Below are 54,700 nucleotides of genomic sequence, written 5' to 3'. Positions count from 1 at the left end.
CTCGCCCGAGAGCAACCGGTCGAGACGCAGCGACGCGCGGGCCATCAACCGCACCCGGATCGCATCGAGCGCCGACAGCGTGGCGATCGCGACACCGACGACGACGGTGATGAAAACCAGCGTCAATACGCCATTGGTTGGCACAACCCGGTCATAGACCTGCATCATGTAGATGGTCGGTGCGAGATAGAGGATGTTGATCAGCGCACTGAATGTTGCTGCGAGGATGAAGTGAGTCCGACAGGCGCGGACGGCTTCTGACAATGCCGGTGGAACGGGCATCCAGAACAGGCGCATGCAATCCTCCCTTATTATCGGAAAAAAATGACGCCGGGAGGGGGGGAGGTCCCGGCGCCAAGCTGGTTATGAGAAGAGATAATCCGTGTCGAAATAGTGCCGGACATCGCGGAGGCCGGAGCGCCCGTTCACCTCCATCCAGTCGTCCATCAGTGCCCGGATCATCTGGAAGGGGTTGTCCTGCTGATGGACAGAACCGCCGCCGTGGCCATTTCCGGAACTGCCGGAATTGACGACGTCCTGGGGTCGGGCGTCACCGATAAACTGGTCCGCACCGCCGCCGGTGTTGAATACCAGCCGATGCGCGGAGGTCAGTCCGGATATATCGACCGTGTCGGCACCCCGGCCACCGTTGACGGTGATCGTATTAAAGTTGAGGCTGGTCGGGTTGAAATCGCCGATGACGAGGATCGTATCGCCACCGTTCCCTCCCGTGCCGCCCGGTGGGACGCCTCCGGGCGACGTCACATTGAGCGCGTTGACGTTGATCTCCTCGATATTGTCGAGTTCGGCCACAATCTGTGCGTTCCCGGTGCCGTTGCGCGTAACGACGATTTCGGTGTTGGCGTTCAGTCCGGTCATGCCCGCGGCTTCGGCTGCGGCCCGGGCATAAATACGGAAGGTTTCCGCTCCTGCCACGCCGTTGAGCACGAATGTATCCGTACCCAATCCGCCATCGACAATATCGCGGCCGCCGGTGCCGCCGGTCTGCGTCACGGTATCGTTTCCGGCGCCGCCATGGATATAGTCGTTGCCGGCTCCGCCGTTGATCGTGTCGGTGCCGCCAAGCCCGAACACCGCCTGTGAACCCGCGGCACCACCGGCGCCGTTGAGGTTGGTGTTGTTGCCGCCGGTTCCAGTCTCGACGGTATAGTTGGCGCCGTTGAACTGGAGCACCTCGGTATTGAGCAAAGAATCGACACCTTCGGCACCCGTATTGTCGGTCACGGTGATCGTCGTGCCGTTGGAGTCGAGGGTGAAATTCCCGATCCCGCCGACGAATATAGCCGTATCGTTGCCACCATTGCCGTCGATGCCGTCGTTGCCCGCCCCGCCGGTCAGCGTGTCATTAGCTGCCCCGCCGGTCATCGTGTCGTTGCCAAGACCACCGGTCACGGTGTCGTTGCCGCCACCGCCGTTCAGCACATCGTTGCCCTGACCGCCGGAGATGGTGTCGTTGCCGGCATCGCCATTCAGCTGGTCGTTACCGTCGTTGCCCGACATCGTATCATTGCCGCCGCCGCCATCGCCGATATCGTCACCGGCGGTGCCGACCAGGTTGTTGTTGGCGCCATTGCCGTCCCAGTTGACCCCGGTCGGTCCGGTCGCGGCGGATATGACCTGTTCGGCCGTACCACCGCCATCGGTGAAGCTCACCGCGACGCGCAGCCGAAGCCCGGCCTGGTCGCCGAACACGAGGCCGGCATTGTCGTCGGGCGTGAAGGTCGCAGCGGTGGCCCCGGCGATATTGGCCCAGGTCACACCGTCGGCCGATTGTTGCCACTGGTAGCTGAACGCCCCGAGTCCGTTCGGATCGGCGATGGCCGCGGTGTTCACCGTCAGCAACTGGCCTTCGGTCGGCGTCAGGTCGCTGATAACGGGCTGCCCCGTCGCCGGCTGATTCACCGCGATCTCGACGTCCGAGAAGCGCATGCGTTCGATGTTGCGCAAATTGTCGGTGCCGTCGAGCTGCGTGCCGCGCGCATGCGCCACGCTGATCGTGCCATTGGCATTATAGGTGATGTCGTAATTGGCCCGAAGGTCGGAGAACACGGCGATGTCCGTATCGCCCGCCGTGGTGTCGGTCAGGATTTCGCGGACGATAACCAGCTGACCCGGATTGAATGTCCGGTTGAACATCCGCGTCACCAGCTCGCTCATGCTGTTGGCCGTGGCGATTTCCGTACCTGTGCCGCCATCGGGGCCGACATTCTGGCGAACGCTAATCCGCACGTTCAGCCATTTGTCGCCATCGATGATGTCGTCACCGGCGTTGCCGCGGATAAGGTCGCTGCCGTCGCCGCCGAGGATGATGTCGCCGGCGTTATAGGAGGTGACACCGGCGCCGACGACGGCCTGGAGCCCGGCGATCCGGGCGATGCCCGCGGCGTCGAGGTTGCTTCCCCGATAGCCTTCCGATCCGCTGATCGTCGGGTCAGGATCGAACGGCGCGCGTTCTGCCGCGGTCACATTGGAGCCCGACAGAATATCGTTGAACCGCGACCCCGACAGACCTTCGACGCTTTCATAGGCGTCTTGCGTCGCATTGGCCGGCGGCGTCGGATTCTCGTCGAACACGATCCCGCGCGTCAGATCGGCGTCGGTGCCGGCGTTGTTATTCTTATAGATCGCCCAGTCCCAACCCGACATGCCTGCCATCTTGGCACGGCCGGGGCTGCCGACCATGATGTCGTCGCCGCCTTCGGCGATGAACTCGTCGAAGCCGCCGAGCCCGAAGAAGACGTCATGGCCGACGACACCGTCCTGCGCGAAAATTTCGTCGAAATTGTCGCCGGGGGCGCCGTCGAAGGTGCCATGTTCGATCCAGTCATCGCCTTCGTTGCCGAGGATGCGTTCGGCGGTGATGTTTCCAAGGATGAAGTCATTGCCTTCACCGGCGAACACCTCCGTTCCGGCGTCGGTGCCAAGCACGATGAAGTCCTGGCCTCTTCCGCCCATCACCAGATCGAGTCCGGGACCGGTGTTGACCACATCATGCCCGTCTTCGAGCTTGATGTTGTCGTCGCCGCCGATGTCGCGGACCACGTCGTCGCCCGCGCCGGCGTTGAAGATGTCGTTGCCGGCGCCGCCTTCCATCGTATCGTTACCGCCGTCGCCAAACAGCGTGTCGTCACCCTCGCTTGCAATGAGGATGTCTGCGCCTTCGGTGCCGCCGAGAACGACGTGCTCATCGCCGGTATAGCGAAGATAGTTGTTGTCGGGACCCACGGTGCTGGGATTGTTGCGCACCACCAGGGGCGTCAGGATGCCACCACCCGCCGGATCTGTGCTTTCGAGCACACCGTCGCCGTTCAGATCGTTGAACTGTTTGGTGATATCGACCTCGAGGATCAGACCTGGGGTGGAGAAGACGTCCGAAGGCAGATGCGTGGCGTTGGTATGCCGCATGATCATGCTGGCGAACGAATTGCCTTCCAACTCGCCAAACAGGTGCATGCCATCGAGGCGTTGCAGATAATAGAAGCGGTCGGCATTCTGCAGCTGTTCCATCTGCACTTCAAAGACGAAGTTGAAGGTCGAGCCGAGCATACCGCCAAAGGGCAGGATCTTTTCGGCAAGGCCGCCGATCCACAGGTCGACATTATCGAGCCCGGTGGTCGTGACCCCGTTTGGCAGGCTGGTCCACGCCCCTTCGCCATTGAGGAAGTCGAGCGCATCGGGCGCATCGGCCGCCAGGATGACGCGATCGTCCAACGGATCGTCGGGATCGCCCAGCACCACCTGATCAGTGCCGAAGATGATCGCCATCGCCGCGGCGCGCTTGCCCTCTACCGTTGTTTCGCCGGTGATCAGCGAATGCGTGCCATAAGCCGCGACGAAGTTGATGATCGACGCCTCATTCTTGAGATTGCCGGCGAAATCGACCCAGCTCTCGTAGGGTTTCAGCCGCGCGTCGTTGTTCGTCACCTCATAGAATTCGCGGCGCGCGGCGTTCAGCGAGGGAACGCCGGTGTCGCGGCCACGGGCAAGGTTGATCGTCGCGAGATCGAGCGGCAGGCCGAGCAGATTGTTGCGCAGCGCGCTGGTAACGAATTCGTCGATCTCGTTGCCGACCTGACGCGTCATGCCGCGGATGATGTCGCCCGCCGCCAGGCCGTCCGCGATGGCGCCGTTAACCCCGTTGAACGCTATGGGGTTGAGGAAGCCGTCGATCAGGCTGATGTCGTCGGGCGTGAAGGTCGGGCCGAACCGCGAGATATCTTCGGTCAGCATCGAGTGGCCGAAGCGATACACGACATGCGCGAATTCGGCGACGATGTCCGGATTGATCGTGGTGTCGAACCCGTCGGGCACGATGAAGAAGTCGACCTGTGGCTGGACCTTGCGCGCGAATTCCTCGAACACGAGGTGCTGATACTGCATCTCGGTGCCGAATTTCGCGGCCTGGAACAAGCGTTCGCCGTCCCATACCAGCGCGTCGATCTGTGCCGGCGTGGTCGGCAGCGCCGCGACGTCATCGGCCAGCCATTCGTTGAGGAATGCGAGATCCCCAGTGGCCAGGACGACCTCCTTGGTGTGCTCGACCAGGCGGTTATGCTCGGCATGGAAGACATGGTGGACCGCGGTCAGGCCGATATTCTCGTTCACCCGGCCATCGCCCGCCATGAAATGCGCGTCGAGCAATTCATCGTCATACACCAGTGGGTTGTTGCCCGGGTTCTGCAGGCCGATCGTGATGTCGCCGTCTTCGATGCCGTTCGGCACCGCGGTGTGGGCGATGTCGGCGAGGAAGGCGCTGTTGGTGCGAATCGCGGTGGCAAGACCCACCGGCGCCAGCGGCGTACCCGAAATCACGACGTCGTCGGCCGTGTTCGGAATTCCGTCGCCGCCGATACCCGTGATGACCTGCGCGTAGCCCGCAGCGTTAGGGATGAAATTGCCGTAAGCGTCGGTCCGCAACAAGGGCACCTTGCCCACGTCCTGATCGGTGAGCAGGATGCCGAGCATCAGCGCCTGTTCCTTGACCTCGGCCCAGGTCGCCATGCCGCCGGGGGAGCCGCCGGCGCCCTCGATCAGCTTGCCGGTCGCGACCGGATGGCCCGCCCCATTCACCTCATATTGGCGCAGGAACACCTGATGCGACGCATGCGAAGCATAGGTCTGGTTCTGATCGACGTAAGACGTCGTCGTGTTGACCGGCCGCACATCATCGGCGGTTCCCATGATCCCGTCGGTGCCCGCCGAAACCGTGGCGCGGGTCAGCACCATGAAGTTGGTGTGGCTGCCCGGGACATAGAGCGGATCATCGGGCTGGAGCGGAATGAAGACGGTACCACTGCCACCCTTATTGACCAGATCGAGACCATGATCGAAGAATTGGCCGAACAGGGTGAACCACGAGTTGAACGAGGCCGACAGGCCCACGTCGGGCGAAACATTGGGAAGATGGACATTGTCGCCGTCCATGGTGAGGCCAAAGGGCACAAGCGCAGCGTCGCGAACGACGCGCGCGGCCTCCAGATCGGCGACGGTCACGTCATGCGCGGCGGTCGCGGCGGCCAGCGCATCCAGCGCGGCCTGTTCCTCGGCACTCGGCGGCGTAAGGGGGTCGCCATCGTCCAGCTCATTGGCTGCGACCCGTGCGTTCTCTTTGACCACGCGTGCCTGATATTCCGCGTCGGAGGACGGTTTGAAGGTCTGATAGATCGCCGTAATCGCCGCCAGATCAGCCAGCGGATCAGCACTACCCGCGCGGTCCAGCCCCTCTAGGATCGCGGCAGGATTACCCAGCGTCTGATCGACCAGCAGGTTGGAGATCGTTCGCAGGCTGCGGTCGAAGACCAGCGAGTCAGGGTCGTTCGACGGATTATAATTTGCCTGCGTCGGTATCGCCGGGGCCGGTCCAGGTCCGTCGGGGTCGAACGGTGTACCGTCAGCTGGCCGGTAAACCGGATCGAGCAACGACGGGAACTGGACGTCCGCCGCACCCCATTTTTCCTGGCCGGGAAGCAGGTGGTTGTTGCTGCCGTCGACCGTACGCAATCCGAAGGAAAGATTATACGCGGGGATAAGTCCGCCCGGGCCGTAAAGCGGCTGACCGGCGGCATGGGCTTCGGCAATCTTGATCTGGGCCAAAATGAAGTCGAGATCGCTGCGGATATACGTAACCATGCTTACCTCCCTGCAGTAAACCCGCGCGCGCCGCACACCAGTCGGCTCTACCTTCGACTCACGGTACGCGGTCGATCTGCGGATTTTGTGATTGCAGGCTAAGTCTTAACGAGCGCCGTCGTCGAGTTGGACTGGTGACCTATTACATTCCCGCCGTTCTATATTCACGCACTCTATTACGATGTCACAATCTATATAGTACTTTTTATATAGGTGACGATCAGACAAGGCGCAGTCCAAGGCCCCCTTGGCAGGCGGGCAAGGCAAAGACGGAAGCGAAGCTGGTTTGGGGCGACCGCGAAAATGGTCGGCGAATGGCGAAGAAATTCCGCTCAGCGCCTGTACGAGATTTGGGAAACCCCGCTGAAATTGCGCTGCAACATCGGCCTTCCGCGCTTCTCTTCGAGAAGGCCGGGCAGATATGTCTCGTCCGCGCTGTCGTTGAACGCCCGCGCCTGCATCACGGCGACCGCGCTGACCCGGTTGTGGACACCCAGCATGCGAAACGCCGCAGCGATATGAACCTTCACGGTTCCCTCGGCGATGCTCAGCAGCCGCGCAATTTCCTTGTTCGAGCGTCCGGCGGCGAGGAGGTTAAGAACCTCGAATTGACGCCCGGTCAGCGCCGTCTCGTACGCACCGCCATCTTCGTCGACGATGCTCGCCTTCCGGGCATTCAGATCGGAAAGGAACGGCGGCACATATATCTGTCCCGCCAGCACCTTTCTTAATGCGTCTGCCATCTCGTGGACCGGAAAATCCTTTGGAATATAGCCGTGGACGCCCGCGCCCAGCGCGTCGAGCACCATCTCGCGGTCCCGCGACGCGGCCACGACGACCACACGCACCTCAGGATATTTGACGCGCAGGTCGCGCAAGCCTTCGCGCTTGTGCATTCCCGGCAAGCCGAGATCGATCGTCACAAGATCGATCGATCGCCGCGACGCCATTCGGGCGATGACGGAGGGAAAGTCCCAAGCTTCGGTCAGATTGGATAGGCCGAGATTTCGCGCGAAAAGTGTAGTCAGTCCTTCGCGGCAAAGCGGATGGCTATCCGCGACCAAAATCTCACCTGCTTCATTCGCCACGGATTTGTCCCCCACGGGTACTTGCCTAGGCACGCGCCGACAAACATACGCCCGCTCGACCCCTTCCCGCCGCCGCGACCCGTGCGAGAAGGCACTCTTTTTGTTATGAAACGAATCGGTCCCGTTAAGACTATGCGCCTAAGCTGACGCCAACCTGACGGTTAACTTAGCTGACGATCGGATTGGTCAGCAATTTGGTAGGCGCCTTGAAATAACAAGCCAATTTCTTTTCGGTCAGGATTTGTAATCAGCCTGGCATGGTGGATTTCGGCAATTCGCGCCACGATCGCGAGGCCCAGGCCCGCCCCGCCGGCGTTTGCATGATCGGCGCGAGCGAACCGCTGGCTGAGCGCCGCAAGGTCCGCAACCGACAAGCCAGCCCCCTCGTCCCTGACACAAATGCGGGCATCCGGCCCGACCGCGATCACGACCGTTCCGCCCTCGGGCGTCACCCGCAGCGCATTTTCCACGAGGTTCGACACCGCCGCGGCGAGCGTTTCCCTGATTCCCGAAACCATGGGTTCGCCCTCGACCGCCAGCGCGACATGCCTGCCCTGCTCGGCCGCCAGCGGCGCAAAGCGGTTGGTCACATCCATTGCGACGTCCGGCAGGGAAACGATGTCGTGAGAGACAGGGCGCGCCACATGGGCCTCCACCTGCGCCATCATCATGATCTGACCGACGAGCCGCTTCATCGCGGCAACGTCCTTCTTGAGCCGGAGAGCGTCGGGCGAACCCAGTCGGTCCAGTTCGATCATCAGGATCGCCAGCGGCGTCCGCAGTTCATGGGCGACATTGGCGGCAAAGGCCTCGCGCTGCTCCGCGACGTCGTCGAGGCGCGCCAGCAGATCGTTCAGTGCGCGCGCGAAGGGCTGTGTTTCGAGGGGAAATTCCTCAAGATTGACACGGAAGCCGCGGTCGGTGCCCACCACCGAATCCATGTGGGCAGCCGCCGTGCTCAGCGGGGCGAGCGATGTCCGAATAACCCATCGGACCGCGAAAAACATCGGCACCATAAGCAGGAGGAGCGGCAGGACGACATGTTCCGCGATTTCGAGCCATTCGCCCCGCCAGCCATCTGCCGACGACTTTTGCTCGAGCATCACCTCGACATCGAAACTGACGAAAATGATCAACGCAAGGCCGCCGAACACGCCCGTCCATGCAAGGCCGCGCGTCAGGCGACGGGATACGGAATGCGGCGCTTTAATCCCCATAGTCCCGGAGGAGATAGCCCATTCCGCGGACGGTCACGAGCCGGTCGGGATGATCGGCATCGCTCAGCTTATGGCGAAGCCGGGACACAATGGCCTCGACCGCATTGGGCGTCACGGGTTCGTCGAACCGGTACAGCGCTTCCTCGATGGTCGACCGGCGCACGACGGCTCCAGCCCGGCGGATCAGCAGTTCCAGCAAATCGGCTTCGCGGCGGGTCAGTTCGATGGCGTTGTCGCCGCTCCGCGCCGTCCGCGCCGCCACGTCGAACGCCAGCTTCCCGGCCCTGATGATCGGCAGGCTGCGCGTTCCCGGCCGGCGCAGGAGCGCGCGAAGGCGGGCGGCGAGCTCCTCGATTTCGACAGGTTTGACGAGATAGTCGTCCGCCCCGCCATCAAGCCCGGCGATCCGATCCCCCATCCCGTCACGCGCGGTCAGGATCAGGACGGGCGGCAGGGGATGACCCGGCCGGTCGCGGCGCAGCCATTCGAGCCCGTCACCATCGGGTAGCCCCAGGTCCAGAATCACCGCATCATATGTCACGCTGGCGAGAGCGACCTCGGCTTCGTCGATATTCCCGACGCCGTCCCCGCTGAATCCATGCTGAGCCAGGCCATGCGAAACGAGCCCCGCCAGTCGATCGTTGTCCTCTATGATCAGGACGCGCATGTCGCACCAATTGGCAGCGGAGCCCCCCACGGTCATCGCCAGGCACGAACCCTTAAAACCACCCCGCGCGTTAAGGGAAACTGTCTGCCGGGCGGGCTGAGTATGAACTCATTATTCACGAAATCAAGAAGGCCGGGATTCGCATCCTCGGTGCAGTTGGCAGGAACCCTGCCGATCAAACTGCAATTGCCCCGACCTTCCTCGAACCGGAATTGTCCGATTACCGGAACTAACCGTGACAAAGTTGGCACGGAGGCCCTCATCCGGTCGGATTGAACTAGGGAAATAGTGGCGGAGACGGAGGGATTCGAACCCTCGGTACCGGATTTACCAGTACGACGGTTTAGCAAACCGTTGGTTTCAGCCACTCACCCACGTCTCCGCATGGCCTGTCGCGCTAACGACAGTCTGGCCTAGGCGGGTCGCTATAGCCATGCACTTCGCACCCCGCAACGGCAAAGATTGTGCAATTTTGGTGTCGAAGCAGGCATTTCGTCGCCCGGATGATTCGGCCTGGCGTAAATTCGACTCAAGTCATCGCCGGTTCATTGCTCGAACGCGAAAGCGAGTCATGATTAACGCAGAATATGGCGCGTGTGCGCCGCTCGATCTTTGGGGGTCCAATATGCGCAAAACGTTTACCAGCCTTGCCTTGGCAGCAATGGCATCGCTCGGCCTCGCGCTGACGCCGCTTCCGGCAGCCGCGCAGATGCGCGAAGTCGATCCCAACAGCACGGCGATCGATTCCGATCTCAACAATCCTGCACCGCCGCCGGTATCGAGCGATTCGACGGCCGGCACGTCGTACGACAGCGATCTTGCCACGGGCGACCAGCAGACCAGCGAGACACCGCCCGTGGACGGCACCGCGGCCAGCGCCGACGTCTCGGCGACCACGATCGCAGCGGCGCCCGGGTCAACCTATAAGAAGGACGATCTGATCGGCGCTGCCGAAGGGGTGTTCGGCAAAGGCGCGCAAGGGCTTGCTGGGCTGATCGAGGACATATTGAAGAAGCAGGGCGAACCCAACGCCTATATCGTCGGGCGCGAAGCCGGCGGCGCGCTGGTGCTCGGCGTGCGCTACGGTTCGGGGACGCTGCATCACAAGATCGAGGGCGAACTGCCCGCTTACTGGACCGGCCCGTCGATCGGGTTCGACGCGGGCGCCAATGCCGGCAATACCTTTGTCCTCGTCTATAATTTGTTCGACAGCGAGGACCTCTACAAGCGCTTCCCCGCGGGCGAAGGCGCCGCCTATCTGGTCGGCGGCTTCAACGCGAGTTATATGCGCCGCGGCGACGTCGTCCTGATCCCGATCCGTGTCGGAGTCGGCGCGCGGCTTGGCGTGAACGCCGGCTATATGAAGTTCCGCAAGAAACAGAACTGGGTGCCCTTCTAAACCTCGGCATTGCCACGGGGGCGATAGGCCCGCGCTCTCGGGCGCGGGCTTTTTCTTTGCCTCGAATCCAGGCGGCCGTTACCGAACCTTAACCTTATGAGCGCACGATTCACCTTATGAGACGATCGGATTCCCCCGCACCGATCGAGCCCCCTTCGCGCTTGCACATTTTCCCAAGCCCGGCGGCTCTTCCACTCCCCGTGTATCGCGATTTCGTCGCCATGCTGTTCAGCATGTGGGTTCCGATATTCGGTCTCGGAATCGTTTTTGTCGGAATATGCCTCCTGGTCGGCCGGGAACTCGACAACCCCTTGCTCCTCGCCCTTGCCGGGCTGGGCGCGATCACCACCTTTGTTCGCCTGGCCACCATCCGTGCATGGTTCCGCGCGGGGCCCGTCGGCGATTTCGTTACCCTAAAGCGCTGGGAACGCCGCTATGCTATCGGCAATTATGCGTCGGCGATCCTTCTCGCGCTGCTCAACGTCATCGCGATATCGTCGCATTATCCGCTGCTGCACCTCATCACGGTCAGCCTGGTCTTCAGCTTTGGCGCGGGCATCGTTTCGCGGACCTCGGTTCGACCGAAAATCTGCGTCACCAGCCTTTTGATCGCGACGCTTCCCACGATCGTGGCCCTCGCGCTTCACGCTTTCGACGCGCATCCCATTCCGCTGCACGGCGAGCTGTTCCTGATCGAGGCATTCATCGTCGCGATGATCACCGGGCTCAGTCTCCAGACCGTGGTCCATCTCTATCGATCGGCGGTCGAGCATCACACCGCGCGGCACGACATGGCGAAGCTGGCCCGAACCGACGCCCTCACCGGCCTTTCGAACCGCCTGTTGCTGCGCGAGCAGTTCCAGTTTCACACCGCGACGGCGCTGCGCGCGAAAAACCAGGTCGCGCTCCATTTCCTCGACCTCGACGGTTTCAAGGCGATCAACGATCGCTACGGCCATCCCGCCGGTGATGTGCTGCTCGAACAGGTCGCGCGCCGCCTGGAAGGGATGGTGCGCAGCGAAGACGTCGTGTCGCGCCTCGGCGGCGATGAATTCATCGTGCTGCAGGTCGGCCTGAGCGACGACAGCGAAGCCGAACTGCTCGCACGCCGGATCATCCGCGAGATCAGCAAGCCCTATCTGGTCGACGATGTTTCGATGTCGATATCGGTCAGCGTGGGGATTGCCACGGCGCCCAAACTGGGGGTCGAGCTGGAGCGGCTTCTGGCATGCGCCGATGCGGCGCTCTACCGCGCCAAGGCGGGCGGGAAAGCCCGTGCGCTCTTCTGTGTCGAAGCCGATGCGGCGATGGCCGACATGGCGGCCTGACCCCTCAAGGTCGGAACCCTAATCGCCGTCGAACGCAATCAATGTCTCGCAGGTGAGCCCAGCAGCCTCGAGCCGCTGTGAGCCGCTGTGAGCCGCCGAGATCGGGAAGGTCGATCACGAACAGCGCGGCCGCTACCTCGGCGCCGACGCTCCGCATCAGCGCCGCGGTCGCGAGGATGGTCCCGCCGGTCGCGAGCAGATCGTCGACCAGCACCACCCGGTGGCCCGGCAGCACCGCACCTTCGTGAAGTTCGAGGCGATCGACGCCATATTCGAGTTCATAGTCGACGCCGATCGTCACGCCGGGAAGCTTGCCCGCCTTGCGCACGGGAACGATGCCGAGGCCCATCGCGGTCGCCATCGCGGCGCCGAACAGAAAGCCGCGCGCCTCGACCGCGACGATGAAGTCGGGACGGTGAACGGCGGCGAGCGCGCTCAAGCGGCGCACGCTTTCGGCAAAACCGGCGGCGTCGCCGATCAGCGTGGTGATATCGCGGAACTGGATGCCCGGCTTTGGAAAGTCCGGGATGGTGCGGACGAGCGACGCGAGGTCGAGGTCCGGCTGAGGCGGGAGGGCGATCATGACGGTCGCCCTCCCCGGCTCATCAATGCTTCTTGTCGGCCCAGATGTTCCGGTACGACAGATAAGTCAGCACGGTGAAGATCAGCAGGAAGAAGAAGACTGCATAACCCACCTGGATGCGCTTGATCAGCTTCGGCTCGGCGGTCCAGACGAGGAATGCCGTGACGTCCGCAGCCATGTTCTTCACATCGTTCGGCGAACCGTCGGCAAAGGTCACCTGTCCCTTGGCCAGCGGCGGCGCCATCGCGAGGTTAAGGTTCGCGAAATAGGGGTTGTAGTGCAGCCCCGTGCCCGGCTTCAGCTCGGCAGGCAGGTTCGCCGGCGGGTTCTGATAACCGGTCAGCAGCGAATAGACATAGTCCTTGCCGCCTTCGCGCGCCTTGGTGATCAGCGAAAGGTCGGGCGGCAGCGCGTTGTTGTTTGCAGCGCGGGCAGCCGTTTCGTTAGCGTAGGGCGACGGGAAATAATCGGACGGCAGGCCATCGCGGGTTGCCGGTTCACCCGTATCGGGGTTGATCGACGGAACCTGGAAGCCCTTGGCGAAGGTCTTGATCTGCCCCTCGGTGTAGCCGAGATCCGCGATGTTGCGGAAGGCGACGAGGTTCAGGCTGTGACAAGCCGAGCAGACTTCCTTGTACACCTGCATGCCGCGCTGCAGCTGCGCCTTGTCCCAATGCGGCAGGACGATGCCATCGCTGGCCAGCTTCAGATGCCGGGGGTGTTTGTGAAACTCGTGCGCGACATTGGCTTCATTGCTGAGCGGTGTCGTGAAGATCGCGAGCACCAGCGCGGTAATGAAACCGAGACCGACGAGAAAACCGAGCGGACGAACCATAGCTGTATCAGCTCCTATTAAAGTCCGGCGCTCAGGCCGTTGCCGAAGCCGACGAGGTGTCGGTGGCGTGTTTGGCGAGGACCGCTTCGGTGATCGAATTCGGCATCGGAAGCGGGCGTTCGATCCGCGACACGATCGGCAGGATCACCAGGAAGTGGGCGAAGTAATAGATCGCGCCCAGCTGGCTGAGGATCACATAGGGCTGCTCGGCGGGCTGCATGCCGCAGAAACCGAGGAGCAGCACGTCAGCGACGAGGATCCAGAAGAAGATGCGGTACAGCGGGCGATAGTTCGACGACTTGATCGGCGAGCTGTCGAGCCAGGGCAGGAAGAACAGCAGCGCGATCGAAGCGAACATCGCGATGACGCCCCACAGCTTCGCGTCGATCCACAGGAAGTTGAAGGTGAAGGCCTTCAGGATCGCGTAGAAGGGCAGGAAGTACCATTCGGGAACGATATGCGCCGGGGTCGAAAGCGAGTTCGCCGGGATATAGTTGTCGGCGTGGCCGAGCGTGTTCGGGCTGAAGAAGGTCAGCGCGACGAAGATCAGCAGGAAGACGCCGACCCCGAAGCCGTCCTTCGCGGTGTAATAGGGGTGGAACGGGACGGTGTCCTGTTCGTCCTTCACCTCGATACCCGTCGGGTTCGACGAGCCCGGGATGTGCAGCGCCCAGATGTGCAGGATGATGACACCCAGGATCACGAACGGCAGCAGATAGTGCAGCGAGAAGAAGCGGTTGAGCGTGGCATTGTCGGGGACGAAGCCGCCGAGCAGCCATTCGCGCACCGGTTCGCCGACGATCGGGATCGCCGAGAAGAAGCCGGTGATCACCTGCGCGCCCCAGAAGCTCATCTGGCCCCACGGCAGCACATAGCCCATGAAGGCGGTCGCCATCATCAGGAGGAAGATCACGACGCCCAGCAGCCACACCATTTCGCGCGGCGCCTTGTACGAACCGTAATAAAGGCCGCGGAAGATGTGCAGATAGACGACGATGAAGAACATGCTCGCGCCGTTCATATGCGCATAGCGGATGAACCAGCCGGCATTCACGTCGCGCATGATATGCTCGACCGAGTTAAACGCGACGCTCGCGTTCGCAGCATAGTGCATCGCCAGAACGATACCGGTGATGATCTGAATCATCAGCGCTGCGCCGGCGAGGACGCCGAAGTTCCAGAAATAGTTGAGGTTGCGCGGGACCGGATAGCCGGGGCCCGTGGCATTATAGACGAGGCGCGGAATCGGCAGCTTCTCGTCCATCCACTTCATCAGCGGATGCGTCGGCTCATAGGGTTTGGCCCAGGGAAAGCTCATCTTATTTCTCTCCTCAGCCGATCGTCACGACGGTGTCGCTGGTGAATTCATAGGGCGGCACGACCAGGTTGGTGGGCGCGGGTCCTTTACGGATGCGTGCCGCGGTGTCGTAGTGCGAACCGTGGCACGGGCAGAAATAGCCGCCGAAATCGCCGCGGTTCTCACCCTCGGCAGCGCCGAGCGGAACGCAGCCCAAATGGGTGCAAACGCCCAGCGTGATCAGCCAGTTTTCCTTGCCGGGCTTGGTGCGCTCGTCAATCGTCTGCGGATCGCGGAGATCGCCGAGCGGAACGGCCTTGGCTTCGGCGATTTCCTTGGCAACGAGGTTGCGCACGAACACCGGCTGCTTGCGCCAGCTGGTCTTGATCGCCTGACCGGGCTGGATCGCCGAAATGTCGATTTCGGTCGACGACAGCGCGAGCACGTCGGCCGACGGGTTCATCTGGTTGAGCAGCGGCAGCACCACGGCGACCGAACCGACACCAGCGAAACTCACCGCCGCAATATTGATGAAATCCCGGCGGCGTACGCCATCCTCGATACCGGCGTTGAGTTCAGATTCACTGGCCATTCGACTGCCCTTGCATGGGTGAACTAACAAAAGTTCTCGAAGTTATGGCCGCCCTGTTGCACGCGCACGAAAGCGCACAACCCGGCGGCCCCTCCGGGAATTGCGGGCCTGATAGCCGCACTGTCCGGGCTTGCCAACAGGCAATTTCCGCTTCTTTTCTTGTACCAAGACGACGAGCAGAGAGCGCTCGATTCCGAACGGCGCGCCCGCTATGAGCGGCGCATGCAAATCGCCCTGTTTCAGCCGGATATTGCGGGCAATGTCGGCACCACGCTACGCACCGCCGCCTGCTTCGGCGTGCCTGCGCATATCATCGAACCGTGCGGCTTTCCCTTCTCCGACGGCGCGCTTAAGCGCGCCGGGATGGATTATGCCACACGCGCAAATGTGCGGCGCCACGCCGACTGGAGCGGCTTTCAGCAATGGAGTTCTGAGGCCGGAGCGCGGCTCGTGCTGCTGACGACGGCGGGTGCCACCCCCCTGCCCGCCTTCGGTTTCGAACCCGGCGATGTCCTGTTGCTCGGCGCCGAATCCTCGGGCGTGCCGCCTTATGTTCATGATGCGGCCACGGCACGGGTCGCAATTCCGATGCGCGAGGGCTTTCGATCCTTGAATGTCGCGGTCGCGGCTGGCATCGCGCTCGCCGAAGCGCTCAGGCAAACGAAAGGCTTTCCGGCATGATCTCGCTCGACCCGCAACAACAGACGGCACGTAACTGGTTCGAATCGCTCCGCGACCGAATCTGCGCCGAATTCGAGAAGATCGAGGCCGAGGCGGGCGGCGACGCGCGCTTTGCCTATACGCCGTGGGATCGCGAGGCCGAGGGTCTGGCGCCGGGCGACGGCGGCGGCGGCGTGCGCGGGGTGATGACGGGCAAGGTCTTCGAAAAGGTCGGGGTCAATGTCTCGACCGTCGCGGGCGAATTCGCCCCCGACTTTGCCGGATCGATCCATGGCGCGAGCGAAGACCCGAGCTTTTTCGCGACGGGAATCAGCCTGGTCGCACATATGGCGAACCCGCATGTTCCCGCGGTGCATATGAACACGCGATTCCTCGCGACGACGAAGCGCTGGTTCGGCGGCGGCGCGGACCTCAATCCGCCGATTCCCTATCAAGAGGACACCGACGCCTTCCACGCGCGGCTGCGTGCGGCCTGCACACCCTTCGGCCCCGACGTTTACGAACGCTACGCCAAATGGGCCGAGGATTATTTCTATATCCCGCATCGCGGCGTCCACCGCGGCGTCGGCGGGATTTTCTACGACCATCTCGAATGCGGCGACGATGCCGAGTTCGACCGCAATTTCCAGCTGACGCAGGCGGTCGGCGAAGCGTTCCTCGACATCTTCCCGCAGATCGTGCGCCGCCGGATGGGCCTGCCCTTCACCGAGGCCGAGCGCGAGGAACAGCTGATCTGGCGCGGGCGCTACGCCGAATTCAACCTCGTCTATGACCGCGGGACGCTGTTCGGGCTCAAGACCGGCGGCAATATCGACGCGATCCTGATGAGCCTGCCGCCGCTCGCCAAATGGAACTGACATAGAAAAGGGCGCCCCGTTGCCGGAGGCGCCCTTTCTATTTTCCGTTGGCGTCGATCAGGCGAAAACATCCCCCGATGCGCGCGGTGCGAGGGCGCGATAAACGCCGACCGGCATCGAGAAGGTAATCATGATGACCGGCAGGTAGACGACCGCGGCCATGACGATCATCGTCAAAATCGCGCCCACCGCCGAACCGCCCATGATTGCGCCCAGGACGCCGCCGAAGATCATACCCGCAATCATTGCATAGATGAATATGCCGATCGTGAAGAGCAGATAGAAGCCGACAATCGTCCACTGCGACGGCCCCGTGAGCCGCCACGATTCACCGAGGCCCGTGACCGGATTGCGCGTCAACTGATTGGCCATGACAGGGCCGGCAACCAGGAAACGGCCCTGGACCCACAGCAGGAAAACAATCATTGCGACGTAGAGGATGATTATTAAGAAGATCGCGCCGCCGCCAATCGCTCCCGCTCCACCCGATTCCAGCATCCCCGGGGAAAAAGCCCCCATGCCGCCGAGTGCCGCGCCGAAAATCAGCGTCAGGACGAACATGATGATGAAGATGACGATATAGGCGGCGATCATCACCACCAACATGCCAAAGGCCAGCGCCGGCCCGGCCTGGAACGCCCAGGCGAAATTCGGCGCTTCTCCGGGGTGCATGCCGCCGCGCCAGATGAGCATCGAAACGCCGTAAAAAATCACCGCCGCGATCAGCGCGAAAAGAGCAATCTTGCCAAAAGCACCCATCACGAGCGACGGGTCGTTGGGCGCCAGCGCCATTGCCGAGAAAGTCGATCCAAGGAGCAGATAACCGAGCAGACCGACGACGAGCAGCGCCCCGCCCATCCAGATCAGCATCTGCGTCCAATTCGCCTTGAGAAACGCGAAGGTTTCCGAAAAGGCCGCTCCGATACTCATTTTCGTCATGTCACTTCCCCCTGTTTTTAAACCAGACTCTCACTCCATCCAAGGCGGACAAAAGCCTGACCGGCTTCGCCCATTTGCGACACATCATTATTATTGGCGGTGGCCCGCATCACTGAAACACGTCGGACGAGGTCCGCAGCGCGAGCTGGCGATAGGCAGCCGCCGAAACGGCAATCGACGCCAGACTGCCGACGGCGCTGAATACTGCCTCGACGAAGCCGCCCAGCATCCGCCCGAATCCCGGTTCGCTGCCCGCGATGACCGAGACGACGCCCCCGATGATCAACGCCGCGATCACGATCACCAGCGCGACGAGAAACAGGAAAAAGAAGATCGCCCAGCCGTTGCCCCGGGTGAGGTCCCAGCTCGTCCGGATCGCCTCGAAGGGGTTGTAGAGGCTGCGGTCGGCCACCGCCGGCGCGACCAGCGCGAGACGACCGACCAGATAGAGGCCGGGGACGAGCAACAGGAGAAAACCGAAACCGATCGCGATCCCGCACAATATCTGGATCGCGATCATCGTCGGGAAGAGCATGAGCGCAAAGGTCAGCGCCTCGCCGACGCTGGTCCCGGTCCGCGACAGCCACAGCCGCAGGATTCCCGCCGTACCGATGAGCGCTGAGAGCGCGATCGCCAGTTGCCCCGGGATCATCTGGCGAAAGCTTTCGCGAAACGTTTCCATGACCTGATTGAAATCAGCGCCCGCCGCGGGCTCGATCGGCACCGGGCCGAACCATGCGACCGCGAGCGCGGGCAGGAACAGAAAAACGCCGGCGATCGTGCCGACCAGCGCCGTGTGTGATTTCAAAAGTTGCAGCGTGTCGTCCCACGCGGCGCCCATGTCGAATTTTACCATTGATACCCCGTCATTTTTTCGATTTCCCTGTTGCGGCGAAGGTGACGATCTTCGGCGCTCCTGTCCAGCCCCGTCGGCAACGGGTGCAGAGGGTCTTGCGCGAGACGTCGCGGCGGGCCAGATAGCCCGCGCGATGCGCCCTCTTTCCCCGCCCGAATGGACCATCAGTCCCGGCCTGACCGATTATGATGCGGCGCTCGCCGATATGGAGGTGCGCGCCGCCGCGATCCACGCCGGCGAGGCGGGCGAGCGCATCTGGCTGATCGAGCATCCGCCGCTTTATACCGCGGGGACGAGCGCCGATCCCGCCGAGCTGCTCAATCCGCAATTTCCGGTTTATGATGCGGGACGCGGCGGGCGCTATACCTATCATGGGCCGGGCCAGCGCGTCGGCTATGTCCAGCTCGACCTGACGAAACGCGGGCGCGACGTGCGCACCTATGTCTCCGCGCTCGAAGGCTGGGTGATCGACGCGCTCGCGTTGCTCGGCGTCGAAGCGCGCCGCGCCGAGGGCCGCATCGGCATCTGGACCGACGACGCCAACGGCCGCGAGGCCAAGATCGGGGCGATCGGGGTGCGCGTGAAGCGCTGGGTGACGATGCACGGCTTTTCGCTCAACGTCGCGCCTGATCTGGCGCATTTCGGCGGCATCGTGCCGTGCGGCATCGCCGAATTTCCGGTGACGAGCCTCGCGGCGCTGGGGCGGACCGCATCTTTTGCCGACGTCGACGCGGCGCTTGTTCAGACGCTTCCCGCCTTTCTCGACAAGCTTTCACCGAAAGACTAGGAACGCCGCATGACCCGCATCCTTCTCGCATCGCTCTCCCTGCTCGCGCTCGCTGCCTGTGGTGGCGGCGATACCGCCGGCAAGTCGACGACCAAGCTCGACGCGGTCGAGGTCCAGCCGGGATCGGTGAGCGATTCGATGATCATCCTCGACGATGCGGTGAGCGACGGCACGGCAGTCGACAACAGCACCCCTGACGACGGCACGAAGAAGGATGCGGCCAAGAGCGATGCGGCGGACACAGCGGATGAGCCGGCCGAAGAAAGCGCCGAGGCCGATAATCCCGATGCGGTCGACATGCCCGTCGCGAAAAAGGCGATCATCGCTGATCCCGCCGCGAAAAAGAGCGAATAGCTCCTAGCGCAATCCCAGATTCTTGTGCGTCTGCAGCGACAGGCGCCAGCGCGGATCGTCCATCACCAAGTCGATGCACGCCTGCACATTGGCGGCGGCGTGCGGATCGTCGAGCGGCTGGACGAGCAGATGCTTGAAATCGAGCGTCGCAAGCCGCGCGACATCGCTGCCCGGTTGCGGCCATACGAGTTTCAACTCGTCGCCGCTCGTCTGCACCAGTTCGCTGCCCGCCTTCGGGCTGACGCAGATCCAGTCGATGCTGCGCGGGATCGGGAAAGTGCCGTTGCTTTCGATCGCGATCGTGAAGCCGCGATCGTGCAGCGCGTCGATCAGCGCCGCGTCGACCTGCAGCATCGGCTCGCCGCCGGTGAGCACGACATAGCGGTCGCCGCTGCCCTGCCCCCAGCTTTCGGCGATGACATCGGCGAGTGCAGCCGCCGTTTTATATTTGCCGCCCAAGGTCCCGTCGGTGCCGACGAAATCGGTGTCGCAGAATTGGCAGATCGCCTTGGCACGATCCTTCTCGCGCCCCGTCCACAAATTGCAGCCGGCAAAGCGGCAGAAGACGGCACGGCGCCCTGCCTGTGCGCCCTCCCCCTGCAGCGTGAGGAAAATCTCTTTGACGGCGTAGGTCATCGGCTCAGGCGTATCGCGTCGGGTCGGCGAGCCCCGCGTCGGCGAAGCCCTTGCTGCGCAAACGGCAACTGTCGCACGACCCGCAGTGCAGCCCTTCGGGCGTCGGGTCGTAGCACGACCAGCTCATCCCCGCGTCCATGCCCAGCCGCGCCGCTTCGGCGGCGATATCGGCCTTGGTCATATGCTGGAGCGGCGCGTGGATATGGAAATCGACGCCCTTGTCGCCGTCGCGCGTCGCGAGCGCGGCGAGCTTTTCGAACCCCTGGATGAATTCGGGGCGGCAGTCAGGATAGCCCGAATAGTCGAGCGCATTGACGCCGATGACGATGTCCTGGGCCTGCCGCGCTTCGGCGAGGCCGAGCGTCAGCGACAGGAAGATGAGGTTGCGCGCGGGGACATAGGTGATCGGGACATCGTCGCTAACACCATCCTTCGGCACGTCGATATCGGCGGTGAGCGCCGAGCCACCGAACCGGCGAAGGTCGAGCGGCAGAACGATATGTTCGGCCGCGCCAACATAGTTCGCGATGCGCGTCGCCGATTCCAGTTCGACGCGGTGGCGCTGGTTATAATCGATCGTGAGCGCGACGATCCGCGCGCCCGCTTCGCGTGCGAGGCCCGCGCAGACCATCGAGTCGAGGCCGCCCGACAGGAGGGCGATCACCGTTTTTCCGGAAACTTGCTGCATCGGCGCCAGATAGGCCCGCGCCGCGGGGCGCGCAAGTGCTGCGCCGCATCAAAGAAAATGGGCCGCGAGGCAATTGCCGCACGGCCCAGTTCGGCATGACAGCCGTTAGGGAGAAGGGCATATGAAGAAGCCCTGCACCTCGTTTAACGCCGCATGGTTAATATTTCGTTCGATCAGCACCCGCCGGTGCGGCGCGCCTCAATCGCCTGCGAAAACGGCCTACCCTCGGCGATGCCCTGGGTGTCGATCTGGACGAGCCGGTTCGTTTCGCTGCGGATGCTCGTGCGACCATGCCCCGCACCGGGGCAGGTATAATGGACGGTCACCGAATTCGGCGTGTCTTCGATGACATAGCGCGAACAGGTCGAGCGTGGATGCTGGATCTGGATCATCCGTCGCGCGTCGCCGACGCAAATCGTCTGCAACACGTCTTCCTTGCCGCGTTCGCGAAGCTGCCAGCTGCCTTTTTCGAGGCGGTCGAGCATCGCCAGCGAGGGTGCCTGCGCCGGTACTGCGCTCGCCGCGGCGCAGCCGAGCGCGATGAGAAACATTCGCAATGTGGGAGAGAAGATCGCCATTCCACCTATCCATTGGCCGCCCGCGAGCGAGCGAATATGCGACCCTGTTGCCGTTCAGTTAGCAAGCCGGGGATGCGTTTTCAACCACTTGGCGCTGGATAACCTCGCCTCGTCGCCGAGATTTGTGGAAATTCCGTCGCTATTCCGCGCGATTGTGCGCCGAGATTTCATCGAGCGGGATCGGAAAGAAGCGCGAGCAAAAGGCGCAGTCGACGACGATCCGGCCATTTTCATCGGCCATGTCGGAACGCTCGACCTCCGGAAACTGCGCGAGCACCCCGGCGAAATAGCCGGTGCTGCACCGGCAGCCGCGCGACACCCCGATGCCCGGCTCGACGCGCACCTCGTCCTCGTGGAACAGCCGCCAGGCGAGCGTCTCGAGCGACGTCGCCGGATCGGTGAGTTCCTCGTCCTTCAGCGTCGCCGCGATGGTCTTGGCATGCTCCCATTCGGCATTGTCGTGACGCACGTGCAACCGGTCGCGGCCGACTTCGCCCTCGGGCAGATGCTGCAAGAGCAGCCCGCCGGCGAGGCAGCCCGCCTCGGGATCGTGGCGCGCGGCGAGCTTGATCAGGCTGGGGATCTGCTCGGACTGTTCGAAATAATGCTCGGCGGCCTCGCCGATCGACGCGCCTTCGAGCGGGACGATGCCCTGATAGCGCTCGGCGGTCGTCGCCTGGTCGAAGGTGATCGCAAGAAAACCCTCGCCGAACAGCGCGAACAAGGTCGGGTCAGCGCCGACTTCGGCGAGCCGTTCGGCATCGAATTTGAGGTAACCGCGCAGTTCGCCGCCGCGATAGTCGCAGACGAGCAGCTCAATGGGGCCGCCGCCGGTCTGCGCCTGCAGCGTCATCTGGCCATTTTCGTCCTTGAGCGTCGAGCCGAGCAGCACGGTCAGCACCAGCGCCTCCGCGAGCAGCTTTTCGGCCACGGGCGGATAATTATGCGCCCCCATGATCGTCTGGAGCGTCGGCCCGAGCCGCACCAGCCGCCCGCGCACATGGCGTTCGGCGATGGTGAACAGCAGGGGCTGGTCGAACCAGGTTTCGATGATGTCACTCACGTCTTCGAACTCACAATTTTCCGAGCGCCCAGAGCAGGATCGACTTCTGCGCATGAACGCGGTTTTCGGCCTCGTCCCAGACACGCGACTGCGGGCCGTCGATGACCGCATCGACAACCTCGTCGCCGCGGTGCGCGGGGAGGCAATGGAGGAAGATCGCGTCGCCCTTCGCGCCCGTCATCAGCCGCTCGTCGACCTGATAGGGCGCCATCGCCGCAATTTTGTTGTGCGCATGATCCTGCCCCATCGACACCCAGGTGTCGGTGACGACCAGATCGGCGCCCGCAACCGCCTCGCGTGCGTCGCGCATGATGTCGATGCGGACACCCTTCGCGCGCGCCGCTTCGACGAAGCTCGCATCGGGTTCATAGCCCTGCGGAACGCCGGCGCGGACGTGGAAACCGAACAGCCCCGCCGCCTCGATCAGCGACGAGAGGACATTGTTGCCGTCGCCAAGCCAAGCGAGCTCGAGCCCCGGCAACGCCTTGCCGCTTTCGACGACCGTCAGCAAGTCGGCGACGATCTGGCACGGATGCGACAGGTCGGTCAGGCCGTTGATCACCGGCACGCTCGCATATTCGGCAAGCTCTTCGACTTTCGCATGGTCGTCGGTGCGGATCATGATCGCGTCGGCGTAGCGCGACAGTACGCGCGCGGTGTCGGCGATCGTCTCGCCGCGCCCGAGCTGGGTCACGCCGGCGTCCATGATCATCGGCGTGCCGCCAAGCTGGCGGATCGCGATGTCGAACGAGGCGCGGGTGCGCGTCGAATTCTTCTCGAACACCATCGCGAGCACATGGCCCGCGAGCGGCGCATCGGCGTCGACCTTGCCCTTTGGCCAGCCGGCGCGCGCCGCCTTGCGATCGATCGCATCGGCGAGCATCGCGGCGACCGCGTCGCCGCCCGCGTCGGACAGGTTCAGGAAATGCCGCATCAGCCTTCGGGCGGCGTGTAGCTCGCCGCGCCCGCTGACAGTTTCTCAATGAACTCGGCGATATGGCTGTCGTCGATGTTGAGTGGCGGCAGCACGCGGACGACATTCTCGCCCGCTGCGACGGTCAGCAGACCATGATTGTCGCGAAGATGCGCGACGAACGCGCGGCTGTCCGAATTGAGCTTGAGCCCGAGCATCAGGCCGACACCGCGGACGCTGTCGAACAGCTGGTCATGATTGGGAATGAGCTGTTCGAGTGCGCCGCGGAGGCGTTCGCCGGTCGCCTTGACCTGGTCGAGGAAGCCCTCTTCGAGCACGACGTCGAGCACGGCCTGGCCCGCGGCACAAGCGAGCGGGTTGCCGCCATAGGTCGAACCGTGGGTGCCGATGACCATGCCGCGCGCGGCTTTCTCGGTCGCGAGACACGCGCCCATCGGGAAGCCCCCGCCGATGCCCTTGGCGGTCGCCATGATGTCGGGGGTGACGCCGAAATGTTCATAAGCGTAGAGGTGGCCCGTGCGCGCGACGCCGCACTGGACCTCGTCGAACACGAGCATCAGGTCGCGCTTGTCGCAAATGTCGCGCAGCGCCTGAAGGAAGGGCTGCGACGCCGGGCGGATGCCGCCTTCGCCCTGGATCGGTTCGACCAGGAAACCCGCCGTATTGTCATCGACCAGATCGAGCGCGGCGTTGATGTCGTCGAACGGCGCATAGGCGAAACCGGGAAGCAGCGGATCGAAACCCTTGCGCAGCTTTTCCTGATTGGTTGCCGAGATGGTCCCGAGCGTGCGCCCGTGGAAGGCGTTGTTGAAGGTAATGAGCGTATGCTTTTCGGCGTTGCCCGCGCTCGAGTGATAGGCGCGCGCGGTCTTGATCGAACATTCGACCGCTTCGGCGCCCGAGTTGGTCAGGAATACCGTGTCGGCGAACGTATTCTCGACGAGGCGCGCAGCATAGGCTTCGCCCTGCGGGCTGCCGTAGAGGTTCGACACATGCATCAGCATCGCCGCCTGCTCCTGGATCGCCTTCGTCAGATGCGGGTGGCCATGACCGAGCAGGTTGACCGCGATGCCGCTCGCGAAGTCCAGATAGCGTTCGCCTCGCTCGCCGATCAGATAGGCACCCTCGCCGCGAACCGGACGTACACCGCACCGGGGGTATACGGGCATCAGCGGCGTGATCGTCATGGCAGGCACCTTTCAGTCAAAAGTAAAAAGGCGACCCTTCTGCGGGCCGCCCTTGGTCGGGCCGCTCCTATACCGCCGCAGTCCGAGGCGCGTCAACACAGCGCCGCGTGCGCGGCTAGAGCGCTTTCGCCGCCTCCATCGTCAGCGCGAGCGAATGTTTGCGCGCATCATGGTCGTACATCGACGACGCGATGATCACCTCGTCGACGCCGGTGCGCGCGATGAAGGCCTTCAGCCCCGCCGCGACATCGTCGGCGGTGCCGACCGCCGAGCATTGCAGCACATGGTCGAGGATCGCGCGCGCGTTCGGCGGCAGGCCGTCCTTGTAGCCCGCAAGCGGCGGCTGCATCTTGCCCGGATTGCCGGTGCGCAGCGCGACGAACGCCTGTTGCTGCGACGAGGCAAGCAACTCGGCTTCCTCGCGCGTATCGGCAGCAAAGGCATTGAACGCAGCGGCGGCATAGGGCTGGGCAAGCTGAGCCGAAGGCTTGAACTGGCGGCGATAGATATCGAGCGCTTCGTCGAGCGCGTCGGGCTCGAAATGGCTGGCGAAGGCGTAGGGCAATCCAAGCATCGCCGCGAGTTGTGCGCCAAAGGTGCTGGAGCCGAGGATCCACAGCGGGATATGCGTCCCCGCGCCCGGCACAGCGGAAATGCCAAGTTGTTCGTCGCCAGCGAGGAAGGCTTGAAGCTCCAGCACGTCCTGCGGAAACTGGCGCTCGTCGCTGGCGAGCGTCCGGCGTAGCGCTCGTGCAACGCGTTGATCCGATCCGGGCGCGCGCCCCAGACCCAGGTCGATCCGGCCAGGGAACAGGGCTTCGAGCGTCCCGAACTGCTCGGCGATCACCATCGGGGCGTGGTTGGGTAGCATGATGCCCGCCGAACCAATGCGAATGCTGTGGGTCGCGTGCCCGATGTGTGCGAGCACGACCGAGGTCGCGGCGCTCGCGATCCCCGTCATGCCATGATGTTCGGCGACCCAATAGCGTCCGTAGCCGAGTGCCTCGGCGTGGCGGGCGAGATCGGCGGCGTTGGCGAGCGATTGGGCGATCGTGCCGGTGTCGGTCACGGGCACGAGGTCGAGGAAAGAGAGTTTCGTCATGAAACCGATATGCGGTCGCGGGGACCGTGGTTCAAGCTCACCGCTTCGCGGGCATGGCGAAGAAAAACTATGCGCGCTCGTCCTTTGGCGAGTCCATCAGCACATAGGTGGTGATCGAGTGCACCTGCGGCAGCACGCCGAGCACTTCGGTGTGGAAATGCTTGTACGCCGCCAGATCCTCGGTCTCGACGCGCAGCAGATATTCGATCGTGCCAGTGATGTTGTGGCATTCGCGGACTTCGGGCGCGCCCGCCATCGCCGCCTCGAAATCGACCTGCGACTTTTTCGTGTGCGACGACAGGCCGACCGTCACATAGGCAAGGAAGGTCAATCCAAGCTTCGCCGGATCGATCACCGCGCGATAGCCCTTGATCACGCCGCTGCGTTCGAGTTCCTGCACACGACGAAGGCACGCCGACGGCGAAAGCCCGACGCGCTCCGCCAGCTCGAGGTTCGAGATTCGCCCATCGAGCGATAGCTCACGCAATATCTTGCGGCCAATAGTATCGATCTTGATCATAGATTGCATAATCTAGCTCGCAGCGGGCCAACTTTGCAATCCATCGCGCATCAAAACGCATTATGTTGCACGCATGAACCAGACCACCCTCCTCGCGCTCTCCGCCTTCGCGCTCGTCTCGTCGATCACGCCGGGACCGAACAATATGATGCTGATGGCGTCGGGCGCCAATTTTGGGCTGCGCCGCACCGTGCCGCACGCGCTGGGGGTCGGTATCGGCTTCACCTTGATGATCGTGCTTGTCGGGGTCGGGCTGATGGGCCTGTTCGACCTGTTCCCGATACTCAACACGGTGCTGAAGGTGGTGAGCGTCGTTTATCTGCTCTGGCTCGCGTGGAAGATCGCCAACGCTGCCGCGCCCGACACCGAAAGCGGCGCGCGCGGCAAGCCGATGACTTTCGTGCAGGCGATGCTGTTCCAGTGGGTGAACCCCAAGGCCTGGTCGATGGCGCTGACCGCGATCGCGCTTTATGCGCCCGACCGCAATTTCGGCGCGGTGCTGCTCGTCGCGGTCGTGTTCGGGATCATCAACCTGCCCTCGACCAGCCTCTGGGCGGTGATGGGCCAGGTGATGCGCAGCTGGCTATCGAGCCCGGCGCGGCTCAAGGGGTTCAACTGGACGATGGCGGCGTTGCTCGTCGGATCGCTCGCGCTCCTGATCTGACCCGATTGCAAGGTTGCGAAGCGCAACCTATGCACGGTGCTCCCCTCTTCTGACCGGAGAACAAGAGCATGCAGAGTCGTCGCCTCGGCAAGAGCGCCATCCATGTGTCCGACATCTGCATGGGGACGATGACCTTCGGCAGCCAGGCCGACGAGGCGACCGCGTTCCGCGTCCTCGACCGCTGCTTCGACGCGGGGATCAATTTCTACGACACCGCCGAAGGCTATCCGGTGCCGCCAGACGTCAAATGGGTCGGCCGCACCGAGGAGATCGTCGGGCGCTGGATGAAAACCAAGCCGCGCGACGCGATCATCCTTGCGACGAAGGTGTCGGGACCGAGCCATGTCTGGTTCCGGTCGCCGTGCCGGAACGGGATGACCGCGCTCGACCGCAAGAATATCATGCAGGCGGTCGACGACAGCCTGACGCGGCTGCAGACCGATTATATCGACCTCTATCAGACGCACTGGCCCGACCATGACGCGCCCTATGACGAGATGATGGACGCGCTCGACGAACTCGTCCGCGCCGGCAAGGTGCGCATCCTCGGATGCTCGAACGAAACGAGCTGGGGGCTGATGAAATCGCTCGCGGCGTCGGATCGGCTCGGCGGCGCGCGCTATCATACGATCCAGAATAATTTCAGCCTCAACAACCGCCGCTTCGAGGATGAGCTGGCGCAGGTATGCCGGCAGGAAGGCGTGAGCCTCATCCCCTATTCACCGCTGGCGGGCGGGGTTTTGTCGGGCAAATATCAGGGCGGGGCACGGCCCGAAGGCGCGCGCTTCTCACGCTATCTCGGCATGGAAGGACGGCATGCTGCGATGGGCCAGCGTTTCGTCAACGAAAAGACCCTCGCCGCGACCGAACGCTATCTCAAGATCGCCAAAGAGGCCGGACTTCATCCCGTGACGATGGCGACCGCCTGGTCGAAGCAGCATGATTTCGTCGCTTCGACGATCGTCGGGGTCAGCGCTTATGATCAGGTCGATCCGATCCTCGATGCGATGGAACTGGTGCTGTCCGACGACCTGATGAAGGCGCTGTACAAGGTCAGCAAGGACATCCTCTACCCGATGGGCTGAACGGACGGCCATTCGAGGATCAGCGCCTCGCCGGCCGGCAGCGCGCGCCATGCCTTGGAAAGCCGCTCGAAGGCTTCGAACACGCGGGGCCGCGCGGCGTCGATCCGCGCGCGCTCGTCGGGACTGAGGCCCGCGCGCGTCCGCTCGGCCTCGCCGAGCGCCGCGCGCTGCGCCGGGCTGTCGGCGCGCTTGCTGCTCCGCCAGCCGATGTCGAACAGGAAAGCGGCGATTTCGGACAGTTCGCCTTCGCGGCCCTGGCTCTTGATCAGCTTCGCGCCCTTCGCGACCTGCTTGCGTGCCGCGCGCTGGCGCTCCTTTGCCGACAAAGCCCCACCCGCTTCGACATGGAAGGAACCGGCGTCACCGCCCGCCGCGATCTGGCCGAACACGCCGGTCTTGAGCCCCAGCGCCGCCTCGACGACGAAATGCACCATGTCGTGCGGCAGGTCGGGATCGAAGCCCGGCGCCGGGTCCATCACCAGCACCGGCGCACCGGTGCGCTCGATCCGCATGCTGTAGCGGCGCTCGCCCGACCGGATGAAATGGACTTTCATGGGGTCAGCCTATAGGTTCGGCGCACCGTCTGCCAAAAGGATTTGTGATGTTCCCTGCCCGCCGCGCGTTTTTCGCCCTCGCTGCTTTTTCCGCCGTGATCGGCACCGCGCACGCCGCGAACCCGACGATGTTTCGCGATGCGGGCTGCGGCTGCTGCCTCAAATGGCTTGAGCAGGTGAAAGCCTCGTTCGGACAGAAGGCGGTCGTGGTGAATTCGCCCGACATGAATGCGGTGAAGGACAAGCAGGGCGTGCCGCAGGCGCTGCGCAGCTGCCACACCGTGCTCGTCGGCGGTTATGTGATCGAAGGCCATGTGCCCGCGAAGGAAATCAGCCGCCTGCTCCGTGAGAAGCCGAAAGGCGTGAAGGGCCTCGCGGTCGCCGGCATGCCGACGGGTTCGCCCGGCATGGAGCATGGCAATCACCGCGAAGCCTATAAGGTCATGACCTTCGGCCCCGCGGGCCAGCGCGTCTATGCGAGCTATGCCGCGAGCGGCGGCGCGCACGCGCACTGATCGGGCGGCGGCTCGATGCTCTTCCGCGCCGCCATTCTCGAACGCATCCGGACCGGCGAGGTCACGCTCGCCTTTCGGCGGTGGCGGCGCCCGACCGTCAAGGCGGGCGGACGGCTGCGCACCGCGATCGGCGAACTGGCGATCGAAAGCGTGACTCCCTGTGCGGCGGCCGCGATTACCGACGCCGATGCGCGCGCGGCCGGTTTCGGGTCGCGCGCCGAATTGTTCGCCGAACTCGACGCGCGACCCGACGGCGACATCTATCGCATCGCCCTCCGCTTCGATCGGCCCGATCCGCGCATCGCGCTCCGCGAGGCCGGCGATCTTTCGGCGGACGAGGTGGCGTCGCTCGCGCAGCGGCTCGATCGCCTCGACCGGGGTTCCGGTCCATGGACGCGGCCCGTCCTGCACCATATCGCCGCCCACGAAAAACAGGCGGCGGCCGATATCGCAAAATCGCTCAGCGTCGAGAAGATGTGGCTCAAGCAGAATATCCGCAAGCTCAAGGAGCTGGGCCTGACCGAAAGTCTCGAGACCGGATATCGGCTGTCGCCGCGCGGCAAGGCGCTGCTCGAGGCCCTGCCACGCTAGCGGCGTCAGGCGAGTTCGGCCTTGAACAGCGCCAGCATTCGCGCCCACGCCTTTTCGGCCGCGGCCTCGTTATAGGCACGGCCGTCGGGCGGGCACCAGCCGTGCATCGCGCCTTCGTAAACCTCGACCTCGTGCCACTGCTTGCGGGGTTCGAGAACCGCCTTCAGCAGCACCTTTTCGTTCGGAGTTTCCTTGTCGTCATTGTCGGCGATCGCGAACAAATAGCCGGCGTTGGTTTTCGGAATCAGCAGGTGCGGACTGTCGGGCTTGTCGGTGCCGACGCCGCCGCCATGGAAGCTGCCCGCCGCGCCGACGCGATCGGGCTTCAGCGCCGCAGTATAGATCGTCATCGCCCCGCCCATGCAATAGCCGGTGGTGCCGATCTTGCGCTTGGTGTCGACCTCCTTCTGCGCGTCAAGGAAAGCCAGATGCGCCTTGGCGTCAGTCTCGACGATCGGGCGCGTCAGCAGCTTCAGGTAACCGAACAATTTTTCGCGGATCGCCGGATCGTTGAAATCGCTCGTCGCGGTCACGACGGGCGACTTTTGCCAGCGGTAGAAGGGATTGACGCAGAGCACGGCATAGCCCTCGCCCGCCAGCCGGTCGGCCATCTGGCGAAAGGCGGGACGCAGCCCGCGAATATCGGGCCAGATGAGCACGCCGGGATGTTTGCCGCTCGCGGGCGCGACGAAATAGGCGTCGCAGGTGCCATCGGCGGTCTTGATCTCGACATCGCGGCCCTTCACCGGCTTGCCCGCGATCGCGCGCGCGGGCAGCGCCGCGATCAGCGCACCGCCACCCGCAAGCGCGGCAAAACTACGCCGCCCGACGGGCAATCCCGCGCGGTCGAGATCGGCTTCGGTGTTTTCTGTGCACATATCTCTCTCCTCGAAGGGTGTTTTGGAAAGTCGCGGAAAACTGCGTAACTTCACTCGCGATTGCATATTTCGTCCCGTGATCGGGATCGAACCGGGCGCGAAGCTAATCCAGCTGCCCAAAGTAGGACAGCGATTTTTGAGCGGGTTAATCGCCCTATCTTTTGTCATTCCCGCGAAAGCGGGAACCCAGCGAACCGCCGCTACTGGGTTCCCGCTTTCGCGGGAATGACGAAAGGAGAGATAGCGGTAGCAACGTCGTCGAACGTCAGCGCCACATGATGCACGCCAACCTCTTGCAGCATCGCGCCATGTCCCGCGCGGTCGACGATATGCCCCGCGCCGCAAAAGCCAACGACGGTCATCCCCGCCGCAATCGCCGCCTGCGCGCCGGTCGGCGAATCCTCGATCGCGAGGCACTGCGTCGGGTCGACCCCAAGCCCTTTCGCGGCGGCGAGATAGATATCGGGGTGTGGCTTGCCGCGGTCCCAGCCGTCGGCGCTGTAGACATGTTCGCCGAAATGGTGGCCGAGGCCGAACAACCCGAGCGCCCAGCCGATATATTCGGCGCGGCTCGACGAGGCGATCGCGCGCGGGAGCGGACCGAGCGTGTCGAGGAAGGCGGCGACGCCGGGAACGGCATCGAAGCCCTCCATATAGCGCGCCCGCGCGCGGTCGCGGTGCGTCTCGCGGAAATCGGCGGGCAGCGCGCGGCCATAGCGCGCGACAATCCGCCGTTCGGTCTCCTGCCAATTATGGCCATAATAGTCGCGCAGGCACTCGTCGTAGGTCGCGGGCATGCCGGCGGCGGTCAGGCTCTCGGCGAGCGACAGGTTGGCGCGCACCTCGCTGTCGGCGACGACGCCGTCGAAATCGAAGATGATCGCGGCGGGAAGGGTCGGTCTGATATTCTTCATATTTCCCGCCTAGAGCATCGGGGATCAGGAGACACCCCAATGAAATTCATTTCGCTCAAGTCGCGCGGCGGCAATTATCTTGTCGTCGCCGAAAATGTCGCCTGGCTTCGCGACTATGAAAATGGCCAGACGCAGGTCGGCATGGTCGGCGGCGCGCCGCTGTTGATCGTCGGCAAGATCGACGAAATCGCAGCGTCAATTCTGGAGCAGGCGAATGCGGCGGAGTGATGGGCGGGCGCCCTACTCCACGGTAACCGATTTCGCCAGATTGCGCGGCTGATCGACGTCGGTCCCCTTCGCGACCGCAACATGATACGCTAGCAACTGCACCGGCACCGCATAGACGAGCGGTGCGATGAGCGGGTGGACCTTGGGCATCTCGATCGTCGCCATGCAGCCGTCGCCGGCTTCGGCGAGACCCTCAGCGTCCGAAATCAGCACGACCTTGCCGCCGCGCGCCATGACTTCCTGCATGTTGCTGACGGTCTTTTCGAACAGCGGGCCGCTGGGGGCGAGGACGATCACCGGGACCGCTTCGTCGATCAGTGCGATCGGGCCATGCTTCATCTCGCCCGAGGCGTAGCCCTCGGCGTGGATGTATGAGATTTCCTTGAGCTTGAGCGCGCCTTCGAGCGCGAGCGGATAGTCGGGGCCGCGGCCGAGGTAGAGGACGTCGCGCGCCGGGGCGACTAGATGCGCCATCTTCGAGATTTCCTCGTCGTGCGCGAGCGCGGCGTTCAAGGCGGCGGGCGCCTCGATCAGATGCTTGACGATTTCGCGTTCTTCAGCGGCGCTGAGCTTGCCTTTCTTGAGCGCGAGGTGCGCGGCGAGCGCGGCGAGCACCGCAAGCTGGCAGGTGAAGGCCTTGGTCGAGGCGACGCCGATTTCGGGGCCGGCGTGGGTCGGGAGCAGCAGGTCGGCCTCGCGCGCCATGCTGCTCGTCGGCACGTTGACGACGACCGCAATCGTCTGTCCGTTCGCCTTGCAATGGCGGAGCGCCGCGAGCGTGTCGGCGGTCTCGCCCGACTGCGAGATGAAGAGCGCTAGCCCGCCGGGCTGGAGCACCGGGTCGCGGTAGCGGAACTCAGACGCGACATCGATGTCGACGGGGACGCGCGCGAAGGTTTCGAACCAATATTTCGCAACCATCCCGGCGTAGAAGCTGGTGCCGCACGCGACGATGGTGATGCGCTCGACCGTCGACAGGTCGAAATCCATCTGCGGCAGCGCGACGGTCTGTTCGAGCGGGCGGATGTAGGAGGAGAGCGTCTGCGCGACCACCGTCGGCTGCTCGAAAATCTCCTTCTGCATGAAGTGGCGGTAATTGCCCTTCTCGATTGTCGCGGCGGTGACGCCCGAGGTGGTGATTTCGCGCGTTACGGGATTGTTTTCCGCGTCGAAGATTTGCGCGCCGTCGCGGGTGATGACGACCCAGTCGCCCTCGTCGAGATAGGCGATCTTCTGCGTCAGCGGCGCGAGCGCGAGCGCGTCCGAGCCAAGATAGGTTTCGCCCTCGCCATAGCCGACGACGAGCGGCGAGCCGAGGCGTGCGCCGATGAGGAGGTCCGGATGCTGGCGGAAGGCAATCGCGAGCGCGAAGGCGCCGCGGAGCTGCGGGAGCACCGCCTTCACCGCGTCCTGCGGCGACTTGCCCGCTTCGACCTGCTCGCTGACGAGGTGCGCGACGACTTCGGTGTCGGTCTCGCTTTCGAACTTGCGGCCGCGCGCCTGCAAGGCTTCGCGCAGCGGCTTGAAATTCTCGATGATACCGTTGTGGACGAGCGCGACTTCGCCCGTCGCGTGCGGGTGCGCGTTGCTCGTTGTAGGCGCGCCGTGCGTCGCCCAGCGCGTGTGCGCGATGCCGACGGTGCCCGGCGCGGGGTTGCCGGCGAGTTCCTTGACGAGATTGCCGAGCTTGCCCTCGGCGCGGCGGCGGATCAGCTGGCCGCCCTCGACCGTGCACACGCCCGCCGAGTCATAGCCGCGATATTCCATGCGCTTCAGCCCGTCGACCAGGCGGTCCGCCACCTGGGCCGTGCCGATGATTCCGATAATTCCGCACATGTTTTCTTACCTTCGTTCAAAGCGTGTAAGGCACGCGAATCCCCGGCATGGCCGCCGGAAAATCCTTTACATTCCGCGTCACGAGAACGCGACCGCGGGTGAGCGCGGTGGCAAGTATGATCGCATCCGGTGATTTCAATCCCGGTCGTTCACGGCGGAGCGCCGCTGCGCGATCGGCAATTTCCTCGTCGAGCTCGTCGATCCCGAAACCCGACAAAAGAGCCTGCGCGCGCCGGAGCCCCTCACCCTCGCCTTTCGACATGATTTCGAGCCAGACGGTCCGGCTGATCCAGACACGGCCTCGCCCTGCAGCGCGCTCGATTTCCGTTCGCGCCTGCGGGAATCCGCGCAGCAAGTCGATCAGAATATTGGTGTCAAAAGCAAAGCCGCTCACTTTTTCTGGCGCTTTTTCTTCGGCTTATCAAGCTTGCCGCCCTGCTCTGCAAGCCAAGCTTTGTGCGCCTCATGCTCCCGATCGTCATTGGCATCGAACAGGTCGGGAAACTCGGCGCGCGTCGCCTCATAATCGGCATCCCAAGGCCGCGTTGACGCCGCGCGTTCGCGCCGCTGCCAATCAACCGCGTCGCCGATATCGTCGCGTGATTGCCACGCACCGAAGCCCTTTTCTATCCAATCGTGAGGCGCATGCGGCCGATAGGCGGTGACGGCGTCACGGAGCACCGCCGCCCGCGACTTGCCTTGCTCGACCGCGAGTTGGTCGAGCCAGCGGATATCCTCGTCGGGCAAATCTGCAAGAATGCGAGTCATTGATATACTGATATCATATCACGATATCAAATCAAGCCAGCAACTGCTTTCGATAGACGAGGAAACCGGATTTTTCCGCGATGCGATCATAGAGCATCATCGCCGTCTCGTTCGTTTCATGCGTCAGCCAATAGACGCGCGGCAGCGAACGCTCCTTTGCGGCGTCATAGACCGCCTCGATCAGCGCGCGGCCGACGCCCTTTCCGCGCGCTTCGGCGGTGGTGAACAGGTCCTGCAGATAAAGCGACGGCAGCAGCGAGGTGGTGCTGCGATGCAGGAGATAATGGGTGAGGCCGAGAAGCGCGCCGTCCTGTTCGGCGACCAGCGCGAACATCGGCTCATAGGGGTCGAAGAAGCGCTCCCACGTCGCAGTCGTGATTTCCGGCGCCAGCGCCGTATCGCCGCTACGGCCGTAAAATGCGTTATAGCCGTCCCATAAAGGCAGCCAGCGATCATAGTCGGCGCGCGCCGCCGGACGGACGATCAGGCCGCTCATGTCCGCCCGAAATTCCGGTCGACGAAGATCATCGCGAACTGCACCGGGTCGGGCGCCTCGCCATTGCCCGCGGCGAAGCGCGCCTTGCCGTCGGTCCAGATTTTCAGGATCTGTGCCTTCAGTTCGGGGCCGAACTTCATCTGCTGCTCGACGATCTGCTCCCAGCTTCCCTTGACACCAAAGCTCTGCTCGAGCTGCGGCACCATCGCCTTGCAATAAGTCTCGGTCGCCGCGTCGAGATGCCCGATCGCCTTCAGCACCCAGGCGTCGACAAAGCGCAGGAAGGGCTTGTCGGTATAGCGGTCACTCATTGCGTCTTCTCCATCATCCATTCGTCGCGGAGCAGGCCATAGATCAGCGAATCACGCACGCCGATATGCGTTTCCCACTCGCTGCGCAGCCGTCCCTCGCGCTGAAATCCCAGCCGTTCGAGCAGCCCGATCGAACCGGGGTTTTCGGGGTCGGTGTCGGCAAAGATCCGGCGCAGCCCCATCTCGCCGAAGCCATGGTCGATCACCCGCGTCACCGCCTCGCGCGCGATGCCGCCGCCCCAGCGGTCGCGGCGCAGGATATAGCCGATCTCTTTCACGTCGGGCTTGCCGTCGATCAGGATCACCCAGCCGAGCGCCGCGTCATCGCCCGCGGTGATCGCCCAGCAAAGAAAGCCCTGCCCTTCGGCGGCATTGCCTTTGACATATGCCTCGGTCTCGGCGGGTGATGCGTGCGGCCCGCTCGACCACCATGTCATCACCTCGGGATCGGACAGCACCGGAAACAGCGCGGCGGCATCGTCGTCGCGCAGCTGGCGCAGCACGAGGCGCGCGGTCGTCAGCGTCGGCGCGGGCATCGGGCTATTTCTTTTCCGCCGCTTTTTTCTTGCGCATCGCATCGTGGAAACGGTCGGCCCAGCCGGGCTTGACCAGCTGCTCGGCGCGAACGAGGCGAAGCTCGCCGTCGGCGACGTCAAGCGTCACGGCGCTGCCCGCGGCAACTATCGCGTCGCGGCCGATCCTGACCGGCGCGATCAGCGCGCTGTTCGATCCGATGAAAGCGTTCTCGCCGATCTCGGTCTTATATTTGAAATAGCCGTCATAATTGCAGGTGATCGTGCCCGCGCCGATGTTTGCGCCGGCGCCCACAGTGACGTCGCCCAGATAAGTGAGGTGGTTCGCCTTCGCGCCGTTGCCGAGCACGGCTTTCTTCGTCTCGACAAAATTGCCGATCTTAGCCTTTTCGCCAAGAACCGTGCCGGGGCGCAGCCGCGCGAACGGACCGACTTCGCAGCCAGCGCCGACTATGGCCCCCTCGATATGGCAGTTCGCGCGGATCTTCACATTGTCCGCGATCTTCACGCCGGGGCCGAAGAAGACATTGGGCTCGATCGTCACGTCGCGGCCCAGTTCGGTATCCCATGAAAACCAGACGGTGTCGGGAGCGCGAAGCGACGCGCCCTCCGCCATCGTTTCCTCGCGCTTGAACGCCTGCCATTGCGCCTCGGCCGTCGCGAGTTCGGCGCGGCTGTTGATCCCGGCGACATCGGCCGGATCGGTCTTCACGACCGCGCAGGACCGCCCGTCGGCGTTCGCGATATTGACGATGTCGACGAGATAATATTCCTTCGCGGCATTATCGTCGGTGACGCGCGCGAGCAGCGCGAAGAGGTCGGCCGACTTCGCCGCCATCAGCCCCGAATTGCACAGCTTTACCGCGCGCTCGGCGTCGGACGCGTCCTTATGCTCGACCATTTTCACAACGCGGTCGCCTTCGGTGATCACGCGGCCATATTGCAACGCATCGGCCGGCTCGAACGCGAGCACGACGACGGCGGGCGCATCGGCCGCGTTAAGCCGGTCGATCATCGCGCGCATCGTCGCCGCGGGGACGAAGGGCACATCGCCGTAGAGGATCAGCACATCGCCGTCGAAACCGGCCAGCGCCGCCTCGCCCTGCCGCACCGCGTGCCCGGTGCCGAGTTGCGGGTCCTGCACCGCAAGCTCCGCGCTGCCCGCCAGCGCGGCTTCGAGCTGGTCGGCCTTGTCGCCGACGACCACGACCTTCTTCGCGGGGCCGAGTTCGTCGACGCTCGCCATCAGGTGCAGCAGCATCGGCCGGCCCGCGATCGGGTGGAGCACCTTGTGCAAGTCGGACTTCATGCGGGTGCCCTTGCCCGCGGCAAGGACGATAGCGGCGATCTTGTTGCTCATGCGCGCTGCCATGCCAGCAAATCATTGCGGTTTCCAGAGCATCGCGCCATGCGGTGCCGATGAACGGATTTCCTTTCGCGATCGTCGGCTTCGACCTCGACGGCACGCTTCTCGATACGCTCGGCGACCTCGCGGCGGCGGTCAATCATACGCTGGCGCTGATGGACCGCGCCCCGCTGGCCGAGGACGCGGTGCGGCCGATGATCGGGCGCGGCGCGAAGCATATGCTGGAGGAAGGGTTGCGCGCGTCGGGCGGCGTACCCGATGGCGCGGTCGAGCGGCTCTATCCCGAATTGCTCGATTTCTACGAAGCGCATATCGCGGTCCACAGCCGCCCCTTTCCGGGTGTGATCGCCGCGCTCGACCGGCTCGACGCGCTGGGCGTGCGCACCGCGGTCGTCACCAACAAGGCCGAGCATCTGGCGCGCCTCCTGCTCGGCGAATATGATCTTGCCGATCGGATGGCGACGATCATCGGCGGCGACACGCTGGGTGTCCGCAAGCCGTCGCCCGAACCGATCCATGCCATGATCCAGCGATGCGGCGGCGGGCGCGCGGCCTTCGTCGGCGACAGCATTTACGATGTGATGGCGGCGAGGAATGCGAGCGTGCCCAGCATCGCGGTCAGCTTCGGCTTCCTCGACCGGCCCGCCGACGAACTCGGGGCAGATCATGTGATCGATCATTTTGACGAATTGGTGCCGCTGCTCGAAACGCTTTAGCGCTTCCGCCACTTCGTCCAGAGATGCTTCGCAAGCATCGCCGGCGGCATGCGCAGCCAGTGCGAGCGGATGTAGAAAGCCTGTTCGAGCAGCGGTTCCGTCACCCGCCCCCAATCGTCACGCGCGAAGAGGCGGCGGCGGAACCAGACATCGGACGGCTCCTGCCGATCCCACCCGCTCGGCAGCGCCGTCCCATAAAGATCGCGCGATAGCCGTGCGGCGCGGTGAACTGCGCCCTGCAACCCGTGCAGCGCCGCCCGCCCGTCCAGCTGCCCCCAATAGCCCGGATCGGCGGCGGCGAAATCGCGCGTCATCGTGTGGAAATCCCACAGATTGCGCAGCCCCCCCTGCAAATCGCCGTCGGCGAGCATATGCGCGGCGCAGTGGCACGCCATGTCGGCAGGGTTCAGCACCGCGAAACCCGCGCTGCTCGTCACCGCATCGCCGACCAGCGCCAGCGCGTCGGGCGTGATCCGGTGGGTGCGCGGCAGGATGGTGTGGTGGACGTCGATCATCCGGTCGCGCGCCTTGTGGATCATCGGCGGCAGCTCGTGCATATGCTGGCGGTAATAGGCGTCGTCATAGGGGTCGGACTTCACCCATTCCCAACCCGCCTTGAGCAGCAGATTTTCGGTGCGGCGGATGTCGTGCGCGAGGACCAATATGTCGAGGTCGCCGATCTGGCGTCCCGCGGCGCACGACATATCGGCGGCGGCATAGGCCGCGCCCTTCAGCAACACGAATTCGATCCCCGCGGGCGCGAGCGCGCGCCGCGCCATCTCGGCCTCCCACAAAGCTTGGCGCTGCGCGACCTTGGCGGCGGCGCGCTGGTCGGCGAAGAGCGCGGCGACCGCCGGCGGCAGGTCCGCCTCGGCGAGGCGGTGCGCGAGCGTCGCGAGCATCGCCTCGCTGCGCGCGACCCCGATCACGCCGTCCCAGTCGCGCGGAGCCAGCGCGGCGGGGTCGCGGCGGCCGCCGAGCAGGTCGACGAAGGTTCGCACCGCGCTCACTTCGCCGCTTCCGCCCAGAGCTGCTCGACCAGTGCCATACCGGCGGCGCTGTCGGGATAGGAAATGCCGAAGGCCGGGGTTTCGCGAACGAGCCGCGTCAGTGCGGCGAAACCCGCCTCGCCGAGCGCGACATAGTTGGTCGACGCCTCGGTCAGCCGAACAAAAGCCTCGCCCTCGCCCATCGGTTCGATCGCGGTTTCCCCGCCGAAGCGCGGGAACAGCAGCAGCGCGGGGTGCGCGGGCTCGTGCATCGCCGCGACCGCATCGGTACGTGGGATCAGGTGACGAATATCGCCCTTCGGCGTTGCGGCGAGCAATGGACCGAGCCGCGACGGGTCGACGCGGGCGGCGATCTCGGCGATCGCCTCATTCTTCAGGCTGACCGCGCGCGGGAACGCGAAGGCGTCACCGCCGGCGGGATCGATCAGCGTGAACTCGTCGCCCATCAGCCGCCAATCGCCTTCGCCGAGCAGAGCGGCGAGCGTCGATTTACCCGACCCCGATTCACCCGACATGATCAGCGCGCGGCCATTCTTCGCGACCGCGCTCGCATGCAGCAACATGTGCCGCCGCCAGCCGAGCGCGACCTGCAAATTCATCCCCATCTCGGCGGCGAGCAGCCCCATCGAGAGCGGCAGCGGCAGCGCGTCAGGCACGACGAAATCGCCGCCGATATGCACTGACGGCCGCAGCCAGCGCCGCCACGGCCGCGCCGCGAACAGGCGCACCGTCGCCTCGGCGGGGCGCGCATCGTCCTGCGGATAGCCGGCGTACAGCCGCGCAAGCGCCGCGACCGGCTCGGCCCAGTCGCTGCCAATCCGGAACTGCACCGGGCCGACGGCAATGCGCAGCCTATGCCTCACGCGCGCTCCACCAGCCCCATTGCGGCGAGCTCGCCGAGCCGCTCGGCAAGGATCGGCTGTACATCATCGTCGCCGTCGAGATCGAACGCGGCGGCGAGGCGCGTGGCGAGATCGGCGGCATTGCAGGCATCGGCGCCCATCGCGCCCAATATCTCGGGCATCGGCGATACGACGAGATGCGTTTGCATCGACCGCCGGTCGAAAATCGCGGTCAGCTCGCCCAGCGGCTCGACGCGCAATGCATCGGCCGGTGCGGCGCGATAGGTGCGATCAGCCATAATCTTCGGCGGCGGCGGTCAGTTTCGCAAGGATGGCCATCAGCGTCGCGCGTTCGCTGGCGCTGATGTTCGATTCGAGTTGCGCCTCGCTGGCCAGCGCCGCGGGGACGATCGCGTTATAGAGTGAACGGCCCGTCTCGGTGAGTTCGAGATGGTGCGAACGCCCGTCGGCCTCGTGCGCCTGGCGCGCGATCAGCTGGCGGTCGGCGAGTGCCTTGGCCGCGCGGTTCACCGTCACCTTGTCCATGCGCGTCGCCTCAACCAGCTCGCGCTGCGTCTTCGGCTGCCCCTCACCGAGCACGGCCATCAACCGCCATTCGGGGATCTTCAGCCCAAAGCGATTCTCATATTCGGCGGCGATCCGGCTCGACAGGGCGTTGGAGGCGATGGACAGGCGATAGGGCAGGAAATTATCGAGATTCAGCTTCTTCGCGGCCATGAATTGGTCACCCCCACACGCTCAAAAAATCCCGGCGCGCCCATCCTATCGCCTGTTTCCACCCTGTGAAGGGCGGAATGACGCGAAAGTCAGAAAGACACGCGCGCGCCGACCCATAAGGTCCGCGGGGTCGCGCGTTCGACGATGCCCGACGACGAGATCGCGGCGGGCACCAGTTCGTCGAAGAGATTCTCGCCGCGCGCCTCGATGCTGACCGCGTCCGAAAAGCGCCACGACAGCCCGGCGTCGAGCGTCAGCGCGTCGTCGAGGGCGAGCAGCCCGACGTCATCCTCATTCTGCTTGCCGATGTAACGCAACGTCGCAAAGCCGCCGAACGGGCCGCTCGCGTTGCTGCGGAGCGAGACGCTGCCGCCATGCTTGGCGATTTGTGCCGGGCGGCGGCCGTCGAGCGCCAGCGCCGCGCCCGAGGCGTCGACCTTTGCATCGGTGAAGGCATAGGTCGCTCGCAGCGTTGCCGGACCGATCCGCTGCTCGGCGCTGACTTCGACGCCCTTGCTGTCAATCGCGTCGAGATTCTGCCGCTGGTTGAGGTTCGGCGCGAGCGTCACATTGGCGATCGCGTTTGTCAGATGGTTCATGAACAGCGTCGCCGACAGCTTGGTGTCGCCATTGTCCCAATCGGCGCCAACCTCGCCGCCCCACAGGCGTTCGGGTTTCAGCGCGGCATTCGCGGTCGTCACCTCGGCACCGACACGGAACGGGCGATAAAGCTCGTTGAGTGTCGGCAGGCGCCAGCCGCGATAGGCGGCGGCGCGCAGCGCGAAAGCGTTTGATGTCCAGCGCACGCCGGCGCGGCCGCTGCCTTCCCAGCCCTGCCGCGCGGCGAAGCGCAGGTCGGTGATGACGGGGCCGGCGATGTTGCGTTCGAGCCGATAGCCCTCACCCAGCCACCAGCGATCGATGCGGCCGCTCAGCGTCCATAGCAAGCCGTCATTGGCGTCGCCCGATGTCCATTCGGCAAAGGCGCCGACGGTATCGCTGCTACCGCCCGCGATGCGGTGGCGGCCGGGGACCATACCGCTGAAGAAGAAATCCTCCTCGGTTCGCCCCGTCGTGCGCCGCCAGTCGGCGCCAACCCGCAGCGGATTGGCCTCGTCGATCGCCGGGCGCAACTCGAAGCGCGCGCCGAGGCCGGTGGCGGGCACGCGCTGGAACAATGCGGGGGCGATACTGTTCCGCCCGGCCGCGACGCTCGCGAAGCCGCTCTCGAAATCGCGGAGCTGAACATAACCGAGCGCGAGCCATTGCGTCTCGCCAAAGGGATCGTGGACGAAGCGCAGGCTGGCGTCGATCCCGTCGACCTTGCTGGCCGTGAAATCGGTCCCGCGGTCGCGCCGGTCCGAAAAGCCGCGCAGCGCGGCCTCGATCCGGCTGTCGTCACCGGCGTCGAAACGAAGACGCAGGCCAAGTCCGCCCTGTTCATAGGGCGCGGCGCGATCGACCGAGCCGCGTTGCCCCTTCGCAACCGGCGCGAAGCCATCGCCGCGGCTGTAACGGCCGTCGACCGCGATGTGCCCGTTACCAACTTCGCCGCCAACCGACGCCGAAGCATCCCAGCTGTCGCGGCTGCCGTAGGCGAGGCTCGCTTCGACGCCGTCGGTCATTTCCGAATAGAGACCAACCGTACCAGCGAGTGCGCCTGGACCATCGACCCCGCTGCCGCCGCCGCGCGCGACGATGATGCCGCCGAGGTTGATCGCATCATAAGCGCTCCACGCGACCCAGCCGCCAAAGGGGTCGGCCTGCGGCACGCCGTCGAGCGTGATCAGCGCGCGCGCCGACGCGTTTCCGCCAAGGCCGCGCAACGTGATGCCCTGGCTCGTCGGGTGCGCCGAGCGCCCGTCCGAACGGCGGAACTGGACGATGCCGGCTTCATCCCGGAGGCGGCTTTCGACTCGATTACCAAGCCCCGGCGCGACGTCCGCGATCAGGTTACGCGATCCGACAAGGTCACTATCGACCGGACGCAGCAGCCCGCCGGCCGTCACGACAATCTGGTCTTTGGGACGCGGCGACAGGGCAGGAAGATAGCAAAAGCCGTCGTCCACACCTTCGTCGGGTGCCGTTGCTTGTTCCTGCGCCATCGCCGCCACCGGCAACATCAGCGCGGCCACACCCGCCAGGAGACGAATCACGCCGGCTTGACCGCGTCGGGGTGCGCCTTCTGAAACGCGTCGAGTTGCATGCACGCCGCGTCGATTTCGATCAGCCGCGGGAAGGCATCGAGCGGCACCTCGAAGCGGCGCGCATTATAGATTTGCGGGACGAGGCAGCAGTCGGCGATCCCCGGCGTGTCGCCGCCGAGATAGCGCCCGTCGCCCGCCATCGCCTCGAGCGCCTCGAACCCCTGCGTGATCCATGTCGCGATCCAGCGGTCCTTGGTCTGTTCGTTCAGCCCCAAGTCGCGCTTCAGATATTTGAGTACGCGCAGATTGTTGAGCGGGTGGATGTCGCTCGCGATCACCTGCGCGCGTGCCAGCGCCACCGCGCGCGGCATCGCCTCTTCGGGGATCAGCCGCGGTTCGGGAAAAGCACGATCGAGCCAGTCGATGATCGCCATGCTCTGGATGATCGGCTCGCCATCGACGACGAGCATCGGGACGAAGCCCTGCGCGTTGAGTTCGAGATAGGCGTCGCTGCGCTGCTCGCCCGCGATCAGGCTGATCTCGACGCGCTCATAATCGAGCCCTTTCAGGTTCAGCGCGATGCGGACGCGAAAGCTGGCCGAGGAGCGGAAATAGTCGTGGAGAACAAGCTGGGTCATGGCGTCGTCTAATGCGATGCTTTCGGCATCTCCGCAATCCATTGCCTGAGCAGCATCGCGCCTTCCTTGTGTACCGTCGAGCGCCCGACTTCGGGCATGGCGATTCCGGGGTCGGTGCTTTCGAGGCGATAGATCAGGAAACTATGCGCGGGATCGCCGGGCGCGATGGCGAACTCCATGCCCCCGCTGCCCCGCCCCGCCGCGGTCGGCCGCTTGCCGATCCCGTAGTTCACCCCTGCCGGATCGTCGGTCCAGCGCAGGAAAAGCCCGCTGTTCGACGCGCTGCCAGCCGGGTTGTGGCAATGCGCGCAATTGACGTCGAGATAGGCGCGCGCGCGCGTCGCGACGCTGCCGCTTTTGGGATCGTCCCACTGCGGCATCGTCGGCTTCAGCGCGGCGGGGTTCTCGAAATAGACGCTGCGCAGCTTTTCGGACGCGGCGGGGTCGAGGATGAAGTTCCGTAGCTTGGGCCCGATCGGCACAATCTCGCCGCCGAGGCTGTGGCATTCCTTGCACTGGTTCTTGTTCGGCACCGCGTAGCGGATGCTGTGCGTCTCGCCGTCGGGGCTCTTGAAGGTCACCGGCACGCGGCGGCCACCCAAGGCCAGCGTCGCATCCTTGCCGTCGGCGTCCCAGATATAGGGCAGCGCGGTCCAGCCGGCGGCGCGGCGGATCAGCAGGCGCGTTTCGACCGGGCGGCCGCCGTTGACGTCGCTCCAGCCGAAGCTTTTGACGAGCACGGTTCCGACCGGGAATTCGATGACGCCGTCGGCCGCGACCTTCGCCTTCTTTCCCGCCGGGATCGAGATGAAGCGGTGCTTGTCGGTATAGTCGCTGAACAGCGGCGCGCGCAGCGTGTAGCCGATGCCGGTCGATGGTGTTTTCGGATCATTGCCGCGGAACAGCCCGAACGCCGACAGCTTTGCCGGCATCGCATCGCTTTCGACCACCGCCTGATCGACCGCGGGCGGCGGCGATGCCGCTCCGCCGCTCGCACATAGCAGCGCCGCTCCAACTGCGGCGAAAACGCGTCTCACTTGACCTTCGCCTCCATCGCGTCGGGCAGCTTGATCACGGGCAGCGCCGCGGGCGGCGTGCCCTTCGACAGGTCGGCGGGCGACGGCTTCGCCTCGCTCTGCGGCGTCTTCACGTCGGGCAGGTTCAGCGACAGCACGCCGACCTTGTCGAGCACGACCGCATCGCCCGCACCATCCCACAGCACCGGCGGAATGCTGCCGCCCATCGCCGCCGCGATCATGTCGCCGCCCGCAAACTTCGGCGCATAACCCGCCTTGCCATGCTGGTTGCCGCGCACGACGATCGCGCGGGGCAGCGGCTGATATTTCGGATCCTTATGCTCGTAGCGATAACCGACGATCATCACGTTCGCGGTGCCATTCTGGTCGAACACATTGCCAAAAATCTCGACATTGCGGTTCGCCATGATCAGCACGCCGGTGCCCGTCGGAACGCTCGCTACGATATTACCCTTGGGCGCGAAGTTCGGCGTGCTGTTGTCGTTCACGATATTTTCGAAGACGCGGACATTGTGACCGCCCTGCATCGGCAGGCTCGGCAGGTCGAACACCAGGATGCCGCCGGTGTTCTTCGTCGCGATATTGTCGTGGACGTCGGCGTCGTAGCTGTTCTCGATCTCGATCCCCGCGACATTCTCGGTCGCGATCGAATCGCGGACGACGATATTCTTCGACTGGCCGACATAGATGCCCGCGTCCGACGCGCCGCGCACATAGACGCTGTCGATCAGCACGTCGGTGCTTTCTACGGGATAGATGCCGTAGGCGCCGTTGGTTTCCTTCGGCCCCGCGGTCCATTCGACGCGCAGCTTGTGATAGACGATGCGGTCGGCGCCCTTCGACTTGATGCCGTCGCCCTTGGTGTTGAGCACCGCAAATTGGGTCAGGAAGACATCGTCGGAGGTGACGAGCAGCCCCTCGCCCGCGCCCTGCTGCCCCGCAAAGTCGAGGATCGACCCGCCCTCGCCCGCCCCGGCGCCGCGTATCGTGACGTTCGCGACGTCGAGCGACAGGCCATCGGTCAGCTTCCACACGCCCGCGCCCAATTGCACCGTGTCGCCCGGCTGCGCGAGGATCAGCGCTTCTTGCAGCTTTTCGTTAGCGTTGGGCGTTGTCGCATTGACGCTGATCACTTTCGCCGCCGCCGGATTGGCGGCAAAGGCCGCCACGATGCAGAGCGTCGCCGCGTGGCGCAGGCCATGGAATCGCATATGTCTCTCCCCTTATTTTCGGGGAGCATGGTGCAAGACTTGACGGATGCCAAGCGATGTTGCTGACATATGTGTAGCTAACCGGGGAGAGGTCGCTTTGATTCACAGATTAGGTTTGGCGCTTGTCGCCTTGATTGCCGTGCCGTCGATGGCCGCGGCGCCCGCGCCGATTGCCGGGCGCTGGAAAACGGACGATGGCAAGGCGGTCGTCGTCATGGCCGCATGCGGCAACAAGATGTGCGGGCGTGTCGAGCGCCTGCTGATCAAACAGCCCACGGGGGGCCAGCTCGACGAGCGCAATCCCGACAAGGCGAAGCGCGGCCGCAAGGTCACCGGACTGCAGATTTACTGGGATCTCGTGCCGCATGGCGACGGCTGGAAAGGCGAAGGCTATAGCCCCGAGGACGGCCGATATTACAAAGCGCATTTGCGCGTGAACGGCGGCAAGATGACGATGAAGGGCTGCGTCAGCCTGTTCTGTCGCACGGTGACATGGACGAAGATGATGTGAGTCCTCCCCTCCCGCGTGCGGGAGGGGCAGCGAGACTTGCGAGCCTGGCTCGCTAGTCGCAGCGGGGTGGGCATCTGAAACGGTGCTGCCCACCCCCAACCCCTCCCGCAAGCGGGAGGGGAGAAGGATCAACCTTCGCCCAAAATCCAGTTGACGCCCTCGGCGACGTGTATCCGCGTGGTGTCATAGATCGGCAGCAGGTTGGCGTCGGTGTCGACCAGCATCACCAGTTCGGTGCAGGCGAGCACGATCGCCTGGATATCCTGCTTGGCGATATCGGTGATGAAGGTTTTCATCGTGCGGCGCGAACTTTCGTTCGCCTTGCCGAGCATCAGCTCTTCGTAAATGATGCGGTCGATCTCGTCGACGCGGCTCGTGTCATAGGGCGCGAGCGTCAGCCCGTGGCGCACCAGCCGCTGACGGAACCAGGGTTCGGTCGTCACATTGCGCGTGCCGATCACCGCCGCCGACTTGACCCCGTCGGCCTTCATCTTCTGGCCGGTTTCGTCGACGATGTGGAGGATCGGGATCGAGATCGCCGCGGCGACATCCTCGGCGACCTTATGCATCGAATTGGCGGCGATCATCAGCGCGGTCGCCCCGGCGGCCTCAAGCCGCTGCGCCGATGCGATCAGCACCTCTTTCGCATGCGCCCACCCTTCGGGGGTCGTAATGCGCGAGAGCTCGCAATAGTTCAGGCTCTCCATCAGGATCGGCGCCGAACAGGCGGTGCCGAGGCGCTTTTGCACGCCCTTGTTGAGATGGCGGTAATAAAGCTCGGTCGACGCCCAGCTCATCCCCCCGATCAGGCCGATTTTGCGCATATTGCCCCTTTAAAAACACGTCGCCCCTGCGAAGACAGGGGCCGCTGGCAGCTTTGCGCCACCTTGATAGCGGCCCCTGCTTCGCAGGGGCGACGATTCTTGTCTAGTGCCCGCTGCCGCTCAGCGCCTTGACGATGTCGTCGGCCATCTTCTTGGCATCGCCGAGCAGCATCATCGTCTGGTCCATGTAGAAGACGTCGTTGTCGACGCCGGCATAGCCGACCCCGCCCATTGAACGCTTCACGAACAGCACGGTCTTCGCCTTTTCGACGTCGAGCACGGGCATGCCGTAAATCGGCGAGGTCTTGTCGGTCTTCGCCGCCGGGTTGGTCACGTCGTTCGCGCCGATGACGAAAGCGACGTCGCACTGCGCGAACTCGCCGTTGATGTCCTCAAGCTCGAACACCTCGTCATAGGGCACATTCGCCTCGGCGAGCAGCACGTTCATATGGCCGGGCATGCGGCCTGCGACCGGGTGGATCGCATATTTGACGTTGACGCCTTCCTTCTTCAGCTGGTCGCCCATTTCGCGGAGCGCGTGCTGCGCCTGCGCGACCGCCATGCCGTATCCGGGGACGATGATGACATTCTCGGCCTGGCTCATCAGGAAGGCTGCATCTTCGGCGCTCCCCGGCTTCCACGGGCGCTGTTCCTTCGAACCGCCCGCGCCCGCTGCCGCATCGTCGCCGCCGAAGCCACCTGCGATCACGCTGATGAAGCTGCGGTTCATCGCGCGGCACATGATGTACGACAGGATCGCACCCGACGAGCCGACGAGCGCGCCGGTGATGATCATCGCGGTGTTGCCGAGCGTAAAGCCCATCGCCGCCGCGGCCCAGCCCGAATAGCTGTTGAGCATCGACACGACGACCGGCATGTCGGCGCCGCCGATCGGGATGATCAGCAGGAAGCCGATGGCGAAGCTAAGGCCGGTGACGGTCCAGAACACCCAAGGCGACTGATCGAAGGTGAAATAGGCAACCAGCCCGATGATCGCCGCGAGCGTGCCGAGGTTGATGACGTGCCGTCCGGGCAGCATGATCGGCGCGCCCGACATATTGCCGTTGAGTTTGAGGAAGGCGATCACCGACCCCGAGAAGGTGATCGCGCCGATCGCGATGCCGAGCCCCATTTCGATGCGGCTGACGGTGAAGATCTCGCCCGCCGCATCGGCGATGCCGAACGCTTGCGGATTGAGATAGGCCGCCGCCGCCACCGCGACCGCGGCAAGACCGACGAGGCTGTGGAACGCGGCGACGAGCTGCGGCATCGCGGTCATCGCGATCTTGCGCGCCATCACGATGCCGATCACGGCCCCGATGCCGATCGCGACGAGGATTTCGACCAGCCCGACCGTATCGAGCAGGCCGTCGGCGGTGGCCGGCGCATGCGTGAGCAGCGTGGTCACGACGGCGATCAGCATGCCCGCCATGCCGAAGCGGTTGCCTGCCTGCGCCGTCGCCGGGCTCGACAGCCCGCGCAGCGCGAGAATGAACAGGATGCCCGAAACGAGATAGGCGACCGCCGCCCAGGGATTCACGGCGCCGTGGCCGCCGGCTGCGGCGGAAAGGATCGACTGAAACTCCATCTCAGCGCTCCTTCTTCTTGTACATCGCCAGCATGCGCGCGGTGACGGCGAAGCCGCCGAAGATATTGACGCTCGCCATCACGACTGCGGCGAGGCCGAGCCATTTGGACGAGGCCGAACCCGCGGCGGCGCTGGCGATCAGCGCGCCGACGATGATCACCGACGAAATGGCGTTGGTGACGCTCATCAGCGGCGTGTGCAGCGCCGGTGTCACCGACCAGACGACGAAATAGCCAACAAAGCACGCCAGTACGAAAATTGAAAAAATCGCGATAAAATCCACGGGCTCGCTCCCCTGCTGATTCCGTTTCGCGCACCTCTTGCCGCGCGCCGCCGAATCTGTCGACTCCAAAGCTCCCAAAAAGAAGCGCCCGCATTCCTGGCCAAGAGAAATGCGGGCGCTTTGCGACATAAAATATCGCTTTGCCGGGCAAGCCGGCGATGTTTTTTACATTTTCGGGACGAGCACCGCGTCGATGACATGGACGACACCGTTCGCCTGGCCGACATCGGCCTGCGTCACCGTCGCCTTGTTGCCGCTGGCGCTGGTCAACAATATGGCGTCGCCGCTCTTGGTTGCGGTCAGATCCTGCCCGTCGGCGGTCTTGAGCACGGCCTTGCCGCCGCCTTCGGCGATCTTCGCGCTAAGGTCCGCCGCGGCCAGCTTGCCCGGAACGACATGATATTTGAGCACGCCCGCGAGCACATCCTTCTGCGCCGGGCGCATCCAGCCGTCGCGCGTCACCGGCGGCACCTGTACAAAGGCGGCGTCGTTCGGTGCAAAGACCGTGAACGGCCCCACATCCGACAGCGTCTGGACAAGACCAGCCTGCGTCACCGCCGCGGCCAGCGATTTGTGGTCGGGCGAGGCCGCAAGATTCGCGGCGATCGAACTGCTCGCGATCATCGCCGACGGGCTGGCGGCGGGCGTCGCGGGCACCGCCGTTTCGCCGCCCGCGACGGTCGTCGTCTCGGTCGGCGTTTCCTTCTTGTCGCCGCAGCCCGACAGCGCGAGCGCGGCCGCTGCGGCCGTCAAGATCAGATGGGTTTTCATATCCTTATCCTTTCGAAAGCCGGACGCAGCGGCGCGAATCATCAGCCGAGGCTGGGCATCAACACGCCGTTGATGACGTGGATATTACCGTTCGACTGTTCGACGTCGGGCTGCGTGATGAAGCCGCTGCTGCCCTGCGTGCCGTCGACCTTGATGTTGCCCTGCACCTCGGTGAAGGTCAGCGTTTCGCCCTCGACGGTCGCGAGCGTCGCCTTGCCGCCGCCGGCCTTGATCTTCGCGTAAAGATCCTCGGCGGTCACGCGGCCCGGAACGACGTGATAGGTCAGCACCTTCGCGAGCGATTCGGTGTTGTTCGGGTTCATCAGCCAGTCGGTCATCGGCTGCGGCACCGCGGCAAAGGCCTGGTCGGTCGGCGCGAAGATCGTGAACGGCTGGCCGGCGAGCTTGTCCGACACGCCCGCCGCGGTCAGCGCGGTGGCCAGCGTCTTGTGGTCGGGCTTGGCGGCGATTTCGAGCGCGATGCCGGTGGGCTGCGCGGGTGCGGCAGGAGCCGCGGCTTCAGCGGGAGCGGCGGCGTCGACGGCCACTTCAGCGGCTTCGGCCGGCGCGGCGGTTTCCTGTGCGTAAACGGGCGACAGGGTAGCAAGCACAAGGAGGGGAGTGGCGAAAAGCTTCGCAGACGACATCAATCATTCTCCAGTTGGTTGAAACTCAGGGTTGGGGAACCCTGAACGCATAGTAACCAAAGGAGGTTTCATGAAAAGGCCGAAAACGGCCATTTTTTCCGATTGGGTCAGCGACCGACGATCAATTGCGCCATAAGCTGCTGGATTTTCTGCGGATCGCTCTTGCGCGAAATCTTGACCTCGAGCGGCGTCGCGGCGCCCGAAACCCATACCTTCATGTCGGCATCGAGGTCAAAGGTGCCGGCGGTTTCGAACGAGAAACGCGTGACCGAACGCCAGGGAATGCTCTGGAAATCCTTCTTCGATCCCGTCAGCCCCTGCACATCGACGAAGATGAAGCGCAGGTTCGTCAGCAGCACGGTATCGCGGATCGTCCGGAACGCCGCGAGCACGCGCTCGCCCTCGATCAGCCACGCCTGAAACTCGGCCTGCGCGCCGGCGATGTCGATATCCCCGGCGCTGAACAGGCCCATTGCTTAGCCCAGCAGCCGCTCGTTCACGACCTTGCCGCCCTGCGTCAGGCGCACGGCATTACCGATTTCCTCGTCGAGCACGGGCTTGCCCGCTTCCTTGTCCCAGAAGGCCGAGAGGAAGTTGAACAGGTTGCGGCTGAACAGCGCGCTGGTGTCGGCGGGCATCAGCGCGGCGATATTCTTCGCGCCGATCACGGTGACGCCGTGGATCTTCTTCGCCTCGCCCGAGACCGATCCTTCTACATTGCCGCCGCTTTCGGCCGCCATGTCGACGATCACGCTGCCCGAGCGCATCGTCGCGAGCTGCGCGTCCGAAATCAGCCGCGGCGCGGGGCGCCCCGGGATCAGCGCGGTGGTGATGACGATGTCCTGCTTGGCGATATGCGACGACACGAGCTCGGCCTGCGCCGCCTTATACTCGTCGGACATTTCGGTGGCATAACCGCCCGCGCCCTCGCCCTCGATCCCCGCCACCGTTTCGACGAAGATCGGCTTGGCGCCGAGCGATAGGATCTGTTCCTTGGTCGCGGCGCGCACGTCGGTCGCGCTGACCTGTGCGCCGAGGCGGCGCGCGGTCGCGATCGCCTGAAGCCCGGCGACGCCGACGCCCATCACGAACGCCTTCGCGGCGCTGACGGTGCCCGCGGCGGTCATCATCATCGGAAAGGCGCGGCCATAGGCGTTCGCCGCCATCAACACCGCCTTGTAGCCCGCGAGGTTCGCCTGGCTCGACAAGATGTCCATCGACTGCGCGCGCGTGATGCGCGGCATGAATTCCATCGCCAGCGCTTCGAGTCCGAGCTTCGCATAGTCGTCGATGCGCGCGCGTTCGCCGAACGGGTTGAGGCCGGCGGCGAGCCAGGCGCCGTCGGCGAAGCCAGCGAGGCCCTTGGGATCGGGACCCTGGATCGCGAGAATGATATTCGCGCCCTTCAGCACATCGGCGCGGCTGCCGACCTTCGCGCCCGCGGCGCTATAATCGGCATCGGCGATCGAGGCTTGTTCACCCGCCCCCGATTCAATGGCAACTTCAGCGCCCAGACCAATGAATTTCTTCACGGTTTCCGGGGTGGCAGCGACGCGGGTCTCGCCTTCGGCGAGCTCCTTCAGGACAGCGATGCGCATGCGCGAAGCCCGGTCAGGAGGCGATGAGAAGGACGACGCCGACGGTCACGACCGCGGTGATGATCGAGCCGATCTTGAACAGGCTGATGAAACCCGCATAGGTTTCTTCGGCTGCCTTCATTTCCTGCTGTGCCATCGCTTTTCCCCTTTAATGGCCGTTTCCTGTGCGCGAACGCACAGCGCCGCGGCCCCAGAATCGGTTATCGCGCCGGTCTTAGCCACGCGTCCCGCGATGCTCAAGTGCGGGTTTGGCCGCTGGACTTAACTGTGGGAAAAGACGAATGCCCTTAATCGCCCTTTTACCCCTATCGGATACACATGCAGCCCTCAGCAGAACAAACCCATAGCAATGTCGGTTCAGGGGGCAGATTCGGAACGATGACGAACACGCGCGACACGCGAATGGTGATGATCGTCGACAGCGAGCCTGCCCAGCAGCGCTTCCTGGCGGCCCTTGTATCACGTGGCGGCTGGCGTAGCGTCATCGCCGCCGACACCGATACCGCCCTGGCCAAGCTCGGCACGCAGGAAGGCATGGCGCTCGACGCGGTGCTCGTCGACCAGGGCGCGCCGGGCATGGATATTTCCGAATTCGTCGGCGAACTCCGCCGCTGGCGTCCCGCCTTGCCGCTCGTCGTGATCACGATGCGCAACGGGGTCGAGGTCGCTGTGGGCGCAATGCGCGCCGGCGCGAGCGACTTCGTCCAGAAACCGATCGCCCCCGACCGCCTGCTCGAAGCCCTCGACCGCGTCGTGTCGACCAGCGGCCCGCAGGGCGAACTGCGCCCGCTGACTGAAAAGCTGCGCGCGCCCTTGGCGTTCGAGGAAATCATCGGGTCGAGCCCCAATTTCCGCAGCGCGCTCGCGATCGCCGCCAAGGCCGCGCGCGCGCGCGTCCCGGTGATGATCAACGGCAAGCCCGGCACCGGCAAGGAAGTCTTTGCCCGCGCGATCCACAGCGCGAGCCCGCGCGCGCGCGGTCAGCTTGTCATGGTAGATTGTTCGGCGGTGTCGCCGGGGCTGATCGGATCGGGACTGTTCGGTCACGAACGCGGCGCTTTCGCTGGCGCGTTCGACCGCCAGGTCGGGCGGCTCGTCCAGGCCGACGGCGGCAGCATCATCATCGACCATGTCGAATGCATCCCGCTCGAAACGCAGGCGAAGCTCATCGAATTCCTGAACAGCGGCGAAGTGCAGATGATCGGCGGATCGATCCGCCAGAGCGTCGACGTGCGCATCATCGCGACGAGCACGAGCCCGCTCGACAAGCTGATCGAGGCCGGACACTTCCGCGAAGACCTGTTCTACGCGCTGTCGAGCGCGCAATTCACCCTGCCCTCGCTTTCGGAGCGCCGCGGCGACGTCGGGCCGCTCGCACGCCATTTGCTGGCGCGCATCGGCGGCCTGCCGGGCATGGGCCCGATCGGGGTCACCGACGACGCGCTGCGCCTGCTCGCCGCTTACGCCTGGCCGGGCAATGTCCGCCAGCTGCAAGATGTGTTGTTCCGCGCCGCGGTGAACAGCACCACCGACGTCCTCACCAGCGCCGATTTCCGCGCGATCGAGGCGACGCTCGGCGGCGGCAGCCCGAGCGGCGAAGGCGAGATCGCGATCAACGGCGAGGCGATCGGCGTCACATTGTATCTGCCCGACGGCAACCTGCGTCCGCTCGAGGAAATCGAGGCTGACGTCATCCGCCTCGCGATCGGCCATTATCGCGGCCGCATGAGCGAGGTCGCCCGCCGCCTCGGCATCGGCCGCTCGACGCTCTATCGCAAATTGAGCGATCTCGGGATCGATACCGCAGCATAACGGCAGGATAGTGAATTCGCCGGGCCAGTCGACTTGTCCGACGGGCCGCGTTAGGCTGGCGCCATGACCCGATCATTCACCGGACGAACGGCGCTCGTCACGGGCCATTGCTCCGGCATCGGCGGGGCGGCCGCCGCGCTGCTCGCCAAAAGCGGCGCACGCGTAATCGGCGTGGACGTCTCGCAAGGACGCGACGTCACGAGCCCCGAAATGTGGGAGGCGCTGGCCGGCGATCTCACGGATATCGACCTTGCGGTCGTCAACGCCGGCATTTCCAGCGCGGGCGCGATTGCCGAAATGGATTTCGCAAGTTGGCGCCGCACCCTGTCGGTCAACCTCGACGGCGCGATGCTGACCCTGCGCGCGGCGATGCGTGCGATGATCGCGCACGGACGCGGCGGCGCGATCGTCGTCACCGCTTCGATCTCGGGTATCAAGGCCGAGCCCGGGGTTGGCGCCTATGGCGCGTCGAAGGCCGGCGTCATCCAGCTGGCGCGTGTCGCGGCGAAGGAAGGCGCACCGCACGGCATTCGCGTCAACGCGATCGCTCCGGGCGGCGTCGATACGCCGATTTGGGACGATCTCGACTTTTTCCCTGCGATGGTGGCCGAATATGGCAGCCGCGAAGCGGCCATCGACGCGATGGCAAAAGCGGCGACGCCGCTCGGCCGCTGGGCGAGCGCCGGGGAGGTCGCGCGGCAGATCACCTTCCTGTTGTCGGATGACGCGGCGAATATCACTGGCGCGGTGCTCGCCGCCGACGGAGGCTATTCGCTTTAAACGGTCAGCGCCGCGTCGCGCAGCCCGCGCCACACGCGGAGCGCCTGCCGGTTTTCCGCAATGTCGTGGACGCGGAGCAACTGCGCGCCCTGCGTCGCCGCCTGATAATGCAGCGCCACCGTGCCGCCGAGCCGCTGATCTGCGGGCGCCTCGTTGTCGAGCGCGCCGATCATCCGCTTACGGCTCGCACCGAACAGGATCGGGCAGCCCAAGGTGTGGAATAGCGCGAGCCCATTGATGAGCGCCAGATTGTCCCCGACCCCCTTGCCGAAGCCGAGCCCCGGATCGACGATGATCTTCGCCGGGTCGACCCCGGCGGCGACGCACGCCGCGACGCGCTCGGCGAGCATGTCGTAGACGTCGAACAGGATATGCGCGTAATCGCCGCCCTCGTGCGGGTCGCTCTTCGCCGAGGGCGCGTGCATCAGCACGACCGGGCAGCCCGCGTGCACGACGACTTCCATCGCGCG

60 protein-coding genes, 1 tRNA gene and 1 pseudogene (2 of these 62 only partly in view) are annotated in these 54,700 nt (G+C 64.4%); 15 read left to right on the top strand and 47 right to left on the bottom strand.

Going from position 1 to position 54,700, the window contains the following annotated elements; translation table 11 throughout:
- The 6 genes from FG91_RS01120 to FG91_RS01095 all read right to left on the bottom strand — a co-directional run.
- On the bottom strand, positions 1-297 hold the start of the coding sequence (locus FG91_RS01120) for a type I secretion system permease/ATPase (RefSeq protein ID WP_052187188.1). Its footprint begins 1,458 nt before the window's first position; 297 of the gene's 1,755 nt are visible here — the first part of the coding sequence; the start codon lies at positions 295-297; its stop codon lies off the left edge, out of view.
- Positions 298-363: 66 nt separating this feature from the next.
- Positions 364-6,150: a peroxidase family protein gene (locus FG91_RS01115; protein WP_052187187.1), complete on the bottom strand. Its 5,787-nt coding sequence runs from the start codon at positions 6,148-6,150 to the stop codon at positions 364-366.
- A 332-nt stretch (positions 6,151-6,482) separates the two neighbouring features.
- A complete protein-coding gene (locus tag FG91_RS01110; RefSeq protein ID WP_161785605.1) occupies positions 6,483-7,238 on the bottom strand; it encodes a LuxR C-terminal-related transcriptional regulator in 756 nt (251 codons plus the stop codon).
- 161 nt (positions 7,239-7,399) lie between these two features.
- Positions 7,400-8,392: a sensor histidine kinase gene (locus FG91_RS01105; protein ID WP_052187185.1), complete on the bottom strand. Its 993-nt coding sequence runs from the start codon at positions 8,390-8,392 to the stop codon at positions 7,400-7,402.
- 52 nt (positions 8,393-8,444) lie between these two features.
- Positions 8,445-9,122, bottom strand: a complete 678-nt coding sequence (locus FG91_RS01100) for a winged helix-turn-helix domain-containing protein (protein WP_037510727.1) — start codon at positions 9,120-9,122, stop codon at positions 8,445-8,447.
- 289 nt (positions 9,123-9,411) lie between these two features.
- Positions 9,412-9,504, bottom strand: a tRNA-Ser gene (locus FG91_RS01095).
- 243 nt (positions 9,505-9,747) lie between these two features.
- Between FG91_RS01095 and FG91_RS01090 the strand changes: the two genes are divergently transcribed.
- The gene (locus FG91_RS01090; protein WP_037511073.1) at positions 9,748-10,521 is read left to right on the top strand and encodes a DUF1134 domain-containing protein; all 774 of its coding nucleotides are present in this window, start codon (positions 9,748-9,750) and stop codon (positions 10,519-10,521) included.
- A 311-nt stretch (positions 10,522-10,832) separates the two neighbouring features.
- Entirely contained in the window at positions 10,833-11,849 is a 1,017-nt protein-coding gene (locus FG91_RS01085; RefSeq protein ID WP_235211895.1) for a GGDEF domain-containing protein, read from the top strand.
- A gap of 18 nt (positions 11,850-11,867) precedes the next feature.
- Here the strand turns inward: FG91_RS01085 and FG91_RS01080 are convergent.
- The 4 genes and pseudogenes from FG91_RS01080 to petA all read right to left on the bottom strand — a co-directional run bounded on the left by FG91_RS01080 (position 11,868) and on the right by petA (position 15,156).
- Positions 11,868-12,432 (bottom strand): annotated as a pseudogene (locus FG91_RS01080) (adenine phosphoribosyltransferase).
- Positions 12,433-12,454: 22 nt separating this feature from the next.
- Positions 12,455-13,267, bottom strand: coding sequence for a cytochrome c1 (locus FG91_RS01075; RefSeq protein WP_037510725.1), 813 nt, complete (start codon positions 13,265-13,267; stop codon positions 12,455-12,457).
- A gap of 31 nt (positions 13,268-13,298) precedes the next feature.
- A complete protein-coding gene (locus FG91_RS01070) occupies positions 13,299-14,585 on the bottom strand; it encodes a cytochrome b (protein WP_037510723.1) in 1,287 nt (428 codons plus the stop codon).
- A 13-nt stretch (positions 14,586-14,598) separates the two neighbouring features.
- Complete coding sequence (petA, locus tag FG91_RS01065; protein WP_037510721.1) at positions 14,599-15,156, bottom strand: ubiquinol-cytochrome c reductase iron-sulfur subunit; 558 nt, start codon at positions 15,154-15,156, stop codon at positions 14,599-14,601.
- Positions 15,157-15,378: 222 nt separating this feature from the next.
- Between petA and FG91_RS01060 the strand changes: the two genes are divergently transcribed.
- A complete protein-coding gene (locus FG91_RS01060; RefSeq protein WP_037511068.1) occupies positions 15,379-15,837 on the top strand; it encodes a tRNA (cytidine(34)-2'-O)-methyltransferase in 459 nt (152 codons plus the stop codon).
- Positions 15,834-16,694, top strand: a complete 861-nt coding sequence (gene hemF / locus FG91_RS01055) for an oxygen-dependent coproporphyrinogen oxidase (protein ID WP_037510719.1) — start codon at positions 15,834-15,836, stop codon at positions 16,692-16,694. Before FG91_RS01060 ends, hemF begins: the two co-directional genes overlap by 4 nt.
- 57 nt (positions 16,695-16,751) lie before the next feature.
- Here the strand turns inward: hemF and FG91_RS01050 are convergent, their stop codons facing one another.
- Complete coding sequence (locus FG91_RS01050; RefSeq protein ID WP_152567951.1) at positions 16,752-17,486, bottom strand: hypothetical protein; 735 nt, start codon at positions 17,484-17,486, stop codon at positions 16,752-16,754.
- A gap of 256 nt (positions 17,487-17,742) precedes the next feature.
- Positions 17,743-18,489 (bottom strand): glycerophosphoryl diester phosphodiesterase membrane domain-containing protein, encoded by a 747-nt coding sequence (locus FG91_RS01045; RefSeq protein WP_037510713.1) that lies wholly within the window; start codon positions 18,487-18,489, stop codon positions 17,743-17,745.
- Positions 18,490-18,622: 133 nt separating this feature from the next.
- Here FG91_RS01045 and lipB point away from each other — a divergent pair, with 133 nt between their 5' ends.
- Positions 18,623-19,276 carry a lipoyl(octanoyl) transferase LipB gene (gene lipB, locus FG91_RS01040; RefSeq protein ID WP_037510710.1) on the top strand — a complete coding sequence of 218 codons (654 nt, stop codon included), beginning with the start codon at positions 18,623-18,625 and terminating at the stop codon, positions 19,274-19,276.
- Between the two features lie 9 nt (positions 19,277-19,285).
- Entirely contained in the window at positions 19,286-19,630 is a 345-nt protein-coding gene (locus FG91_RS01035) for a hypothetical protein (RefSeq protein WP_037510708.1), read from the top strand.
- A 3-nt stretch (positions 19,631-19,633) separates the two neighbouring features.
- On the opposite strand, the gene queE is transcribed toward FG91_RS01035, so the two are convergent.
- The 8 genes from queE to FG91_RS00995 form a co-directional block, all read right to left on the bottom strand.
- Entirely contained in the window at positions 19,634-20,266 is a 633-nt protein-coding gene (gene queE / locus FG91_RS01030; protein WP_037510705.1) for a 7-carboxy-7-deazaguanine synthase, read from the bottom strand.
- A gap of 4 nt (positions 20,267-20,270) precedes the next feature.
- On the bottom strand, positions 20,271-20,954 hold the full coding sequence (gene queC, locus FG91_RS01025; RefSeq protein WP_037510702.1) for a 7-cyano-7-deazaguanine synthase QueC: 684 nt from the start codon (positions 20,952-20,954) through the stop codon (positions 20,271-20,273).
- Positions 20,955-21,127: 173 nt separating this feature from the next.
- Positions 21,128-21,532, bottom strand: a complete 405-nt coding sequence (locus FG91_RS01020) for a hypothetical protein (RefSeq protein ID WP_037510699.1) — start codon at positions 21,530-21,532, stop codon at positions 21,128-21,130.
- A gap of 139 nt (positions 21,533-21,671) precedes the next feature.
- Complete coding sequence (gene hslO, locus FG91_RS01015) at positions 21,672-22,595, bottom strand: Hsp33 family molecular chaperone HslO (protein WP_235211894.1); 924 nt, start codon at positions 22,593-22,595, stop codon at positions 21,672-21,674.
- A gap of 10 nt (positions 22,596-22,605) precedes the next feature.
- A complete protein-coding gene (gene argF / locus FG91_RS01010; protein ID WP_037510697.1) occupies positions 22,606-23,532 on the bottom strand; it encodes an ornithine carbamoyltransferase in 927 nt (308 codons plus the stop codon).
- Positions 23,529-24,716 carry an aspartate aminotransferase family protein gene (locus tag FG91_RS01005; RefSeq protein WP_037510696.1) on the bottom strand — a complete coding sequence of 396 codons (1,188 nt, stop codon included), beginning with the start codon at positions 24,714-24,716 and terminating at the stop codon, positions 23,529-23,531. The genes argF and FG91_RS01005 overlap by 4 nt, the downstream gene beginning before the upstream one ends.
- A 115-nt stretch (positions 24,717-24,831) precedes the next feature.
- A complete protein-coding gene (locus FG91_RS01000; protein ID WP_037510694.1) occupies positions 24,832-25,818 on the bottom strand; it encodes an LLM class flavin-dependent oxidoreductase in 987 nt (328 codons plus the stop codon).
- A gap of 67 nt (positions 25,819-25,885) precedes the next feature.
- Positions 25,886-26,347, bottom strand: coding sequence for an Lrp/AsnC family transcriptional regulator (locus FG91_RS00995; RefSeq protein WP_231732643.1), 462 nt, complete (start codon positions 26,345-26,347; stop codon positions 25,886-25,888).
- 64 nt (positions 26,348-26,411) lie between these two features.
- On the opposite strand from FG91_RS00995, the gene FG91_RS00990 reads away from it, so the two are divergent.
- Both FG91_RS00990 and FG91_RS00985 read left to right on the top strand, forming a co-directional pair.
- Positions 26,412-27,002: a LysE family translocator gene (locus tag FG91_RS00990; protein ID WP_037510690.1), complete on the top strand. Its 591-nt coding sequence runs from the start codon at positions 26,412-26,414 to the stop codon at positions 27,000-27,002.
- Between the two features lie 68 nt (positions 27,003-27,070).
- Entirely contained in the window at positions 27,071-28,087 is a 1,017-nt protein-coding gene (locus tag FG91_RS00985; protein WP_037510687.1) for an aldo/keto reductase, read from the top strand.
- Here FG91_RS00985 and FG91_RS00980 read toward each other — a convergent pair.
- Positions 28,072-28,641: a hypothetical protein gene (locus FG91_RS00980; protein ID WP_052187184.1), complete on the bottom strand. Its 570-nt coding sequence runs from the start codon at positions 28,639-28,641 to the stop codon at positions 28,072-28,074. The two genes, FG91_RS00985 and FG91_RS00980, sit on opposite strands and share 16 nt — an antisense overlap.
- A gap of 47 nt (positions 28,642-28,688) precedes the next feature.
- Here FG91_RS00980 and FG91_RS00975 point away from each other — a divergent pair, with 47 nt between their 5' ends.
- Both FG91_RS00975 and FG91_RS00970 read left to right on the top strand, forming a co-directional pair.
- A complete protein-coding gene (locus FG91_RS00975; RefSeq protein WP_037510684.1) occupies positions 28,689-29,156 on the top strand; it encodes a DUF411 domain-containing protein in 468 nt (155 codons plus the stop codon).
- 15 nt (positions 29,157-29,171) lie between these two features.
- Positions 29,172-29,747, top strand: a complete 576-nt coding sequence (locus FG91_RS00970) for a winged helix DNA-binding protein (RefSeq protein ID WP_037510681.1) — start codon at positions 29,172-29,174, stop codon at positions 29,745-29,747.
- Positions 29,748-29,752: 5 nt separating this feature from the next.
- Here the strand turns inward: FG91_RS00970 and FG91_RS00965 are convergent, their stop codons facing one another.
- The gene (locus tag FG91_RS00965; protein WP_037510678.1) at positions 29,753-30,625 is read right to left on the bottom strand and encodes a dienelactone hydrolase family protein; all 873 of its coding nucleotides are present in this window, start codon (positions 30,623-30,625) and stop codon (positions 29,753-29,755) included.
- Between the two features lie 200 nt (positions 30,626-30,825).
- On the bottom strand, positions 30,826-31,539 hold the full coding sequence (locus FG91_RS00960) for an HAD family hydrolase (RefSeq protein ID WP_052187183.1): 714 nt from the start codon (positions 31,537-31,539) through the stop codon (positions 30,826-30,828).
- A 39-nt stretch (positions 31,540-31,578) separates the two neighbouring features.
- Between FG91_RS00960 and FG91_RS00955 the strand changes: the two genes are divergently transcribed.
- Positions 31,579-31,767, top strand: a complete 189-nt coding sequence (locus FG91_RS00955) for a hypothetical protein (protein ID WP_037510676.1) — start codon at positions 31,579-31,581, stop codon at positions 31,765-31,767.
- A 12-nt stretch (positions 31,768-31,779) separates the two neighbouring features.
- On the opposite strand, the gene glmS is transcribed toward FG91_RS00955, so the two are convergent.
- From glmS to glmU, 7 genes are read right to left on the bottom strand one after another with little or no spacing between them, the layout of a single operon-like run.
- Positions 31,780-33,603 (bottom strand): glutamine--fructose-6-phosphate transaminase (isomerizing), encoded by a 1,824-nt coding sequence (gene glmS / locus FG91_RS00950; protein WP_037510672.1) that lies wholly within the window; start codon positions 33,601-33,603, stop codon positions 31,780-31,782.
- A gap of 16 nt (positions 33,604-33,619) precedes the next feature.
- Positions 33,620-33,997, bottom strand: a complete 378-nt coding sequence (locus tag FG91_RS00945) for a type II toxin-antitoxin system VapC family toxin (RefSeq protein ID WP_037510669.1) — start codon at positions 33,995-33,997, stop codon at positions 33,620-33,622.
- Entirely contained in the window at positions 33,994-34,371 is a 378-nt protein-coding gene (locus FG91_RS00940) for a ribbon-helix-helix protein, CopG family (RefSeq protein ID WP_037510666.1), read from the bottom strand. The genes FG91_RS00945 and FG91_RS00940 overlap by 4 nt, the downstream gene beginning before the upstream one ends.
- Positions 34,372-34,402: 31 nt before the next feature.
- Positions 34,403-34,867: a GNAT family N-acetyltransferase gene (locus tag FG91_RS00935; protein WP_037510663.1), complete on the bottom strand. Its 465-nt coding sequence runs from the start codon at positions 34,865-34,867 to the stop codon at positions 34,403-34,405.
- Positions 34,864-35,178 carry a hypothetical protein gene (locus FG91_RS00930; RefSeq protein ID WP_037510660.1) on the bottom strand — a complete coding sequence of 105 codons (315 nt, stop codon included), beginning with the start codon at positions 35,176-35,178 and terminating at the stop codon, positions 34,864-34,866. Before FG91_RS00930 ends, FG91_RS00935 begins: the two co-directional genes overlap by 4 nt.
- Positions 35,175-35,714, bottom strand: a complete 540-nt coding sequence (locus tag FG91_RS00925) for a GNAT family N-acetyltransferase (RefSeq protein ID WP_037510657.1) — start codon at positions 35,712-35,714, stop codon at positions 35,175-35,177. The genes FG91_RS00930 and FG91_RS00925 overlap by 4 nt, the downstream gene beginning before the upstream one ends.
- 4 nt (positions 35,715-35,718) lie before the next feature.
- Positions 35,719-37,071, bottom strand: coding sequence for a bifunctional N-acetylglucosamine-1-phosphate uridyltransferase/glucosamine-1-phosphate acetyltransferase (gene glmU / locus FG91_RS00920; RefSeq protein WP_443027722.1), 1,353 nt, complete (start codon positions 37,069-37,071; stop codon positions 35,719-35,721).
- Between the two features lie 59 nt (positions 37,072-37,130).
- Here glmU and FG91_RS00915 point away from each other — a divergent pair, with 59 nt between their 5' ends.
- On the top strand, positions 37,131-37,793 hold the full coding sequence (locus FG91_RS00915; RefSeq protein ID WP_037510651.1) for an HAD-IA family hydrolase: 663 nt from the start codon (positions 37,131-37,133) through the stop codon (positions 37,791-37,793).
- On the opposite strand, the gene FG91_RS00910 is transcribed toward FG91_RS00915, so the two are convergent.
- From FG91_RS00910 to FG91_RS00875, 8 genes are all read right to left on the bottom strand, one after another.
- Positions 37,790-38,803, bottom strand: coding sequence for a nucleotidyltransferase domain-containing protein (locus FG91_RS00910; protein WP_081940347.1), 1,014 nt, complete (start codon positions 38,801-38,803; stop codon positions 37,790-37,792). The genes FG91_RS00915 and FG91_RS00910 overlap by 4 nt on opposite strands.
- Positions 38,800-39,666, bottom strand: coding sequence for an HprK-related kinase A (locus FG91_RS00905; protein ID WP_037510648.1), 867 nt, complete (start codon positions 39,664-39,666; stop codon positions 38,800-38,802). The genes FG91_RS00910 and FG91_RS00905 overlap by 4 nt, the downstream gene beginning before the upstream one ends.
- A complete protein-coding gene (locus FG91_RS00900) occupies positions 39,663-39,944 on the bottom strand; it encodes an HPr-rel-A system PqqD family peptide chaperone (protein WP_037510646.1) in 282 nt (93 codons plus the stop codon). The genes FG91_RS00905 and FG91_RS00900 overlap by 4 nt, the downstream gene beginning before the upstream one ends.
- Positions 39,937-40,383, bottom strand: coding sequence for a MarR family winged helix-turn-helix transcriptional regulator (locus FG91_RS00895; RefSeq protein WP_037510645.1), 447 nt, complete (start codon positions 40,381-40,383; stop codon positions 39,937-39,939). Before FG91_RS00895 ends, FG91_RS00900 begins: the two co-directional genes overlap by 8 nt.
- Before the next feature lie 89 nt (positions 40,384-40,472).
- Positions 40,473-42,539, bottom strand: a complete 2,067-nt coding sequence (locus FG91_RS00890; RefSeq protein ID WP_037510643.1) for a TonB-dependent receptor — start codon at positions 42,537-42,539, stop codon at positions 40,473-40,475.
- Positions 42,536-43,168: a maleylacetoacetate isomerase gene (gene maiA / locus FG91_RS00885; protein WP_037510641.1), complete on the bottom strand. Its 633-nt coding sequence runs from the start codon at positions 43,166-43,168 to the stop codon at positions 42,536-42,538. Before maiA ends, FG91_RS00890 begins: the two co-directional genes overlap by 4 nt.
- An 8-nt stretch (positions 43,169-43,176) precedes the next feature.
- Positions 43,177-44,205, bottom strand: a complete 1,029-nt coding sequence (locus FG91_RS00880) for an SO2930 family diheme c-type cytochrome (RefSeq protein ID WP_037510638.1) — start codon at positions 44,203-44,205, stop codon at positions 43,177-43,179.
- Positions 44,202-45,416, bottom strand: a complete 1,215-nt coding sequence (locus tag FG91_RS00875) for a parallel beta-helix domain-containing protein (RefSeq protein ID WP_052187182.1) — start codon at positions 45,414-45,416, stop codon at positions 44,202-44,204. The genes FG91_RS00880 and FG91_RS00875 overlap by 4 nt, the downstream gene beginning before the upstream one ends.
- A gap of 115 nt (positions 45,417-45,531) precedes the next feature.
- Between FG91_RS00875 and FG91_RS00865 the strand changes: the two genes are divergently transcribed.
- On the top strand, positions 45,532-45,927 hold the full coding sequence (locus tag FG91_RS00865; protein ID WP_052187181.1) for a DUF2147 domain-containing protein: 396 nt from the start codon (positions 45,532-45,534) through the stop codon (positions 45,925-45,927).
- Between the two features lie 128 nt (positions 45,928-46,055).
- Here FG91_RS00865 and FG91_RS00860 read toward each other — a convergent pair whose 3' ends face one another.
- The 8 genes from FG91_RS00860 to FG91_RS00825 form a co-directional block, all read right to left on the bottom strand.
- Entirely contained in the window at positions 46,056-46,751 is a 696-nt protein-coding gene (locus FG91_RS00860) for an aspartate/glutamate racemase family protein (protein ID WP_037510631.1), read from the bottom strand.
- 103 nt (positions 46,752-46,854) lie between these two features.
- Positions 46,855-48,339, bottom strand: a complete 1,485-nt coding sequence (locus tag FG91_RS00855; RefSeq protein WP_052187180.1) for an NAD(P)(+) transhydrogenase (Re/Si-specific) subunit beta — start codon at positions 48,337-48,339, stop codon at positions 46,855-46,857.
- A gap of 1 nt (position 48,340) precedes the next feature.
- Positions 48,341-48,622, bottom strand: coding sequence for a proton-translocating transhydrogenase family protein (locus tag FG91_RS00850; RefSeq protein WP_037510628.1), 282 nt, complete (start codon positions 48,620-48,622; stop codon positions 48,341-48,343).
- 165 nt (positions 48,623-48,787) lie between these two features.
- On the bottom strand, positions 48,788-49,393 hold the full coding sequence (locus tag FG91_RS00845) for a fasciclin domain-containing protein (RefSeq protein WP_037510625.1): 606 nt from the start codon (positions 49,391-49,393) through the stop codon (positions 48,788-48,790).
- A 41-nt stretch (positions 49,394-49,434) separates the two neighbouring features.
- Positions 49,435-50,040, bottom strand: coding sequence for a fasciclin domain-containing protein (locus FG91_RS00840; protein ID WP_037510622.1), 606 nt, complete (start codon positions 50,038-50,040; stop codon positions 49,435-49,437).
- Positions 50,041-50,147: 107 nt separating this feature from the next.
- Entirely contained in the window at positions 50,148-50,513 is a 366-nt protein-coding gene (locus tag FG91_RS00835) for a PH domain-containing protein (protein ID WP_037510620.1), read from the bottom strand.
- A 3-nt stretch (positions 50,514-50,516) separates the two neighbouring features.
- Positions 50,517-51,638 carry an NAD(P) transhydrogenase subunit alpha gene (locus FG91_RS00830; RefSeq protein ID WP_037510619.1) on the bottom strand — a complete coding sequence of 374 codons (1,122 nt, stop codon included), beginning with the start codon at positions 51,636-51,638 and terminating at the stop codon, positions 50,517-50,519.
- 13 nt (positions 51,639-51,651) lie between these two features.
- Entirely contained in the window at positions 51,652-51,774 is a 123-nt protein-coding gene (locus FG91_RS00825) for an aa3-type cytochrome c oxidase subunit IV (RefSeq protein ID WP_037510616.1), read from the bottom strand.
- 242 nt (positions 51,775-52,016) lie between these two features.
- On the opposite strand from FG91_RS00825, the gene FG91_RS00820 reads away from it, so the two are divergent.
- A complete protein-coding gene (locus tag FG91_RS00820; RefSeq protein ID WP_037510614.1) occupies positions 52,017-53,450 on the top strand; it encodes a sigma-54-dependent transcriptional regulator in 1,434 nt (477 codons plus the stop codon).
- Between the two features lie 63 nt (positions 53,451-53,513).
- Entirely contained in the window at positions 53,514-54,230 is a 717-nt protein-coding gene (locus FG91_RS00815) for an SDR family NAD(P)-dependent oxidoreductase (protein ID WP_037510612.1), read from the top strand.
- Here the strand turns inward: FG91_RS00815 and folP are convergent.
- A protein-coding gene (gene folP / locus FG91_RS00810) for a dihydropteroate synthase (protein WP_052187178.1) crosses the window boundary here: on the bottom strand, positions 54,227-54,700 show its end. Its footprint extends 657 nt past the window's final position; only the last 474 of its 1,131 coding nucleotides appear in the window; its start codon lies off the right edge, out of view; its stop codon occupies positions 54,227-54,229. The genes FG91_RS00815 and folP overlap by 4 nt on opposite strands.

Origin of the sequence: Sphingopyxis sp. LC81 (assembly GCF_000756375.1) — a bacterium.
GTDB lineage: Bacteria > Pseudomonadota > Alphaproteobacteria > Sphingomonadales > Sphingomonadaceae > Sphingopyxis.
This window is presented reverse-complemented; position numbering and strand designations above follow the sequence as displayed.

What these genes read in the sequence shown, in the direction of transcription:
- FG91_RS01115 (WP_052187187.1), bottom strand. Translation starts at nt 6,150, where the DNA reads ATGGTTACGTATATCCGCAGCGATCTCGACTTCATTTTGGCCCAGATC.
- FG91_RS01100 (WP_037510727.1), bottom strand. Translation starts at nt 9,122, where the DNA reads ATGCGCGTCCTGATCATAGAGGACAACGATCGACTGGCGGGGCTCGTT.
- FG91_RS01090 (WP_037511073.1), top strand. Translation starts at nt 9,748, where the DNA reads ATGCGCAAAACGTTTACCAGCCTTGCCTTGGCAGCAATGGCATCGCTC.
- FG91_RS01075 (WP_037510725.1), bottom strand. Translation starts at nt 13,267, where the DNA reads ATGGTTCGTCCGCTCGGTTTTCTCGTCGGTCTCGGTTTCATTACCGCG.
- FG91_RS01070 (WP_037510723.1), bottom strand. Translation starts at nt 14,585, where the DNA reads ATGAGCTTTCCCTGGGCCAAACCCTATGAGCCGACGCATCCGCTGATG.
- petA (WP_037510721.1), bottom strand. Translation starts at nt 15,156, where the DNA reads ATGGCCAGTGAATCTGAACTCAACGCCGGTATCGAGGATGGCGTACGC.
- FG91_RS01060 (WP_037511068.1), top strand. Translation starts at nt 15,379, where the DNA reads ATGCAAATCGCCCTGTTTCAGCCGGATATTGCGGGCAATGTCGGCACC.
- hemF (WP_037510719.1), top strand. Translation starts at nt 15,834, where the DNA reads ATGATCTCGCTCGACCCGCAACAACAGACGGCACGTAACTGGTTCGAA.
- FG91_RS01050 (WP_152567951.1), bottom strand. Translation starts at nt 17,486, where the DNA reads ATGGCGCTGGCGCCCAACGACCCGTCGCTCGTGATGGGTGCTTTTGGC.
- FG91_RS01045 (WP_037510713.1), bottom strand. Translation starts at nt 18,489, where the DNA reads ATGGTAAAATTCGACATGGGCGCCGCGTGGGACGACACGCTGCAACTT.
- lipB (WP_037510710.1), top strand. Translation starts at nt 18,623, where the DNA reads ATGCGCCCTCTTTCCCCGCCCGAATGGACCATCAGTCCCGGCCTGACC.
- FG91_RS01035 (WP_037510708.1), top strand. Translation starts at nt 19,286, where the DNA reads ATGACCCGCATCCTTCTCGCATCGCTCTCCCTGCTCGCGCTCGCTGCC.
- queE (WP_037510705.1), bottom strand. Translation starts at nt 20,266, where the DNA reads ATGACCTACGCCGTCAAAGAGATTTTCCTCACGCTGCAGGGGGAGGGC.
- queC (WP_037510702.1), bottom strand. Translation starts at nt 20,954, where the DNA reads ATGCAGCAAGTTTCCGGAAAAACGGTGATCGCCCTCCTGTCGGGCGGC.
- FG91_RS01020 (WP_037510699.1), bottom strand. Translation starts at nt 21,532, where the DNA reads ATGGCGATCTTCTCTCCCACATTGCGAATGTTTCTCATCGCGCTCGGC.
- FG91_RS01005 (WP_037510696.1), bottom strand. Translation starts at nt 24,716, where the DNA reads ATGACGATCACGCCGCTGATGCCCGTATACCCCCGGTGCGGTGTACGT.
- FG91_RS01000 (WP_037510694.1), bottom strand. Translation starts at nt 25,818, where the DNA reads ATGACGAAACTCTCTTTCCTCGACCTCGTGCCCGTGACCGACACCGGC.
- FG91_RS00995 (WP_231732643.1), bottom strand. Translation starts at nt 26,347, where the DNA reads ATGCAATCTATGATCAAGATCGATACTATTGGCCGCAAGATATTGCGT.
- FG91_RS00990 (WP_037510690.1), top strand. Translation starts at nt 26,412, where the DNA reads ATGAACCAGACCACCCTCCTCGCGCTCTCCGCCTTCGCGCTCGTCTCG.
- FG91_RS00985 (WP_037510687.1), top strand. Translation starts at nt 27,071, where the DNA reads ATGCAGAGTCGTCGCCTCGGCAAGAGCGCCATCCATGTGTCCGACATC.
- FG91_RS00980 (WP_052187184.1), bottom strand. Translation starts at nt 28,641, where the DNA reads ATGAAAGTCCATTTCATCCGGTCGGGCGAGCGCCGCTACAGCATGCGG.
- FG91_RS00975 (WP_037510684.1), top strand. Translation starts at nt 28,689, where the DNA reads ATGTTCCCTGCCCGCCGCGCGTTTTTCGCCCTCGCTGCTTTTTCCGCC.
- FG91_RS00970 (WP_037510681.1), top strand. Translation starts at nt 29,172, where the DNA reads ATGCTCTTCCGCGCCGCCATTCTCGAACGCATCCGGACCGGCGAGGTC.
- FG91_RS00965 (WP_037510678.1), bottom strand. Translation starts at nt 30,625, where the DNA reads ATGTGCACAGAAAACACCGAAGCCGATCTCGACCGCGCGGGATTGCCC.
- FG91_RS00960 (WP_052187183.1), bottom strand. Translation starts at nt 31,539, where the DNA reads ATGAAGAATATCAGACCGACCCTTCCCGCCGCGATCATCTTCGATTTC.
- FG91_RS00955 (WP_037510676.1), top strand. Translation starts at nt 31,579, where the DNA reads ATGAAATTCATTTCGCTCAAGTCGCGCGGCGGCAATTATCTTGTCGTC.
- glmS (WP_037510672.1), bottom strand. Translation starts at nt 33,603, where the DNA reads ATGTGCGGAATTATCGGAATCATCGGCACGGCCCAGGTGGCGGACCGC.
- FG91_RS00940 (WP_037510666.1), bottom strand. Translation starts at nt 34,371, where the DNA reads ATGACTCGCATTCTTGCAGATTTGCCCGACGAGGATATCCGCTGGCTC.
- FG91_RS00935 (WP_037510663.1), bottom strand. Translation starts at nt 34,867, where the DNA reads ATGAGCGGCCTGATCGTCCGTCCGGCGGCGCGCGCCGACTATGATCGC.
- FG91_RS00930 (WP_037510660.1), bottom strand. Translation starts at nt 35,178, where the DNA reads ATGAGTGACCGCTATACCGACAAGCCCTTCCTGCGCTTTGTCGACGCC.
- FG91_RS00925 (WP_037510657.1), bottom strand. Translation starts at nt 35,714, where the DNA reads ATGCCCGCGCCGACGCTGACGACCGCGCGCCTCGTGCTGCGCCAGCTG.
- glmU (WP_443027722.1), bottom strand. Translation starts at nt 37,071, where the DNA reads ATGAGCAACAAGATCGCCGCTATCGTCCTTGCCGCGGGCAAGGGCACC.
- FG91_RS00915 (WP_037510651.1), top strand. Translation starts at nt 37,131, where the DNA reads ATGAACGGATTTCCTTTCGCGATCGTCGGCTTCGACCTCGACGGCACG.
- FG91_RS00900 (WP_037510646.1), bottom strand. Translation starts at nt 39,944, where the DNA reads ATGGCTGATCGCACCTATCGCGCCGCACCGGCCGATGCATTGCGCGTC.
- FG91_RS00895 (WP_037510645.1), bottom strand. Translation starts at nt 40,383, where the DNA reads ATGGCCGCGAAGAAGCTGAATCTCGATAATTTCCTGCCCTATCGCCTG.
- maiA (WP_037510641.1), bottom strand. Translation starts at nt 43,168, where the DNA reads ATGACCCAGCTTGTTCTCCACGACTATTTCCGCTCCTCGGCCAGCTTT.
- FG91_RS00875 (WP_052187182.1), bottom strand. Translation starts at nt 45,416, where the DNA reads ATGCGATTCCATGGCCTGCGCCACGCGGCGACGCTCTGCATCGTGGCG.
- FG91_RS00860 (WP_037510631.1), bottom strand. Translation starts at nt 46,751, where the DNA reads ATGCGCAAAATCGGCCTGATCGGGGGGATGAGCTGGGCGTCGACCGAG.
- FG91_RS00855 (WP_052187180.1), bottom strand. Translation starts at nt 48,339, where the DNA reads ATGGAGTTTCAGTCGATCCTTTCCGCCGCAGCCGGCGGCCACGGCGCC.
- FG91_RS00845 (WP_037510625.1), bottom strand. Translation starts at nt 49,393, where the DNA reads ATGAAAACCCATCTGATCTTGACGGCCGCAGCGGCCGCGCTCGCGCTG.
- FG91_RS00840 (WP_037510622.1), bottom strand. Translation starts at nt 50,040, where the DNA reads ATGTCGTCTGCGAAGCTTTTCGCCACTCCCCTCCTTGTGCTTGCTACC.
- FG91_RS00835 (WP_037510620.1), bottom strand. Translation starts at nt 50,513, where the DNA reads ATGGGCCTGTTCAGCGCCGGGGATATCGACATCGCCGGCGCGCAGGCC.
- FG91_RS00830 (WP_037510619.1), bottom strand. Translation starts at nt 51,638, where the DNA reads ATGCGCATCGCTGTCCTGAAGGAGCTCGCCGAAGGCGAGACCCGCGTC.
- FG91_RS00825 (WP_037510616.1), bottom strand. Translation starts at nt 51,774, where the DNA reads ATGGCACAGCAGGAAATGAAGGCAGCCGAAGAAACCTATGCGGGTTTC.
- FG91_RS00820 (WP_037510614.1), top strand. Translation starts at nt 52,017, where the DNA reads ATGACGAACACGCGCGACACGCGAATGGTGATGATCGTCGACAGCGAG.
- FG91_RS00815 (WP_037510612.1), top strand. Translation starts at nt 53,514, where the DNA reads ATGACCCGATCATTCACCGGACGAACGGCGCTCGTCACGGGCCATTGC.